At 71.7% G+C, this 57405-nt stretch carries 45 protein-coding genes (1 of these 45 only partly in view); 11 read left to right on the top strand and 34 right to left on the bottom strand.

Features of this window, described 5'->3' with window-relative positions; translation table 11 throughout:
* The 5 genes from ACGFYV_RS23200 to ACGFYV_RS23180 form a co-directional block, all read right to left on the bottom strand.
* Positions 1 to 1017 carry the 5' portion of a lysylphosphatidylglycerol synthase transmembrane domain-containing protein gene (locus ACGFYV_RS23200; protein ID WP_393880337.1) on the bottom strand. 333 nt of this gene lie to the left of the window's left edge, so 1017 of the gene's 1350 nt are visible here — the first part of the coding sequence; its start codon is at positions 1015 to 1017; its stop codon lies beyond the left edge, outside the window.
* Positions 1014 to 2099, bottom strand: a complete 1086-nt coding sequence (locus ACGFYV_RS23195; protein WP_393880336.1) for a methyltransferase domain-containing protein — start codon at positions 2097 to 2099, stop codon at positions 1014 to 1016. The genes ACGFYV_RS23200 and ACGFYV_RS23195 overlap by 4 nt, the downstream gene beginning before the upstream one ends.
* Before the next feature lie 5 nt (positions 2100 to 2104).
* Positions 2105 to 3271: a glycosyltransferase family 4 protein gene (locus ACGFYV_RS23190; protein ID WP_393880399.1), complete on the bottom strand. Its 1167-nt coding sequence runs from the start codon at positions 3269 to 3271 to the stop codon at positions 2105 to 2107.
* 23 nt (positions 3272 to 3294) lie between these two features.
* The gene (locus tag ACGFYV_RS23185) at positions 3295 to 3693 is read right to left on the bottom strand and encodes a 6-pyruvoyl tetrahydropterin synthase family protein (RefSeq protein WP_393880335.1); all 399 of its coding nucleotides are present in this window, start codon (positions 3691 to 3693) and stop codon (positions 3295 to 3297) included.
* Between the two features lie 161 nt (positions 3694 to 3854).
* The gene (locus ACGFYV_RS23180; RefSeq protein WP_393880334.1) at positions 3855 to 4838 is read right to left on the bottom strand and encodes a dehydrogenase; all 984 of its coding nucleotides are present in this window, start codon (positions 4836 to 4838) and stop codon (positions 3855 to 3857) included.
* Between the two features lie 107 nt (positions 4839 to 4945).
* Here ACGFYV_RS23180 and ACGFYV_RS23175 point away from each other — a divergent pair, with 107 nt between their 5' ends.
* Complete coding sequence (locus tag ACGFYV_RS23175) at positions 4946 to 5713, top strand: CDP-alcohol phosphatidyltransferase family protein (RefSeq protein WP_393880333.1); 768 nt, start codon at positions 4946 to 4948, stop codon at positions 5711 to 5713.
* Positions 5714 to 5926: 213 nt separating this feature from the next.
* Positions 5927 to 9250 (top strand): type ISP restriction/modification enzyme, encoded by a 3324-nt coding sequence (locus tag ACGFYV_RS23170; RefSeq protein ID WP_393880332.1) that lies wholly within the window; start codon positions 5927 to 5929, stop codon positions 9248 to 9250.
* A gap of 16 nt (positions 9251 to 9266) precedes the next feature.
* Here the strand turns inward: ACGFYV_RS23170 and ACGFYV_RS23165 are convergent, their stop codons facing one another.
* The 8 genes from ACGFYV_RS23165 to ACGFYV_RS23130 form a co-directional block, all read right to left on the bottom strand.
* Positions 9267 to 9662 carry a hypothetical protein gene (locus tag ACGFYV_RS23165; RefSeq protein ID WP_393880331.1) on the bottom strand — a complete coding sequence of 132 codons (396 nt, stop codon included), beginning with the start codon at positions 9660 to 9662 and terminating at the stop codon, positions 9267 to 9269.
* Positions 9663 to 9858: 196 nt separating this feature from the next.
* Entirely contained in the window at positions 9859 to 11259 is a 1401-nt protein-coding gene (locus ACGFYV_RS23160) for a GH1 family beta-glucosidase (protein WP_393880330.1), read from the bottom strand.
* Entirely contained in the window at positions 11256 to 12095 is an 840-nt protein-coding gene (locus ACGFYV_RS23155) for a carbohydrate ABC transporter permease (protein ID WP_393880398.1), read from the bottom strand. The genes ACGFYV_RS23160 and ACGFYV_RS23155 overlap by 4 nt, the downstream gene beginning before the upstream one ends.
* A 22-nt stretch (positions 12096 to 12117) precedes the next feature.
* Entirely contained in the window at positions 12118 to 13104 is a 987-nt protein-coding gene (locus tag ACGFYV_RS23150) for a carbohydrate ABC transporter permease (RefSeq protein WP_393880329.1), read from the bottom strand.
* 5 nt (positions 13105 to 13109) lie between these two features.
* Positions 13110 to 14426, bottom strand: coding sequence for an ABC transporter substrate-binding protein (locus tag ACGFYV_RS23145; RefSeq protein WP_393880328.1), 1317 nt, complete (start codon positions 14424 to 14426; stop codon positions 13110 to 13112).
* A 378-nt stretch (positions 14427 to 14804) separates the two neighbouring features.
* Positions 14805 to 16874, bottom strand: a complete 2070-nt coding sequence (fusA, locus tag ACGFYV_RS23140) for an elongation factor G (protein WP_393880327.1) — start codon at positions 16872 to 16874, stop codon at positions 14805 to 14807.
* Positions 16875 to 17389: 515 nt separating this feature from the next.
* Positions 17390 to 18079, bottom strand: coding sequence for a HutD family protein (locus tag ACGFYV_RS23135; protein WP_393880326.1), 690 nt, complete (start codon positions 18077 to 18079; stop codon positions 17390 to 17392).
* Between the two features lie 17 nt (positions 18080 to 18096).
* Positions 18097 to 20838: an aminotransferase class I/II-fold pyridoxal phosphate-dependent enzyme gene (locus tag ACGFYV_RS23130; RefSeq protein ID WP_393880325.1), complete on the bottom strand. Its 2742-nt coding sequence runs from the start codon at positions 20836 to 20838 to the stop codon at positions 18097 to 18099.
* A 343-nt stretch (positions 20839 to 21181) separates the two neighbouring features.
* Here ACGFYV_RS23130 and ACGFYV_RS23125 point away from each other — a divergent pair, with 343 nt between their 5' ends.
* A complete protein-coding gene (locus tag ACGFYV_RS23125) occupies positions 21182 to 21982 on the top strand; it encodes an IclR family transcriptional regulator (RefSeq protein WP_393880324.1) in 801 nt (266 codons plus the stop codon).
* A 403-nt stretch (positions 21983 to 22385) separates the two neighbouring features.
* Here ACGFYV_RS23125 and hutH read toward each other — a convergent pair whose 3' ends face one another.
* Positions 22386 to 23921, bottom strand: a complete 1536-nt coding sequence (gene hutH / locus ACGFYV_RS23120) for a histidine ammonia-lyase (protein ID WP_393880323.1) — start codon at positions 23919 to 23921, stop codon at positions 22386 to 22388.
* Positions 23922 to 24101: 180 nt separating this feature from the next.
* Positions 24102 to 25541 carry an amino acid permease gene (locus ACGFYV_RS23115; protein ID WP_393880322.1) on the bottom strand — a complete coding sequence of 480 codons (1440 nt, stop codon included), beginning with the start codon at positions 25539 to 25541 and terminating at the stop codon, positions 24102 to 24104.
* A gap of 149 nt (positions 25542 to 25690) precedes the next feature.
* Between ACGFYV_RS23115 and ACGFYV_RS23110 the strand changes: the two genes are divergently transcribed.
* Positions 25691 to 26566: an IclR family transcriptional regulator gene (locus ACGFYV_RS23110; protein WP_393880321.1), complete on the top strand. Its 876-nt coding sequence runs from the start codon at positions 25691 to 25693 to the stop codon at positions 26564 to 26566.
* Between the two features lie 68 nt (positions 26567 to 26634).
* Here ACGFYV_RS23110 and hutC read toward each other — a convergent pair whose 3' ends face one another.
* Positions 26635 to 27402 carry a histidine utilization repressor gene (gene hutC, locus ACGFYV_RS23105; RefSeq protein ID WP_393880397.1) on the bottom strand — a complete coding sequence of 256 codons (768 nt, stop codon included), beginning with the start codon at positions 27400 to 27402 and terminating at the stop codon, positions 26635 to 26637.
* A gap of 355 nt (positions 27403 to 27757) precedes the next feature.
* On the opposite strand from hutC, the gene hutU reads away from it, so the two are divergent.
* Both hutU and hutG read left to right on the top strand, forming a co-directional pair.
* Positions 27758 to 29434 (top strand): urocanate hydratase, encoded by a 1677-nt coding sequence (gene hutU / locus ACGFYV_RS23100; protein WP_393880320.1) that lies wholly within the window; start codon positions 27758 to 27760, stop codon positions 29432 to 29434.
* 5 nt (positions 29435 to 29439) lie between these two features.
* A complete protein-coding gene (gene hutG, locus ACGFYV_RS23095) occupies positions 29440 to 30426 on the top strand; it encodes a formimidoylglutamase (RefSeq protein ID WP_393880319.1) in 987 nt (328 codons plus the stop codon).
* A gap of 583 nt (positions 30427 to 31009) precedes the next feature.
* On the opposite strand, the gene ACGFYV_RS23090 is transcribed toward hutG, so the two are convergent.
* Entirely contained in the window at positions 31010 to 31777 is a 768-nt protein-coding gene (locus ACGFYV_RS23090; protein WP_393880318.1) for a glucose 1-dehydrogenase, read from the bottom strand.
* A gap of 213 nt (positions 31778 to 31990) precedes the next feature.
* Here ACGFYV_RS23090 and ACGFYV_RS23085 point away from each other — a divergent pair, with 213 nt between their 5' ends.
* The 3 genes from ACGFYV_RS23085 to ACGFYV_RS23075 are packed head-to-tail and all read left to right on the top strand — an operon-like array spanning position 31991 to position 34838.
* Positions 31991 to 33130, top strand: a complete 1140-nt coding sequence (locus ACGFYV_RS23085) for an LLM class flavin-dependent oxidoreductase (RefSeq protein WP_393880317.1) — start codon at positions 31991 to 31993, stop codon at positions 33128 to 33130.
* On the top strand, positions 33130 to 33876 hold the full coding sequence (locus ACGFYV_RS23080; protein WP_393880316.1) for a glucose 1-dehydrogenase: 747 nt from the start codon (positions 33130 to 33132) through the stop codon (positions 33874 to 33876). The genes ACGFYV_RS23085 and ACGFYV_RS23080 overlap by 1 nt, the downstream gene beginning before the upstream one ends.
* Complete coding sequence (locus ACGFYV_RS23075; RefSeq protein WP_393880315.1) at positions 33873 to 34838, top strand: alpha/beta hydrolase; 966 nt, start codon at positions 33873 to 33875, stop codon at positions 34836 to 34838. Before ACGFYV_RS23080 ends, ACGFYV_RS23075 begins: the two co-directional genes overlap by 4 nt.
* Before the next feature lie 45 nt (positions 34839 to 34883).
* On the opposite strand, the gene ACGFYV_RS23070 is transcribed toward ACGFYV_RS23075, so the two are convergent.
* The 6 genes from ACGFYV_RS23070 to hsaA (ACGFYV_RS23045) form a co-directional block, all read right to left on the bottom strand.
* Entirely contained in the window at positions 34884 to 36563 is a 1680-nt protein-coding gene (locus ACGFYV_RS23070; protein ID WP_393880314.1) for an FAD-dependent oxidoreductase, read from the bottom strand.
* A gap of 100 nt (positions 36564 to 36663) precedes the next feature.
* Positions 36664 to 37533, bottom strand: coding sequence for a MaoC/PaaZ C-terminal domain-containing protein (locus ACGFYV_RS23065; RefSeq protein ID WP_393880313.1), 870 nt, complete (start codon positions 37531 to 37533; stop codon positions 36664 to 36666).
* Positions 37533 to 38027, bottom strand: a complete 495-nt coding sequence (locus ACGFYV_RS23060; RefSeq protein WP_393880312.1) for a flavin reductase family protein — start codon at positions 38025 to 38027, stop codon at positions 37533 to 37535. The genes ACGFYV_RS23065 and ACGFYV_RS23060 overlap by 1 nt, the downstream gene beginning before the upstream one ends.
* Positions 38015 to 38908, bottom strand: coding sequence for a VOC family protein (locus ACGFYV_RS23055; protein WP_393880311.1), 894 nt, complete (start codon positions 38906 to 38908; stop codon positions 38015 to 38017). Before ACGFYV_RS23055 ends, ACGFYV_RS23060 begins: the two co-directional genes overlap by 13 nt.
* Positions 38909 to 39013: 105 nt before the next feature.
* Entirely contained in the window at positions 39014 to 39874 is an 861-nt protein-coding gene (gene hsaD, locus ACGFYV_RS23050) for a 4,5:9,10-diseco-3-hydroxy-5,9,17-trioxoandrosta-1(10),2-diene-4-oate hydrolase (RefSeq protein ID WP_393880310.1), read from the bottom strand.
* A 13-nt stretch (positions 39875 to 39887) separates the two neighbouring features.
* On the bottom strand, positions 39888 to 41054 hold the full coding sequence (hsaA, locus tag ACGFYV_RS23045; protein WP_393880309.1) for a 3-hydroxy-9,10-secoandrosta-1,3,5(10)-triene-9,17-dione monooxygenase oxygenase subunit: 1167 nt from the start codon (positions 41052 to 41054) through the stop codon (positions 39888 to 39890).
* A 268-nt stretch (positions 41055 to 41322) separates the two neighbouring features.
* On the opposite strand from hsaA (ACGFYV_RS23045), the gene ACGFYV_RS23040 reads away from it, so the two are divergent.
* Complete coding sequence (locus ACGFYV_RS23040; RefSeq protein ID WP_393880308.1) at positions 41323 to 42777, top strand: FAD-dependent oxidoreductase; 1455 nt, start codon at positions 41323 to 41325, stop codon at positions 42775 to 42777.
* Between the two features lie 102 nt (positions 42778 to 42879).
* Here ACGFYV_RS23040 and ACGFYV_RS23035 read toward each other — a convergent pair whose 3' ends face one another.
* The 3 genes from ACGFYV_RS23035 to hsaA (ACGFYV_RS23025) form a co-directional block, all read right to left on the bottom strand.
* Positions 42880 to 44436, bottom strand: coding sequence for an FAD-dependent oxidoreductase (locus ACGFYV_RS23035; protein ID WP_393880307.1), 1557 nt, complete (start codon positions 44434 to 44436; stop codon positions 42880 to 42882).
* Positions 44437 to 44658: 222 nt separating this feature from the next.
* Entirely contained in the window at positions 44659 to 46284 is a 1626-nt protein-coding gene (locus tag ACGFYV_RS23030) for a FadD3 family acyl-CoA ligase (protein WP_393880306.1), read from the bottom strand.
* 384 nt (positions 46285 to 46668) lie between these two features.
* Positions 46669 to 47841 carry a 3-hydroxy-9,10-secoandrosta-1,3,5(10)-triene-9,17-dione monooxygenase oxygenase subunit gene (gene hsaA / locus ACGFYV_RS23025; RefSeq protein WP_393880305.1) on the bottom strand — a complete coding sequence of 391 codons (1173 nt, stop codon included), beginning with the start codon at positions 47839 to 47841 and terminating at the stop codon, positions 46669 to 46671.
* 178 nt (positions 47842 to 48019) lie between these two features.
* Between hsaA (ACGFYV_RS23025) and ACGFYV_RS23020 the strand changes: the two genes are divergently transcribed.
* Entirely contained in the window at positions 48020 to 48901 is an 882-nt protein-coding gene (locus tag ACGFYV_RS23020) for an IclR family transcriptional regulator (protein ID WP_393880304.1), read from the top strand.
* 161 nt (positions 48902 to 49062) lie between these two features.
* Here ACGFYV_RS23020 and ACGFYV_RS23015 read toward each other — a convergent pair whose 3' ends face one another.
* The 8 genes from ACGFYV_RS23015 to ACGFYV_RS22980 form a co-directional block, all read right to left on the bottom strand.
* The gene (locus tag ACGFYV_RS23015) at positions 49063 to 49836 is read right to left on the bottom strand and encodes an SDR family oxidoreductase (RefSeq protein WP_393880303.1); all 774 of its coding nucleotides are present in this window, start codon (positions 49834 to 49836) and stop codon (positions 49063 to 49065) included.
* Between the two features lie 26 nt (positions 49837 to 49862).
* Positions 49863 to 50861, bottom strand: a complete 999-nt coding sequence (locus ACGFYV_RS23010; RefSeq protein WP_393880302.1) for a 2Fe-2S iron-sulfur cluster-binding protein — start codon at positions 50859 to 50861, stop codon at positions 49863 to 49865.
* 130 nt (positions 50862 to 50991) lie between these two features.
* Complete coding sequence (locus ACGFYV_RS23005) at positions 50992 to 51219, bottom strand: hypothetical protein (RefSeq protein ID WP_393880301.1); 228 nt, start codon at positions 51217 to 51219, stop codon at positions 50992 to 50994.
* A 1-nt stretch (position 51220) separates the two neighbouring features.
* Entirely contained in the window at positions 51221 to 52375 is a 1155-nt protein-coding gene (locus ACGFYV_RS23000; RefSeq protein WP_393880300.1) for a Rieske 2Fe-2S domain-containing protein, read from the bottom strand.
* A 110-nt stretch (positions 52376 to 52485) separates the two neighbouring features.
* Entirely contained in the window at positions 52486 to 53517 is a 1032-nt protein-coding gene (dmpG, locus tag ACGFYV_RS22995) for a 4-hydroxy-2-oxovalerate aldolase (RefSeq protein ID WP_393880299.1), read from the bottom strand.
* A 13-nt stretch (positions 53518 to 53530) separates the two neighbouring features.
* Positions 53531 to 54451, bottom strand: a complete 921-nt coding sequence (locus tag ACGFYV_RS22990) for an acetaldehyde dehydrogenase (acetylating) (protein WP_393880298.1) — start codon at positions 54449 to 54451, stop codon at positions 53531 to 53533.
* A gap of 14 nt (positions 54452 to 54465) precedes the next feature.
* Positions 54466 to 55248 (bottom strand): 2-keto-4-pentenoate hydratase, encoded by a 783-nt coding sequence (locus ACGFYV_RS22985; protein ID WP_393880297.1) that lies wholly within the window; start codon positions 55246 to 55248, stop codon positions 54466 to 54468.
* Positions 55249 to 56391: 1143 nt separating this feature from the next.
* Positions 56392 to 57303: an SDR family oxidoreductase gene (locus ACGFYV_RS22980; protein ID WP_393880296.1), complete on the bottom strand. Its 912-nt coding sequence runs from the start codon at positions 57301 to 57303 to the stop codon at positions 56392 to 56394.
* Positions 57304 to 57405: the final 102 nt, after the last annotated feature.

Genomic DNA, 57405 nt, shown 5'->3' with positions numbered 1-57405 from the left:
CGCGCCGAGCCCCGCCGCGCCGAACGCCCACGCGGTGACCCCCTCACGCGGGCCGAAACCGCCGACGTTCAGCGGCAGGCCCATGGCGACCAGGGCGAGCACCGCGAGCGGCAGCAGCACCGGTACGGAGGCCCCGGATCCGGCGACCCGGGCCGCGACGACGAACATCGCGAGGTGGCCGGCCAGCACGACCGCGGAGGACAGCGCGACACCCGGCCCGCTCTCCCGGGACAGCAGGCCCCGGCGCGCCTCGCCGAGCGCGGTCCGCAGGGCGCCGCCTCGCCGGGAGGGCGCCCGGTTCAGCCGGACGGCGAGGACGACGGCGAACACGCCCACCACGCCGAGGGCCACGAGCGGGGCGAAACCGCGGACGTCGTCCCGCACCGGGGACGGCAGCCACAGCAGCACCACCGCACCGAACACGGTCAGCGCCACCTGCCCGGCGACCCGCTCCAGCACGACCGCCTTCACACCCCGGCGCACGTCCCCGGCGCTCTGCCCGTGCCGCACCGCCCGGTGCACGTCCCCGAGCACCCCGCCGGGCAGCGCCGCGTTCAGGAACAGCGCCCGGTAGTAGTCGGCCACGGCCGCCCCGAACGGCAGCCGGATCCGCAGGCCCCGCGCCACCAACTGCCAGCGCCACGCGCTGAACACGGTGGTCACCACGCCGATGCCCAGCGCCGCCAGCACCGTTGCCGTATCGATCCTGCGGAGCCCGTCGAGCAGCGCACCGGTGCCGAGCCGCCAGAGGAGCAGGGCGAGGATGGCGGAGCCGGCGAGGGTGCCGAGGTGGGTGCGGAGCCCGTGACGGGGGCGGGAAGTGGCGGGAGGCTGGGGTGTGTTGGACCCGACGGTGCTTGCGGGGACCTGCTCGGCGCCCGTGCGCTCGGAGATCTGCTCGGAGATCTGTTCAGAGATCTGCCCGGCGCCCGTACGCTCGGGGGTCTGCTGCTGGGGGGTCTGCTGCTGGGGGGTCTGCCGCTCGGGGGCCGGCGCGACGGCCGTACGAAGGCTCATGACTCCGCCTCTCCCGTCGCCCCCGGCAGGGCGAGCAGATCGGTGTGGTGGACCACGACCCGCAGCTCACCGGCCTCGCGGGCGGCGAGGCGTTCACGCAGATAGCGCTCGGCGCGCTCGCGCAGCTCGGGCCGTTCTTCTACGGCCGCGCCGACCCAGCCCCGCAGCCACTGGGCGGTGAGCGCGGACTGCGCCGGGCCGAGCCGCCACGGGCTCGGGTGCGTTCGTACCGTCGCTCCGTGCGCCGAAAGCGCCTCGGCGGCCACGGTGACCGCGTCCGGGCCGAGCAGACCGCCGCGGCGCTGGTGGGCGTTGAACGCCTCGGTGATCTCGGCGTCCAGCGGGTCGGACGGGGTGAGTTCGACGCGTCCGGCGACGGACAGCGTGAACAGGACCGGGCAGCCGGCACCGGCGCACGCCGCGGCCAGGGCGTCGACCGCCTCACGGGTGAGGACGTCGAGCAGGGCCGACGCCGTCACCAGCGAGGCCCCGGTCAGGGCCTCCGGAGTGAGCCGGGCGAGGTCACCGCGCCGGGTCTCGACCGTGACCCGGCTGCCGTCGGCAGCGGTGCGCGGGGAGGCGGCGGCCGCGAAGTGCAGCAGGTACGGGTCCCGGTCGTGCAGCACCCAGTGCTGGGCGCCGTCCAGCCGGGGCGCGAGCCAGCGGCCCATCGAGCCGGTGCCGCAGCCCAGATCGTGGACGACCAGACCGCCGCCCTCCCGGCCCGGCTCACCAGCAAGCGCCGTGCGCAGCGGTTCCAGCAACTCCTCGGCGCGGGCCGCCGCGTCGGCGCCTTCGCGCAGCCGCAGCCACTCGGGCGCGTACCGCGCCGGTTCCTCCTCGTCCTCGCTGTCCCGCAGCCGCACGGTGGCCCGCTCACCGGGCCGGACGACGGGACCGGCACCGGCGACGACATGAGCGCCCACGGTGACGTCGGCGGCTATGGGGACGTCGGGGTCCACGATGACTTCGGGGTCCACGATGACTTCGGGGTCCACGGCGACCTCGGCGCCCAGGGTGACCTCGGCGTCCTTGATGACCTCGGCGTCCTTGACGGCGTGCCCGTCACTCGTACTCCTCATGCCCCTCACGCAACCCTCCTCGGTGTCCCGGCCAGGGCGCCGAGAACGGCGGCCAGGCTGCGGGCGGTGCTCGCCCAGCCGTCGAGGGCGGCGCGGCGAGCGCGCGCCGCGGCCTTCAGCCGGCGTCGTACGTCGGCCTCGCCGAACCAGCCGCGCAGTTCGGCGGCGAGCGCGGCGGGGTCCTCCGGTGGGACGAGAATGCCGGGCACTCCGGCGTCGGGGGCGCGGCCGACCGCCTCGGGCAGGCCGCCGACGTCGGTCGCGAGGACGGGGATGCCACGGGCGAGGGCCTCGGTGACCGCCATACCGTAGGTCTCCGCGTAGGAGGTGAGGACCATCAGGTCGGCGGCGGCGTAACGGGCGTCGAGGTCGGCGCCGGAACGCGGACCGGTCAGGCGCAGCCGGTCGGCGAGGCCGTACCGCTCGATCAGGGCGCGCAGATCGGCGACGTACCCGGGGTCGTGGCCGAGGCCGCCGACGAGCTCGCAGGTCCACGGCAGGTCCCGTACCGCCGCGAGGGCCTCGACCAGCCGGTGCTGGCCCTTGCGCGGGGTGACGGCGGCGACGCACAGCAGGTGGGAGACGCCGTCGGTGCCGGGGGCGAGCGGCTCGATGTCGGCGCCGGGGGCGGCGCGGTGGACCCGGTCGGGGGCGAGCCCGTGGTGGGAGACGAGGCGGCGGACCGCCCAGTCGCTGGTGGCGATCACCGCGGGCACGGCCCGCAGCACGGCCCGCTCACGCGCGTCGAGGTCGGCGGCCACGGCCGCGTCGAGGCCGGTCTCGTCGCCGAGCGGCAGGTGGACGAGGACCGCGAGCCGCAGCCGTTCGGCCTCGGGCACGACGATCTCGGGCACCCCGCAGGCGACCAGCCCGTCCAGCAGAACGGCGGTGCCGTCGGGCAACTCCCGCAGGATTCGCGCGAGTTCGTGGCGGGCGGCAGTGCCGGGGCGCGGCCAGTCGCCGGGCACGGGCTGCCGGACGGGCTGCCAGCCGAAGCCGGGCAGGTCCAGGCAGACCCTGCGGTCGTAGGCGTTGCCGCCGCTGGGCGCGGAAGGGTCGTCGACTCCGCCCGGCATGACGAAGTGCACGGTGCGCAGGGACATGGGGACGATCCCGCCGTTCTCGGGGGCGGTCAGATCGGTCAGGTCGGTCAGGTGGCTCAGGTCGCTCAGATGGCTCAGGTCGGCGAGGTCGGTCACAGGCCACGCTCGTAACTCGCCCAGGCGATATGGGACTCGTGCAGGGTCACCGAGATCCCGGCGATGCCCTTGGCCCCCTCGCCCAGCGCGCCCTTGTGGATGCGTTCGACGAGGCGGTCGGCGATGACCTTGGCCAGGAACTCGGTGGAGGTGTTGATCCCGGCGAGGTCGGGGTCGTCGTCGAGGTTGCGGTAGTTCAGCTCGGCGGTGACGGCGCCGAGTTCCTGCGTGGCCAGGCCGATGTCGACGACGATGTTGTCCTCGTCCAGCTGCTCGCGGCGGAACGTGGCGTCCACCAGGAAGGTGGCGCCGTGCAGGCGCTGGGCGGGCCCGAACACGTCGCCGCGGAAGCTGTGGGCGATCATGATGTGATCGCGGACGGTGATGCTGAACAACGGACGACCCTCCAGGTGCGGCGCCTTCGATGCCCCGCCTTTTCCTGACGGGTCTGACATCTAGTACGGCCCTTCGCTTCCCCGCGTTCACCCCCGTCCCACTCTTTTCTCAGGTCAGGGCGTGTGGCTTCTCTCAGGCCTGCCCGATTCCTTCTGTCGGGTCAGGGCGCATCGCCGTACCTGATGCGGTGGCAGAGGGCCGGGATCTCGCCGGCGGCGAGCCTCGGCATGACCTCGGGGAGTTCCTCGAAGGCGCTCTCCCCGGTGACGAGCGCGTCCAGCGCCGGGTCGGCGAGGAGGTCCAGCGCGAGGGCCATCCGCTCGGCGTAGCCGCGCCCCGGGCGGGCGGCCGGGGAGACGGTGCCGACCTGGCTGCTGCGTACGGTGAGCCGGCGCGAGTGGAAGGCCTCGCCGAGCGGCAGGGTGACGCGCCGGTCGCCGTACCAGCTCAGTTCGACGACCGTCCCCTCGGGCGCGAGGAGTTCCAGGGCGCGGGTGAGGCCCTGTTCGGTGGCGCTGGCGTGGACGACCAGGTCGCAGTCGCCGAGGGCGTCGCCGGGCAGGGCGAATTCGGCACCGAGTGCCTCGGCGGTCTTCGACCGGTCCGGGTCGGCGTCGACCAGTTGCAGCCGTACGCCGGGGAAGCGGGCGAGCAGCGCGGCCACCGAGCAGCCGACCATGCCGCCGCCGACCACGGCGATCCGGTCACCGAGGAGGGGGCGGGCGTCCCAGAGGGCGTTCACCGCGGTCTCGACCGTCCCCGCGAGCACGGCCCGTGCGGCGGGCACCCGCTCGGGCACGACGGTGACGGCGCTCACCGGAACGACATAACGGCTCTGATGGGGGTACAGACAAAACACCGCCCGCCCGACCAGCTCATCGGGCCCCTCCTCCACCACCCCGACGCTGAGATAGCCGTACTTCACCGGAGCGGGGAACTCGCCCTCCTGGAACGGCGCCCGCATCACACCGTGCTGACTCTCCGGGACGCCTCCGCGGAACACGAGGGTCTCCGTGCCGCGGCTGACCCCGGAGTACAGGGCGCGCACCAGCACCTCGCCCTCACGGGGCTCCGCAAGGGTGACGTCGCGCAGCTCACCGTGACCGGGAGAGCGGACCCAGAACGCGCGGGCCGACCGCTTCATCGGTTTCCTCCTGAACGATCGGAATGTTGTCCACGTACCCAGAAGTGCACAGGCCGCGCACAGTACGCGGCGTTGATCGACTCTGTCACTCGGCCGGAGGATGCACGGTGGCCCTGAACAACACGTACGACGCGAGGGTCCAGCAGGAGACCGCGGTGGGAGCGGGCGTACAGCTCCTGCTCCTGGTTCTGCTCGGCGCGGCCATCGGCCTGGGCCCGGCCGGCTGGCTCACCGGTCTCGCCTTCGCCTTCGCCACCTGGGCGGTCCTCTCGCGCGCCCTGCACCGCTCCTGCCTCCGCTCCTTCGGCCCCGCGAACCGCGTCACCCTCGGCCGGGCGACCCTGGTCGGCGGCGTGACGGCGCTGGTCGCGGACTCCTTCGAGAGCGCACCGCCGGTGACACTGCTGGTCGCGCTGACCGCCGTGGCCCTGTTGCTGGACGGTGTCGACGGCAAGGTGGCCCGCCGCACGGGGACCTCCTCCGCGCTGGGTGCCCGCTTCGACATGGAGGTCGACGCGTTCCTGATCCTGGTGCTCAGCGTGTACGTGTCCATGCAACTGGGCCCGTGGGTGCTCCTGATCGGCGGCATGCGCTACATGTTCATCGCCGCGGCCCGCCTCGCCCCCTGGCTGAACGCCCCCCTCCCCCCGTCCTTCGCCCGCAAGACGGTCGCCGCACTGCAGGGCATCTGCCTGCTCCTCGCCGGAGCCGAACTGCTGCCGCACGCCGCCAACCTGACCGTGGTCCTCGTCTCCCTCGGCTCACTGGTGTGGTCCTTCGGCCGGGATGTGGTGTGGCTGTGGCGGCAGTCCCGGAGGGAGACATCGGCTGAGGCGGTACCGGAGGCGAGGTTGCCGGAGCTGGTGGGACGTTGAGGACCTGACGGCAGGGGAAGGGCCCGGACCGACACCGGTCCGGGCCCTCCGCGTTCGTCCTTACGACCGCCCGGACCACCCCGCACGACAGGCGGGATGGACAGAGAGCGGTCATTCCGTCACGATCAGTCAAGCGCGCGCATGTGACATACCGACTTGCACATTGCATGCCCCGGTGTTGAACGGCTGGGGCACTTCTCAGTCAGGGGGACCATGCCTCAGGACGAGTACGGGTGGCTGCGCGACGCCGTGTCACAGTTCGGTCAGGAGTGCCGCCGCAAGCTGTCCGGCGGGGGTGGTCAGGAGTCGTCGATACGCGCTCCGCTGGAAGTTTTGCTCAAGACCGTCGGTGAGCACCACCAGTATCGCGAAGTGACCTGGCACGATGAATTCCGCATCCCGGATCTGGGCGTACGTCCCGACTATGCCGTGCGGGCGAACGGGGACATCTCCGGGTACATCGAATTGAAGAAGCCCGGCCTTTCGGTCGATCCAGAGACGTTCACCACGCACAACCGTGTGCAGTGGGAGAAGCTTCGGGACCTGCCCAACCTGCTCTACTCGAACGGCACCGAGTGGCGGCTGTTCCGCCACGGCGAACAGCTCGGGGAACCCGTCTTCTTCCAAGGAGCGCTCAAGACCGCCGGACAGAAGCTCTCCCTCGGTGAAGCGGCCGCGTTCGACGCCCTCCTGAAGCAGTTCCTGCGCTGGACCCCGCAGAGAATCACCCAGGTCTCCCGCCTCGTCCAGCACATCGCACCGCTGTGCCGACTGTTGCGCTCCACCGTCATGGAGCAACTCGCTTTCGAGGCAAGGTCGTCCGCGCCTGACGACGACAGGCGCGCCCGACCGTTCACCGGTCTGAGGAACGACTGGCGCCGATTACTCTTTCCGTCCGCCGACGACGCCAGGTTCGCCGACGGTTACGCACAGACCGTCACCTTCGCTCTTCTTCTCGCGCGTACCGAGGGCATCCCGCTTGAGCCGAACTCCTTTCACGAGACAGGCCGCATGCTCGACGCGGACCACGCCCTCATGGGCAAGGCGCTCCAGTTACTCACGGACAACGTCAGCGAACGCTTCACGGTCACACTCGACCTCCTGACCCGAACCATCGCCGAAGTGCGATGGGACGTCATCCGCGCAGGCAACAGGGATGCGTACCTCCACCTCTACGAGCACTTCCTCACGGTCTACGATCCGGCGCTTCGGCAGCAGAGCGGCTCGTACTACACGCCGCACGAGGTCGTGGCGGAGATGGTCCGTCTCACCGAGGACGTGATACGTACGCGGCTCGGCCAGGAGGAGGGCTTCGGTGCGGAGGAAGTGAAGATCATCGATCCCGCCATGGGGACCGGAACTTTCCTTCACACCATCATCGAACGAGTGGCCGAACAGGCTAAAGACCGACACGGCCCGGCCATGGCACGCGACGCGATCTCCCGGCTCGCGAACCGGCTCTTCGGCTTCGAACTCCAGATGGGACCCTTCGCCGTCGCCGAACTCCGCGCCTCCGACCTTCTCAAGCGATACGGCGCGCGATTCCCGCGAAACGGCTTGAGCTTCTTCGTCACGGACACCCTGGACAACCCCTTCGCGGAGGAGGAGTACCTCGCCTCCACCTACGGCGCTCTCTCGGACTCCCGCAGGCGCGCCAACCACATCAAGGCGCGCACGCCTGTCACCGCCGTCGTCACCAACCCGCCGTACGACGACAAGGCCGAGGGCCGTGGCGGCTGGGTGGAAAAGCGCCCCGCCAAGAACGAACCCTCGCTGCTGGACGACTTCCGCTATCCGGACAACGGCCGCTACGAGCACGTCCTCAAGAACATGTACGTGTACTTCTGGCGCTGGGCAACCTGGAAGGTCTTCGACGCCCATCCGGAAGACCGGCACGGAGTGGTGTGCCTCATCACTCCGTCGGGCTGGGCCACGGGGCCCGGCGGGCGCGGCATGCGGGACTACCTGCGTCGCACCTGCGACGAGGGATGGATCATCAACCTGTCACCCGAAGGACAGCGATCTCCGGTACCGAATCGCATCTTCCCGGGTGTCGCCCAGCCGCTGGCGATACACATCTTCATCCGTAGATCAGACGCGGTGCGCGGAGCGCGTCACCGGGCTCACGTCCACTACCGGGAGGTGACAGGCCGGCGGACGGACAAGTTCCGTCAGATCAAGGAAATCCTTCTCGATGACGACGGTTGGCGGGACGCACACGACGAAAGCCCCCTGCCGTTCACCCCATCCACTCATTCGGGCTGGGACGAGTTCCCGGAACTCACCGATCTCTTCCCCTGGGGCAGTCCTGGTGCGAAGGCGAACAGGTCGTGGGTCAGCGCCCCCTCCCCCGAGACCTTGCGGCGTCGATGGGCCAGGGTGATCCGGGAGGACGACCCTCGGGAGAAGGCCACATTGTTCAAGGAGACCCGGGACCGGACGCTGGCGGACAGGAGAAACCCTCTGCCGGGGCATACCCGCGCGCAGCGCCCCATCGGGCAGGAACATGTGACGACACCCGAAATCGAGCGCATCGCGTTGCGTAGTTTCGATCGCCAGTTCGTCATAGCCGACAACCGTGTACTCGACTACCCCCGGCCCGATCTGTGGGCCTCCCTCCAGCCCGGTCAGGTGTTCCTCAACCAGCAGTCCTCCCATGCCATCGACTCCGGCCCGGCAGTGGTCGCGACGCATCTGCTCCCTGACACCCACCACTTCAATGGCCGGGGCGGCCGGATCCACCCCCTTCTCCACCCTGACGGTTCAGGCAACACCCCTGCCGGACTCCTCCGGTATCTCGCCCGCATACTCGGTATCGAACGGGTCACCGTCATGGACCTCGCCGCCTACACCGTTGCTGTGGCGGGACACAAGGCCTACACCGAGCACTTCACCGAGGCACTGCTCACCCCTGGCGTACGTATACCTCTCACTCGGGACCCTGTTCTATGGGGGCAAGCCGTCATGCTGGGCCGCGAGGTGCTGTGGGCCTCCACGTATGGCGAGCGTTGCGCGGACCCGTCAGCCGGTCGCCCGGCGGGCGACGTCGAGTTCCCCCGTGACGACGAACGGCAGGTGAAGTACCTGCAGCACATCGGGAACGGCTTACCGGACCGCATCCGGTACGACGCCGCTTCCCGGACCCTCCACGTGGGCCAGGGCACATTCGCTCCGGTCCCCGAGCCGGTCTGGATGTACGACGTCGGCGGCATGGCTGTCCTCAACAAGTGGTTCGGGTACCGGAAAGCGTCCCCGACCAGCAAGAAGACCAGCCCTCTTGACGACATCCACGTCGAAAGCTGGCCTCACGAATGGACGAGCGAGTTGATCGCGCTGCTCTCCGTTCTCCGCCGCCTGGTCGATCTGTCCCCGGCCCAGAGCAGCCTGCTCACCGACATTCTCGGCTCGGAGGTCGTCACGGTCGCAGATCTCACAAAAGGTGGGGTATTCCCGGTCTCCCCAGGTGCACGCAAGGTTCGGCAGCGGGCGGACGACACCCTGTTCCCCGGCGGCACGAACCTGACGGACAAGGCCTGAGACGTGGCGGGTCCCTTCACATGGGCCGCTCAAGCCCAGCGAGCGCCTCGTCGAGCGACAGGCTCCCGTCTGCCAGTCTCCATACGGTGCCGGCCAGTCGGGGATGCGAATCCTCTGCTGCCTGAGCCAGCCGCACCACAGCCGACAGGCGCTCCTCCGCGGCCTCGTGAGCGGCCCGATAGTGCACCGCCGCTCCCAGCGCCGTCGTGGACAGAGAACCGCCCGCTCGGGCAACGAGTCCCAGGAAGACCAGTTCCGACACATCTGCCTCAGAGCTCTGTGGCTCCAGGTCCCTCGCGTGCCAGTCCTGTCGGGCGTCTTCCCCTGTTTCGGGATCCGGAAGGTCTCTGAGCAGTCCTTCGGCCAGGAGTCGGTACTGAGAACTGCTGAGCTCGAAATGCGGCAGCGGCATGGTGTCATGCCTAGCACACAGCCCCTCGGGCTCCTGTCGTAACTCGCGAGAACCTGTTCCACGAGCGGGCATCGAGCGAGGCCTGCGCCTCGGCCGGGTCGAAGTGCGGACTGCGAAAGCCGCTCCGCGAGGTGGACATCTCTCCCGGCGGGCACGGGCCCCCTCGCCCATGCCCGCCGGTCGTCCGGGCCCCGGCTCAGGCGGCCCGGCGTACCAGGCCGACGTGCCGGCGGATGATGTCCGCGTAGCGGTGGCCGGTGCCCTTGATGGTGCGGAGTTGGGTGGCGTAGTCGACGTGGACGAGGCCGAAGCGTTTGTCGTAGCCGTATGCCCACTCGAAGTTGTCCAGGAGGGACCAGGCGAAGTAGCCGGCCAGGGGGGCGCCCTTGCGGGCTGCCGAGGCTGCCGCGGCGAGGTGGGTGATCAGGTATTCCTGGCGCTCCGGGTCGTCGATCGTGCCGTCGGGGCGTACGACGTCCGGGTAGGCCGAGCCGTTCTCCGTGACGTAGATCTTGCGGGCGCCGTAGTCGTCCCTCAGGCGCAGGAGCAGGGTTTCCAGGCCGCTCGCGTCGATCTCCCAGTCCATGCCCGTGCGCGGGACGTCCGGGCGGCGGATCGAGCGGACGTAGGGGGCGGGGCCGTCGGGGGCCGCCTCCACGTACGCCGGGAAGTAGTAGTTGAGGCCCAGCCAGTCCAGGGGGGTGGCGATCGTCTCCAAGTCGCCCGGGTGTTCCGGGAGTTCGACGCCGTAGACCTCCCGCATGTCCGACGGGAAGCCCCGGCCGTGCACCGGGTCCAGCCACCAGCGGTTGACGTGGCCGTCGTGGCGTACGGCCGCGGCCTCGTCCTCCGGGCGGTCCGTGGCCGCGTACACCGTCGAGAGGTTGTTCACTATGCCGACGCGGGCGTCGGCGGATGCCGCCCGGATCGCCTGGACCGCCAGGCCGTGGCCCAGGAGCAGGTGGTACGAGGTGCGGACCGCCGCCGTCAGGTCCGTCCAGCCCGGGGCCATCTTGCCCTCCAGGTGGCCGATCCACGCCGAGCAGGACGGTTCGTTGAGCGTCGCCCAGTGTGTGACCCGGTCGCCGAGGCGTTCCGCCACCACCGACGCGTACGCGGCGAAGTGTTCGGCCGTTTCGCGTTCGGGCCAGCCGCCGCGGTCCTGGAGGGCCTGCGGGAGGTCCCAGTGGTAGAGGGTGACGGAGGGGGTGATGTCCGCTTCCAGGAGGGCGTCCACCAACTCGTCGTAGAAGGCCAGGCCCTTCGGGTTCACCGCGCCGTCGCCGGACGGCAGTACGCGGGGCCAGGCCACCGACAGGCGGTAGGCGTTCGTGCCGAGGCGGCGCATCAGGGCGATGTCCTCGCGCCAGCGGTGGTAGTGGTCGCATGCGACGTCGCCGTTGTCGTCGCCCGCGATCTTCCCGGGGGTGTGCGAGAAGGTGTCCCAGATCGACGGGGCGCGGCCGTCCTCGGCGGCGGCTCCCTCGATCTGGTAGGCCGCTGTGGCCGTGCCCCACAGGAAGTCGTGCGGGAGTGCGGCGAGGTCGATACGGTCGGGCGACACGGAAGTCCCTTCGGAATGCTGGGTTTTGGTCATTTGACGGCGCCTGCCGTCAGTCCGGCGACCAGGTAGCGCTGGAGGAGGAGGAAGCCCGCGACCACGGGCACGCTGACGACCAGCGAGGCGGCCATGATCTGGTTCCAGTAGACGTCGTTGAGGGTGGAGTAGCCCTGGAGGCCGACGGCGAGGGTGCGGGTGGTGTCGTTGGTCATGACGGAGGCGAAGAGGACTTCTCCCCAGGCGGTCATGAAGGCGTAGACGGCGACCGCGACGATGCCGGGGATCGCGGCCGGCACGACGATCCTGAACAGCGCGCCGAGCGGGCCGCAGCCGTCCACGAGTGCGGCCTCGTCCAGGTCGCGCGGCACCGAGTCGAAGTACCCGATCAGCATCCAGATGGAGAACGGCAGGGAGAAGGTCAGGTAGGTGAGGATCAGGCCGCCGCGGGAGCCGAACAGGGCGATGCCGGTGGCGTTGCCGATGTTGACGTAGAGGAGGAAGAGGGGCAGGAGGAAGAGGATGCCCGGGAACATCTGCGTCGACAGGACCGTGACCGTGAAGACGCGCTTGCCCCGGAAGCTGTAGCGGCTCACGGCGTACGCGGCGAAGACCGCGATCACCACCGAGCAGACCGTCGCCGCGCCCGCCACGATCAGCGAGTTCATGAAGTACCGCGCCAGCGGGACGGTCGACCAGATGTCGATGTACGGGCGGATCGTCAGGCCGCTGGGCAGCCAGCGGAACTGTCCCGTCACGTCGGCCAGCGGCTTCAGCGAGCTGGAGATCATGACGTACACCGGGGTGAGGACGAAGCCGGTGAGCAGGGTGAGGAAGATCCGCCGGGACCACAGGAAGGAGCGCGGCGGGGCCATCGGGGAGGCCGGGGCGTGGGTCCTAGACATCGGCGGACCTCCGTCCGCGTGAGGTGAGCAGCAGGTACACGCCGGTCACGACCAGCAGGAAGAGCAGGAGAAGGACGGACATCGCGGAGCCCGTGCCGAAGTTCCAGGTGACGAAGGACGCCTGGTAGATGTGGACGGAGATGAGGTCGGCGGCCTCGGGTGCGGCCTTGCCGAACAGGACGTAGGGGGTGTTGAAGTCGTTGAACGTCCACAGGAAGAGGACGAGGATCAGCACCTGGTTGACGGGGCGCAGGGAGGGCAGGGTGATCCGGCGGATCTGCTGCCACATGCCGGCGCCGTCCAGCGCTGCCGCCTCGTACAGCTCCTTCGGGATGTTCTGCAGGCCGGCCATCACGATGAGGAAGGCGAACGGCCAGCCCTTCCACACGTGCACGATCAGCAGCGCGTAGAAGCTGTTGTCGCCGATCAGCCAGAAGGCGGGCTTGCCGGTGAGGTGCAACTGGTCGTGCAGGACGTGGTTCACCAGGCCGTTGTCGTGCTGGAACATGAACACCCAGGTGATGACGGCCGCGTAGACGGGCAGCGCGTACGGCACCAGGAACAGGGCGCGCAGCAGGCCGCGACCGCGGAAGGCGTCCTGCATGTAGATGGCGGCGGCGGTGCCGATCAGCCAGCACAGGCCGACCGACAGCAGGGTGAAGCCGACGGTGACGAAGAAGGAGTGGAGCAGGGCCTGGCCCACGGGGGCGTCGAAGTCCACCGACACCTTGTAGTTGCCGAGGCCGGACCAGGGGGCTGTGCTCCAGTCGCGGATGTAGAACTGGGTGAGTTCCTTGAAGCTCATCACGATGCCGATGACCATCGGCACCAGGTGGACGAGGAGTTCGAGGAGCAGGGCGGGCAGGAGCAGCAGGTACGGCAGCGCGACGCGGCGCACGCGCCCGGTGCGGCGGCGGGGTTCGCGCGCCGCCGCACCGTCGGACGTGTCCCGCACCTGCCCGGTGAGGGTGGTCGTCATCGCGCTCAGGCCGCCGGCATCTGCTGCTGGGCCTTCTCCAGCTTGGCCTTGACCGAGTCGGTGGTCACGGCGCGTCCGGCGGCGGCGTCGGCGAACAGGTCCTTGACGGCCGTGCCGACCGCCGTCTCGAACTGCGACTCGGCGGGCACCTGCGGAAGGGCCGCGGCGCTGGTGGCGAGGGTGCTCTTCAGGACGGCGTTGGAGGGGGTGTTGAACGCGGCGTCCTCCTGCGCGGCCTTCACCGGCGGGATGGAGGTGTAGGCCGAGTTGAGGATCTTCTGCTCGCCGTCGCTGGTCATGAACTTCACGAACTTCGTGGCGCCGTCGAGGTTGTGGCTGTTCTTGAAGACGGCGATGTTGATGCCGGCGACCATCGAGTTGACCTGGGCGCCGGTGCCGGGGGTGCCGGACTGCACGGGCACGGGGGCGATGCCGAACGCGTCGTCGGCCATGCCCTGCGACTTCAGGTTGGCGGCGGCGGACTGCCACAGCAGGATGGCCTGCTTGCCCTTGGCGAAGTCGCTGACGGACTGGTTCTGCGCGTACTCGGCGTCGCCGGTCGGGATGACCTTGTCCTTGGCCATCAGGTCGACGTACTGCTTGACGGCGTCGACGACCTTGGGGTTGGTGAAGTCGGGCTTGCCGTCGGCGGTGAAGAAGTCGGCGCCGTGCTGCTTGGCGAAGACGAAGACGTGGTGGATGTTCTCGGAGAGGTTGGAGCCCTCGGCGCCGAGGACGGTCTTGCCCTTGGCCTGGATCCTCTTGCCGTCGGCGATCAACTCGTCCCAGGTGGCCGGGGGCTTGCTGATGCCGGCGTCGGCGAAGATCTGCTTGTTGTAGTAGAGGGCGTACGCCATCGAGTACAGGGGGACCGCGGCCGGGTCCTTGCCCTCGGCGCCGGTGGAGCCGAGCGCGGAGTCGACGAAGCGGTCCTTGCCGCCGATCTTCTCGAAGTTCTTCGCGTCCCACGGCACCAGCGCGCCGGTCGCCTGCAGGGAGGCGCTCCAGGTGTTGCCGATGTTCAGCACGTCGGGGCCCTGCCCGGACGTGGTCGCGGTGAGGATCCGGTTGAGCAGGTCGGACCAGGGCACGACCTCCAGCTTCACCTTGATGCCCGTCTGCTTCTCGAACTTGTCCAGTTCGGGCTGCAGGACCTTCTTGTCGACGGCGATGCTGGCGCCCTGGTTGGAGGCCCAGTAGGTGAGCGTCTTCGGCGAGGCGTCGGAGCCGCCACCGCTGGACGAACCTCCCCCGCAGGCCGTGGCCGCGAGGGCGAGAGACAAGGTGACGGCGCCGACGGCCGCGGCTCTGATGCTGCGCATGGCTCCTGGTGTCCCTTTCCGGGAGTCGAGAACCTTCGGGGCCGCTCATGGACGCCGACTCCGCGTTCGACTCCCGAAAGCCCCTCATGGCTTAATTTACGACGTGAGTTAAACCTTCGGCGATTCGCTCGTCAAGGGAAAGCGCAGGGATGTCCAAGAACCGCGCCCAGTCCGTGACTTGAGTGCGGTCCGGCGGGTGGCGCGGGGGTACGACGCCGGGGAGGGGGCTCCCCCAGTCGTCGCACCCCCGGTCGTCGCACCCCCAGTCGTCGCACCCCCAGTCGTCGTACCCCCGCTCAGCCTGCCGCGGTCAGCCGACCCGCGCCGTCAGCCGACCCGCGCCGTCAGCGGGCCTGCTCCGTCAGCGGGCCCGCTCCGTCACCGTGCCTGCGCGTAGCCCGCGGGACGGGTGGTGAAGGTGCCCCGCCCCTGGGTGCGGCTGCGCAGCCGGGTCGCGTAGCCGAAGAGTTCGGCCAGCGGCACCGTGGCGGTCAGGACCGCCGAACCGCCCCGGCTCTCGGAGCCGCCCACCCGGCCGCGCCGGGCCGCCAGGTCACCGAGCACCCCGCCGACCGCCTCCTCGGGCACGGTGACCGTGACCTCGGCGACCGGTTCCAGCAGGGCCGGCTCCGAGGCGCGCAGGGCCTCGCGGAGCCCGAGCCGCCCGGCGGTGCGGAACGCCGTGTCCGACGAGTCCTTCACATGGGTGGAGCCGTCGGTCAGCGTGACCCGCAGCCCGGTCACCGGATGCCCGCCGAGCGGTCCCTCGGCCAGGGCGTCCCGGCAGCCGGCCTCCACCGCACGCACGTACTCCTGCGGCACCCGCCCGCCGACGACGGCCGACCGGAACTCGAAGCCGGTGGCGCCGACTTCGTCGCCGAGCGGTTCGACGTCCAGCACGACATGGGCGAACTGGCCCGCCCCGCCGTCCTGTTTGACGTGCCGGTACGTCAGCCCGCTCACGCCGCGCAGCACGGTCTCCCGGTACGCGACCCGCGGCCGGCCCACCGTGACCTCCGGGCCCCCGTCGCCGCGGATCTTCTCCACCGCGACCTCCAGGTGCAGTTCACCCATCCCGGACAGCACGATCTGCCCGGTCTCGGTGTCGGTGCGCACCACGAGCGAGGGGTCCTCCTCCGCGAGTCGGGCCAGTGCGGTGGCCAGTCGGCCGGTGTCGGTGGACCGCCGCGCCTCGACGGCCACGGACACCACCGGATCGGCGGTCACGGGCGGTTCGAGGAGCAGCGGGGCGCCCGGGTCGCACAGGGTCGATCCGGCGCGCGCCGACTTCAGCCCCACGAGCGCGACGATGTCACCGGCGACCGCCCGGTCCAGCTGGGCGTGCCGGTCCGCCATGACCCGCAGGATCCGCGCGACGCGCTCGGTGCGGCCCGTGCCCGTCTCCCGCACGGTGTCTCCTTTCTCGATCGTGCCCGAGTAGACGCGCACATAGGTCAGGCGTCCGTTGCCGCCCGCGTTCACCTTGAACGCGAGTGCGGCGAACGGCACTTCGGGTTCGGCGGCGCGCCGCTGCTCGGCGCCCTCGTGGACACCGCGCACGGCGGGCACGTCCAGCGGCGACGGCAGGTAGGCCACGACCGCGTCCAGCAGCGGCTCGACACCGCGGTTGCGGTAGGCGGAGCCGCACAGGACGACGACACCGCTGCCGCTGCGGGTGAGGTCGCGCAGTGCGCCGGCCAGGGTGGCCGGGGAGAGCGTCTCCCGCTCGCAGAACTCCTCCAGCGCGGCCGGATGGAGTTCGGCAACGGCCTCTTCGAGGATCCGCCGTCGGCGCAGCGCCTCCTCGCGCAGCGCGTCAGGGACCGCGCCCTCCACGACTTCACCCGCCTCGGATTCACCAGCCCCGGGTGCGTCCGCCCCGTCGCGCCACACGAGTGCCCGCATGCGTACGAGGTCCACGACACCGGTGAAGCGTTCCTCGGCGCCGATCGGCAACTGGGCGACGAGGGGCGCCGGATGCAGCCGTTCCCGGATGGACGCGACCGCGGCGTCGAGGTCGGCACCGGCCCGGTCCATCTTGTTGACGAACGCGATCCGCGGCACCCCGTGCCGGTCCGCCTGCCGCCACACCGACTCGCTCTGCGGCTCGACGCCCGCGACCGCGTCGAACACGGCGACCGCGCCGTCGAGCACGCGCAGCGAACGCTCCACCTCGTCGGCGAAGTCGACGTGCCCCGGTGTGTCGATCAGGTTGATCCGGTGGCCGTCCCAAGCACAACTGACGGCCGCCGCGAAGATGGTGATGCCCCGGTCCCGTTCCTGCGGGTCGAAGTCGGTGACGGTGGTGCCGTCGTGCACCTCGCCGCGCTTGTGGGTGGTGCCGGTGGCGTACAGGATCCGCTCGGTGACGGTGGTCTTGCCCGCATCGACGTGGGCGAGGATGCCGAGGTTGCGGATGACGGCGAGGGGGTTGGTGTTCGTGCGCACGGCCCGTGGCCTTTCTGCGTGATCGAGAGATCAGAAAAGGGCGGCGCGATGTCCCGGACGAGGGCGGACTGAGCGGTGACCCACCCGTCGCGCCGAACCTGCCTTCGGGCAGGGCGAGTCGGCGAAGAGGGGTCAGACCCGCGTCGCGGGCATCCGGTACCGGCCGCGCAGCGGGCACCGGACGGACGAGGACACCAGGATCACCTCGGACCGCGCAGGGGGGACGACGACGGCGTTGCGGTCACGCACGGCCGGGCTCCCCTCGGTGGTCGACGATCGGTGGTCGACGATCGGTGGTCGACGATCGGTGGTCGACGATCGGTAGTTGACGATCGGTGCCGGTTGAGCACGCGACGCGCCGCCGAGGTCTGGCCTCGGCGGCGCGGACGCATGGTGAGTGTAGGAGGCGAACAGCGGAGGCGCGTAACGGTTTTCCGGTTTCCCGAGCGCTGCCCGGTCCCCGTCCGCCGCCCCGGTCCCCCCTCCACTGCCCGGCCGCCGTCGGCCGCTCGCGTTCAGGCCGACGGGTCGCAGTCGGTCGTGAGGACGGTGACGATCGCCGTCACCCCGTCGACGCGGAGCGTGCCCGCGTCGTCGCCCGAGAACTGAACGGCGTCGAACCGGCCGAGGGTGACGCCGGACTCCGCGACGGTCGCAGTGCCCTGCAGCACGACCGCGAGGACCACGACCCCGGACCGCGGCTCGACCGCGAAGTCCTCGCGCTCCATGCGGACATGGGCCCACGCTCGGCTGCGCCGGGTCATCACGTTGAAGTCGACGATGGGGCCGTCGAGCAGCCGGCAGCCGGTGGCCGCGTCACCCGGGAAGGGGAAGGGCTCGTACGGCGCGGCGACGGTGTGCACGGCGCCGTCCACGGTCAGCTCCATGCCCGCGCCGTCGACGACGGTGATGATCCGGTCCACGCCCGCGAAGGCGGAGAACGGGCCGCTCCCGGCGACGTCGGCGAGGCTCACCCGCCAGACGAAGTCGTCCAGGCCCGCCGTGCTGTCGTCGGCGGCGACCTCCCGGGTCAGACCGCCGCCGTTCTTCCAGGGCGTCGCCGGCCGGTCCTGCGCCCGGAGCACACGTCCGCCCGTCACACCGCCCGCGCCCGCCGCACCATCCGTACCGCCCGCGCCCACGGGACCGCCCACACTGCCCGCGCCGTCCGCGCCTTCCGTCACGGCGTCCGCTCCTGTCGTCATGCCGTCCGCTCCTCGCCTCATGCCGTCCGCTCCTTGAGCGCGGCCTCGGTGAACACCCGGTACCCCGTGTCGGGCCGGTATCCATGGATCTCGCGCGTGTCGAGGGCCCCCATGTACCGCAGCACCGCCTCGTTGAAGACCTGGCCCGGCACGAGTACGGGGAACCCCGGAGGGTACGGCGTGACGAAGGTGGCCGAGACGACCTCCCGTCCGCTCTCCATGGCCATGGCGACCTCGTCGGCCGTCAGGTACTCGACCTTGCTGTCGTCGTACGCCAGGAAGAACGCCTCGCGAAGGTCGCCCTCCGGGGTGTCGGCGCCGGGCCGGAACGCGGTGTGGAACGCGCTGAAGTCCGGCAGCGTGGCGGACCCGGCCTGGAGGGCGGCGCGCCTGCGCTGGTGCAGGGCGCGCTCACGGGGGCTCATCTCCTCGATGCTCTCCTCGAGTTCCTCGACGATCTTGACGAGGACCTCGATGAGGTAGGCGACGGCGCTGCGCGTGGTGCCGATGGTGGTCATGAACAGCAGCGTGTTGAGCGTGGTCTTGTTGACCTGGACGCCGTAACGGTCCATGAGCTGTTCGTGCTTGAAGGTGTCGCCGTCGATGCCCGTACGGCCGATGTGCAGGGTGGCCCGGGTCGGGTCGAGGACGAACTCGTCGTCCTGCCAGGCCGCCGCCATCTTCGCGAGCCCGGCGGGCAGCGGCTGTTCGGTGCCGGAGGAGCGGAACCGCGCCGGGATGAGCTCGGGGGTGGTGAGGAAGTGCAGGTAGCGGCTGAGCACCGGGTGCTGGTCGATCGCGTCCCGCAGGACGCCCGCCTGCTCCAGCTGCTTCTGCACCAGTTCGAAGCCCTCCAGCTCGGCCTGTCTGCGGCCGAGGTCGAGGGAGGCGAGGATCTGGTAGTTCGGCGACGTCGAGGTGTGCGTCATGTACGCCTCGTGGAACGTCTCGGCCGCCTTGTGCCGGAAGTCCTGGTCGAAGATGTGGATCATCGAGCCCTGGCGCAGGGAGGTCAGGGTCTTGTGCGTCGACTGGGTGGCGTACACCCGGACGCGGACGGCGTCCGGGTCCGGCATCAGACGGGTGCCGAGCAGCGTCTCGTCGTCCGGGTCCTCGCCGAGGCTCTCCCGGTGCTCCGCGTACCGCTCGGCGTAGTGCGCGCCGCGGTAGCGGTCGGTCAGCTCGCGGGCCGCGGCCATGGCGGTGCGGCGGCGGTAGACGGGGTGGAAGCGGGCGAACGCGAACCACGCCTCGTCCCAGAGGAAGGCGAGGTCCGGCTTGAGCGCCAGGCACTCCTCCATCACGCGGGAGGGATTGTAGACGATGCCGTCGAAGGTGCAGTTGGTGAGCAGGAGGAGCTTGACGCGGTCCAGCAGGCCCGCGCGCCGCAGCATCAGCAGCTTCCGCTTGATCTCCTCCAGGGGCACGGCGCCGTACATGCCGTACTGGTCCATGGGATAGGCGTCGAGGTAGACGACGTGGGCGCCGGCGAGCATCAGCCCGTAGTGGTGGGACTTGTGGCAGTTGCGGTCCACCAGCACGATGTCGCCCGGCTTGACCAGGGCCTGGACGACGACTTTGTTGGCGGTGGACGTGCCGTTGGTGACGAAGTACGTCTGGCGGGCGCCGAACGCGCGGGCCGCGAGGTCCTGGGCCTCGCGCAGCGGTCCCGTGGGCTCCAGCAGCGAGTCCAGGCCGCCGGAGGTGGCGGAGGTCTCGGCGAGGAAGATGTTCAGGCCGTAGAAGCGGGCCATCTCCGGGATCCAGTGGGAGGAGACCACCGAGGTGCCGCGGGAGATGGGCAGGGCGTGGAAGACGCCGGTCGGGCGCCGGCTGTGCGCCCGGATGGCGCTGAAGAAGGGGGCGGTGTAGCGCTCGCCGATGCCGTGCAGGATCGACAGGTGCAGCTCCAGGAGACCTTCCCGGGCGTGGAAGACCCGCGCGAAGCCCCGGCCGAGCGTGCCGGCGGTCCGCTCGACGGCGCCTTCGGCCATCAGGTAGAGGTCCAGCTCCGGGCGCAGTTCCAGCAGCCGGGCGCCGAGGGCCTGGGCCCGGTGCTCGAAGCGGTCCTCCTCCGGGACGGCCTCGGCGGCGGTTCCCTCGAAGAACCGCCGCACCACGTGCAGGTCGTGCCGGGACCGGTTGGCGAACCGGCTGCGGATGACGACGGCCTGCAGACTGGAGTTCACCAGCGACGCGATCACCGCGTCCTCGAAGCTGGGGGCGACGACGAGATCGTAGACGAACTCGTCCTCGTCGCGGCGCAGGTGGCGCAGTTCGTCGCGCAGCGCCTGCTCCTGGGCCACGTCGAGGTCCGCGACGACGAGCACCTCGAAGTACGGCTTGGCCGCAGGGTCGTGCACGGTGGGCAGTTCCTCGGCGGCCGGGTCCTCCGGGTGCGCCGGCGCCTGCGCGGCGTCCCGGTAGGTGTCCGTGCCGAGGGCCTGGTTCAGGTCGTCCGTGCGCTCCGCCAGCCGGTGCCGGTCTCCGGCCTCGTGGAGCCGGCGCAGCTCGTCGAGGCCCGCCCGGCCCGGAAAGGCCCAGCAGTTCTCGATCGGCGCCAGCAGCCGGAACATGTCCTCCAGCTGCTCGGTCAGCTCCTTCGCACAGGTGCCGGCGCTCGGGTCGAGGCTCAGTCGACGCGTGAGTTCCGCCAGCGCGCTCCAGGCGTCGGCGCGCAGCTGCCGGACGCTGTTGTACACACCTGCGGTCAGCAAATCGGTGGACCGGGTTGCCGCCTCGGTGGCGGAGTCACCCATCTGTGTTCCCTTCATAGGGGGTTGGCCATACGGGGTTGGCGCGGACGGTTCGGACGGACGGTGAGGGGCGCCGCACGGATCGCCGCGTCTCCTTCGGAGCCCTGCCGGACCGCTGCCGGGGCCCTGCGACCGCTGCCGGACCGCTGCCGGGCCCGGCCGGAGCCCTGCTCGGGCAGGTCCGGGAGGGCGGACGCCTGCCCCGTCGACGGCGACGAGGCCATGGGTCCATGAAGCACCAGGTCAAGGCGCTGGTGCTACGCCTATGGGGCGCAATTCGTCTCGTATCCCAGACGCCCTGCGGCGGGGCGGGACCATGGTTTCGGGACGGACGTACGCTCGCGATATGTCCATGGTCCCCGCCGCCGCACAAGTGCTCGCCGTCCTGCGCTACCTCGCCGCCCAGGCCGGCCCGGTGCCGGCCGCGGCGATCAGCCGCGACGTGGGGCTGCCCCGCTCGACGACCTACCACCTGCTGGACACCCTGGCCCGCGACGGCTTCGTGGTGCACCTGCCCGAGGAACGGCGGTACGGCCTCGGCGTCAGCGCCTTCGAGCTCGGCTCCGGGTACAGCCGCCAGGCGCCGTTCCAGCGGCTGGCGCGGGTCCCGCTGGCGCAGCTCGTGGACCGCACCGGGTACAACGCGCACCTGGCCGTGCTGCACGGCCGTGAGGTGATCTACGTGATCGAGGAGCGGCCGTCGGGACGCGCGCCGCTGGTCACCGAGGTCGGCGTGCGGCTGCCGGCGCACCTCACCGCCAGCGGCCGGGCCGTACTGGCGCGTCTCGCGCAGGCGCAGGTGCGCGCCCTGTTCCCGGACCCCTCGGCGTTCGTCCTGCGCCACGGGCTCGGGCCCACCTCGCTGTCCGCGCTCCGCAACCTCCTCGTGGAGGTACGGCGGCGCGGGTACGCGACGGAGGAGGGCGAGGTGACGCCGGGCTTCTCTTCCGTGGCCGCACCCGTTCTCGACCACAGCGCCCACCCGATCGCGGGTGTGGCGGTCACCTTCCCGGCCGAGGAGGTGGATCCGGAGCGGCAGCAGCGGATCGCCGCGGAAGTGGCCCGTACGGCACGGGAGTTGAGCCGCCGTATCGGAGGCGTCGCCGACGCGCCGCGACGCCCGGGGGACCAGGCTCCGTCGGCGTGAGGCCAGGCCGCAAAGGCTCATAGGCCGGGCCGCGGAGGCCCATCGCGGGCCGCGGAGGCCCGTCTTGCGGAACGCGGAAGCTCATCGCGGGACGCGGAGGCCCACCGCGGGACGCGGAAGCTCATCGCGGGACGCGGAGGCCCACCGCGGGACGCGGAAGCTCATCGCGGGACGCGGAGGCCCGTCTTGCGGAACGCGGAAGCTCATCGCGGGACGCGGAGGCCCGTCTTGCGGAACGCGGAAGCTCATCGTGGGACGCGGAGGCCCACCGCGGGACGCGAAAGCTCATCGGTGGCCGCAGAGGCTCATCGGCGGAGAACGGCCGCGGCCCCGGCGCACCGTGAGCGGTGTGCCGGGGCCGTCGCCGGTTCCCCCGTTCGGGCGGCCTCGAAGAGGCCGGCCCTTACTGCAGCGGGCCGGCCTTGGACTCGGCGGCGGCCAGGGCGCGGCCGGAGGCCACGTACTGGACGGCCTCCTCGATCTCCGGGGCGAGCCAGCGGTCCGTGCCGGGGCCCTCGACGACCTCGCGCAGACCGTCGCGCACCGCGGCGGTGGCCGGGGCCGGCGTCAGCGGGGCGCGCATGTCCAGGGCGCGGGCGGCGGTGTACAGCTCCACGGCGATGACGCGGGTGAGCCCGTCGAGGGCGCGGCGCAGCTTGCGGGCGGCGGACCAGCCCATCGACACGTGGTCCTCCTGCATGGCGCTGGAGGGGATCGAGTCGACGGAGGCCGGGGCGGCAAGGCGCTTGAGCTCCGAGACGATCGCGGCCTGGGTGTACTGGGCGATCATGTGGCCGGAGTCGACGCCCGGGTCGTCGGCGAGGAACGCGTTCAGGCCGTGGTTGCGGGCCACGTCCAGGAAGCGGTCCGTGCGGCGCTCGGCGACGGAGGCGATGTCGGCGACCGAGATGGCCAGGAAGTCCAGGACGCAGGCCACGGGCGCGCCGTGGAAGTTGCCGTTGGACTCCACGCGGCCGTCGAGCGTGACGACCGGGTTGTCGACCGCGCTGGCCAGCTCGCGGGAGGCGACCAGCTCGGCGTGGGCGAGGGTGTCACGGGCGGCGCCGTGGACCTGCGGGGAGCAGCGCAGCGAGTACGCGTCCTGGACGCGGGTGCACTCGGGGCCGCGGTGGCTGGCGACGATGCCCGAACCGGCGAGCAGCGCGGTCAGGTTGGCGGCGCTGCTGGCCTGGCCCGGGTGCGGGCGCAGGGCCTGGAGGTCGGCGGCGAAGACGGCGTCGGTGCCGAGCTGGCCCTCGACGCTCATGGCCGCGGAGATGTCGGCGGTGCGCAGCAGCTGACGCAGGTCGTGGCAGGCGAGGACGAGCATGCCGAGCATGCCGTCGGTGCCGTTGATGAGGGCCAGGCCCTCCTTCTCGTGCAGGACGACCGGGGTGATGCCGGCGGCGGCGAGCGCCTCGGCGGCCGGCTTGAGCTCGCCCTGGGCGTCGCGGACCCGGCCCTCGCCCATGATCGCGAGCGCGCAGTGCGCGAGGGGGGCCAGGTCGCCGGAGCAGCCGAGGGAGCCGTACTCGTGCACGACCGGGGTGATCCCGGCGTTGAGGAGGTCGGCGTAGGCCTGGGCGGTCTCGACGCGGACGCCGGTGCGGCCGGTGGCGAGGGTGGACAGGCGCAACAGCATCAGCGCGCGGATGACCTCGCGCTCGACCTCGGGGCCGGAACCGGCGGCGTGCGAACGCACCAGGCTGCGCTGGAGCTGGGCGCGCAGTTCGGTGGGGATGTGGCGCGTGGCCAGGGCACCGAAGCCGGTGGAGACACCGTAGTGCGGCACCACGTCGTCGGCCAGACCCTCGATCACCTCGCGGCTGCGAGCGATCTCCTTGAGGGCCTCCTCCGCGAGGACCACGGGCGCGCCGTGACGGGCGACGGAAACAACGTCGTCGGCGGAAAGGGGGCCGACATTCACAACAACAGTCATAAGACGATGAAGCCCCATGTCAGACCAGGTACGCGAGATGCTGGCGGCACTCCTTGTCTGGGATCCCAGACATTCGGCTCCGGGCCGTACGAGGACGCCGTACGGGAACGCCGATGGGGTCCGTCCGGCCGGACGGACCCCATCGGCGTTCCCGGGTGGTGCGCACTCGCCCCTGTGCGACTACCCCTGAGCTGCGGGTACGGGCTTCTCGGCGGCCTGCTCGGAGGCCTTCTGGGAGGCCTCGGCGAGGCCGGCGCGGGCGCCGCGCGGGCGGGCCCACAGGACGTACACGCCCGACAGGAGGGCCAGCCAGACGGCGCCGACGATCAGCGCGACACGGGTGCTGTCGGAGAAGGCGAGCAGCACCAGCACGCCGACCATGAAGGCGATGGCGACGATCTGGCCGTAGGGCCAGAACGGGGCGGGGTACTTGAGTGCGGCCTGCTCCTCGGGGGACATCTTGCGGCGGGCGGCGACCTGCGCCAGCAGGATCATCATCCAGACCCAGACCGTGGCGAACGTCGCGATCGAGGCGATGATGACGAAGACGTTCTCGGGCATCAGGTAGTTCAGCAGGACGCCGAGCAGCAGCGCGCCCATCATGATCACCACGGGCGGCCACGGCGCACCGTTGCGGGAGACCCGGCGCAGGGCGGCGGGAGCCTGGCCGCGCTCGGCCATGCCGTACATGATGCGTCCGGCGGCGAAGATGTCGCTGTTGATCGCGGACAGGGCCGCGGTGATGACGACCAGGTTCAGCACGGTCGCGGCGGACTTGATGCCGAGGCCGACGAAGATCTGGACGAACGGGCTGCCCGCGGAGTCGACGTTCTGCCAGGGGTTGAGCGACATGATCACCGCGATGGTCAGCACGTAGAACAGCACGATGCGCAGGGGGATCGTGTTGACCGCGCTCGGGATCGTCTTCTCGGGGTCCTGGGCCTCTCCGGCGGTGACGCCGATGATCTCGGTGCCGCCGAAGGCGAACATCACGACGGCGAGGGACATGATCACGCCGTGGGCTCCGTGCGGGAAGAACCCGCCGTTGCTCCAGAGGTTCGACACCCCGACGTGGGCGCCGCCGGTCTGGATGCCGAGGACGAGGATCGCCACACCGGCGATGATCATCGCGATGATGGCGACGACCTTCACGAGGGAGAGCCAGAACTCCAGCTCACCGAAGACCTTGACGCTGAACAGGTTCATCACGCCGACGACGCAGACGACCGCCAGCACCCAGATCCAGCGCGGTACGCCGGGGAACCAGAAGCCCATGTACACACCGAAGGCGGTGACGTCGGCGAGACAGACGATGACCAGCTCGAAGGCGTACGTCCATCCGGTCGCGAACCCGGCCAGCCGACCGAGATACTTGGTGGCGTACTCGCCGAACGATCCCGCGCACGGATCGCTCACGGCCATCTCACCCAGGGACCGCAGCACCAGGAAGACGGCCGCTCCGCCGACCAGATAGGCCAGGAGGACCGCGGGACCGGCAGCCTTGATGGATTCGGAGGATCCGTAGAAGAGCCCCGTCCCGATCGCTGAGCCCAGCGCCAGGAAGCGGATGTGCCGGGACTTGAGTCCCCTGGTCAAGGTCGTCGCCGTGTCCTTGGTCAACGTAGTGCCCTCCTTGGGGCCGGGGAGGTCCCGGACGGGTGGGAAGTGGGTAGGGGCGCCCCCCGGCGGCGACGGCCGTCGCCGCGCCCACAGTACGAACGAAGGCCTTGTATATTCCTGTATATACAGGCCCGTCAATAGGTGGACCAATGAACGAACACGAGACGACATCGAGCAGCACGTCTCCCGCGGTCGGGCGCGCGCTGGACATCCTGCTGCACCTCGCGACCCGTTCGGGCCCCGTACAGGCGGGCGCGCTGGCCCGGGACCTCGGCATCCCGCGATCGTCCGTGTACCACATCCTCTCGGTGCTGGTCGACCGGGGATTTGTCACCTACGTCCCGAAGGAACAGGCGTACGGACTCGGTGTCTCCTCCTTCGAGATCGGCTCCGCCTACCTGCGGCACGAACCGCTGGAGCGGCTCGCGCGCCCGATCCTGCGCAGCGTGGCCGGCCGGCTCGGCCAGACGGTCCACCTGGGCATCCTGTACGGCGCGGAGACGGTCTACCTCCTCAAGGAGCGTCCGCCCACGGGGCAGGGGGCCGACGTCGACGTCGCCCTCGTCACCGACATCGGCGTCCGGCTGCCGGCGCACCTGACGGCCAGCGGCCGTTCGATCCTCGCCCATTCCGGCGAGGCGCAACTGCGGGCCCTCTTCCCGCGGCCAGGCTCCCTCGTCACCCGCACCGGCAAGGGTCCGCGCTCCCTGTCCGAACTGCGCACCCTGCTGGAACGGGACCGGGAGCGGGGCTGGTCGGAGGAGATCGAGCTGGTCTCCGAGGGGCTGCGCTCGATCGGCGTGGCCGCCTTCGACCACAACGAGCGTCCCGTGGCCGCGCTCAGCAGCACATGGAGCCGGCACTACAGCCGCCACGACGCGGACCATGTGCGGGAGGTCCTGCAGCAGGGGGCGGCCCGGCTGACCACCGCCGTCTCCGGCCGCGCCCCGTCGAGCCCGGCGGGCAGCCGGGCCGCCAAGAACCCGGCGCCCGGAGACGGCGGAACGTCCACACCCGTGACATGACACTCGCGCCGCTGCCGCAGGGCTCTTCGTGGGGCGTGGGGCGTGGGGCTCGCGGGTCGCGGTCGCGGTCAGTGGGTGTCGAAGGTGCCTTCGAGGCGGTAGCGGGAGCCGGGGTGCAGCAGGCGCGCGATGCTCACGAGCGCGCTCTGCGACCAGGTGCGGCGCTGGATGAGCAGGCACGGCTCCGACGCCTCGATGCCGAGGACCGCGCACTCCTCCACCGACGGAAGCACCGCCTCCACGATGTGCTCCCCCTTGCCCAGCGGGGCGACCTCGGACAGGAACGTGAACGGCGTGCGCAGGGTGAAGTCCTGCTCCAGGTAGCCGGGGGCGAAGTCCGGGTTGACGTACCGGTCCTCCAGCTGGATCGCCACGTCGTCCTCGTAGTGCACCACCCGGGACCGGAAGACGGTCTGCCGCTCGCCGAGGCCGAGCTGCCCGCGCACCTTCGGCTCCGCCTCCTCCTCGCACAGCGCGAGCACCCTGGCGTGATAGCGGTGCCCGCGGTGGCGGACCTCGTCGGCGATGTTGTGCACCTCGACCAGGCCGGAACTGCCCTTGTTCAGGGCCACGAACGTACCCACGCCCATGACGCGCCGCAGCAGGCCCTGCGCGGTCAGCTCACGCAGCGCACGGTTGATCGTCATGCGGGACAGGCCGAGCGACTCGACGAACTGGCTCTCCGACGGCAGGGCGTCGCCCTGGCGCCAGCGACCGCTGGTGATCTGCTCGGTCACGAGGTCCTTCACCCGCTGGTACGCGGGAGCGGACACCGCGGTCCGCTCCTCGTACAGCCGGGTGAGGTCCGCACCCCTCACGACCACGCCGTTCACCATCCTCGCCACCCTCGCTCCCCCCCGCCCGCCGAACGGGCTCTCGTCGGAAAAATTCTAAGGGAGACGCCTTCCGCGGGATCTGCCCAGCCGGATCCGAACCATGTCCCGGGGCCCCCGCAGCCGGACCGGAGCCCATGTCCCGGGGTCCGCGCACCCGGATCCGAGCCCACGTCCCGGGGTCCCCGCACCCCATGTCCCGGGGCCCGCGCAGCCCGTTTCGCCGATCCGGTTTCTCGGATCCGAGAAATCCGGGCGAACCTGCTCGCCCCTCTTGCGCCCGTCGCGTGTCATGGGTGCACGGAACAAGGTTCGACACCCCCATTCGGTTCGACATCCCCCTCCAGGAGGCATCAGCATGGCCGGCGTTTCCCCTGAGCCCCGCAGCATCCGCGCCCCCCGCGGCACCGACCTGAACTGCCTCGGCTGGCAGCAGGAGGGCGCCCTGCGCATGCTCATGAACAACCTCGACGCCGAGGTCGCCGAGCACCCGGAGGAGCTGGTCGTCTACGGCGGCACCGGCAAGGCCGCCCGTAACTGGGCCTCCTACGACGCCATCGTGCGCACCCTGAAGACGCTGAAGAACGACGAGACCCTCCTCGTCCAGTCCGGCAAGCCGGTCGGCGTCATGCGCACCCACGAGTGGGCGCCGCGTGTCCTCCTCGCCAACTCCAACCTGGTCGGCGACTGGGCGAACTGGGAGGAGTTCCGGTCCCTGGAGGCTCAGGGCCTGACCATGTACGGCCAGATGACCGCCGGTTCCTGGATCTACATCGGCAGCCAGGGCATCCTGCAGGGCACGTACGAGACCTTCGGCGCCGTCGCCCGCAAGAAGTTCAACGGCACGCTCGCCGGCACCATCACCCTCACCGCCGGTGTCGGCGGCATGGGTGGCGCCCAGCCGCTCGCCGTGACGATGAACGACGGTGTCGCCATCTGTGTCGACGTCGACCGCACCCGCATCGAGCGCCGCATCGCCCACCGCTACCTCGACGTCGCGGCGGACAACCTGGAGCACGCGCTCCAGCTCGCCGTCGAGGCCCGGGACGCCCGCAAGCCGCTGTCCATCGGCCTGGAGGGCAACGCCGCGGAGATCTTCCCGCAGCTGCTGGAGATGGACGCGCCCATCGACATCGTGACCGACCAGACCTCGGCGCACGACCCGCTGTCCTACCTCCCCGTCGGCGTGAGCATGGAGGAGTGGCACGAGCAGGCCCGCAAGGATCCGGCCGACTTCACCGAGCGCTCCCGCAAGTCCATGGCCAAGCACGTCGAGGCCATGGTCGGCTTCCTCGACAAGGGCGCCGAGGTCTTCGACTACGGCAACTCGATCCGCGACGAGGCCCGCAAGGCCGGCTACCAGCGCGCGTTCGACTTCCCCGGCTTCGTCCCGGCGCACATCCGCCCGCTGTTCGAGGAGGGCCTCGGCCCGTTCCGCTGGGCCGCCCTGTCCGGCGACCCCAAGGACATCGAGGCCACGGACAAGGCCATCATGGAGCTGTTCCCGGAGAACGAGCACCTGCACCGCTGGATCAAGATGGCCGGCGAGCGCGTGGCCTTCGAGGGCCTGCCCGCCCGCATCTGCTGGCTCGGCTACGGCGAGCGTCACCTCGCCGGCCTGAAGTTCAACGAGATGGTCGCCTCCGGCGAGCTGTCCGCCCCGATCGCCATCGGCCGTGACCACCTGGACTCCGGCTCTGTCGCCTCGCCGTACCGCGAGACCGAGTCGATGCTCGACGGTTCGGACGCCATCGCCGACTGGCCGCTGCTCAACGCCCTGGTGAACACCTCCTCCGGCGCGTCCTGGGTCTCCATCCACCACGGTGGCGGCGTCGGCATGGGCCGCTCGATCCACGCCGGCCAGGTCTGCATCGCCGACGGCACCGAGCTGGCCGCCGAGAAGCTCTCCCGCGTGCTGACCAACGACCCCGGCATGGGTGTCATCCGTCACGTGGACGCCGGGTACGAGTACGCGACCTCCGTGGCCGAGCAGCGCGGCGTGCGTGTCCCGATGGCGGAGAACGCCGCGGAATGAGCGCGATGAGCACGGACGACACCGTCACGAAGGCGGCGGACGTGGCGCCCGAGCCCTGGACGGGCCGGGACGACGGTCCCGGCGCCGACAACCTGCGCTGGCACCACGTCGTCGGTCTCGACCCCGAGGACGCCGAGCCGGGGGACGTCGCGTTCGTCGGCTTCCGCAGTGACGAGGGAGTCCGGCGCAACAAGGGCCGTCAGGGGGCGGCGGGCGGCCCACGCGCACTGCGCGGCGCCCTCGCCTCGATGGCCCTGCCGACGCCGGTGCACGCGCTGGACATCGGTGACGTCGAGGTGGCGGACGGCGAACTGGAGCTGGGGCAGCACCGCCTGGGCCAGGTCCTCGCCCCGCTCGTCGACCGGGGCCACCGTGTGGTGGTCCTGGGCGGCGGCCACGAGGTGGCCTACGGCAGCTACCTGGGCCTGGCCGGCACCCGCGCGCTGCGCGACGGCGCACGTCTCGGGGTGCTGAACCTCGACGCGCACTTCGATCTGCGCGACGACGTCCGGCCCAGCTCCGGTACGCCGTTCCTGCAGATGGCGCAGGGCGAGGAGCAGCGCGGGCAGGAGCTGAACTACTGGGTGCTCGGGGTGAGTCAGCCGAGCAACACCACCCGGCTGTTCCACACCGCGGACAAGCTCGGGGTGCGCTACCTGCTGGACACCGAGTGCGGTCTGCTGGACCTGCCGCGCGTGGACGCGTTCCTCGACGAGTTCCTCGCGAGCTGCGACATCGTGCACCTCAGCATCGACCTGGACCTGCTCCCGGCCGCCGTGGCGCCCGGTGTCAGCGCGCCGGCCGCCTACGGGGTGCCGATGGAGGTGGTCGAGCACGTCTGCGCCACGGTCGCGGCGAGCGGGAAGCTCGCCGTGGTCGATGTCGCCGAACTCAACCCGGACCTCGACATCGACAACCGCACGGCGCGCGCAGGCGCCCGGCTGATCCACCGCATCCTGACCTCCAGGACGGCACCGCTCAGCCAGGGCTGACCCACGACGGGACGCCCTCCCGTCCCCACCGAGCCGGTCGCCAGGCTGTGTGAGCAAGGACAGCCGCAGCCTGGCGACCTCGAACCAGGGCAACACAAGGGGCGGCACGGACCACAACTCCGTACCGCCCCTTCGACGCGCGCCGGTTACGGGGGGGCGCTGTCCAGGTGCCGGTGCGGGACGCCACGTGCCGGTCCGGGGAGGCCAAGTGCCGGTGCGCGGGGGAGCCAGGTGCCGGTGCAGGGAGGCCAAGTGCCCGTACTGGGAGGCCAAGTGCCCGTACTGGGAGGCCAAGTGCCCGTGCCAGCAGACCTCGTGCCGGTACCGGGAGACCATGCGCCCCTGCTGGGACGGCAGGTTCCGGTGCAGGGACGCCAAGTACCGTTGCCGGGGCGCCATATGCCGGTGCGGGAAGACCATGCGCCCGTGCCGGAGGCCAAGTGCCGGTGCCGGGAAACCATATGCCGGTGCGGGGAGACCATGCGCTCGTGCCGGGAGGCCATGTGCCGGTGTCGGACACCATGTTCCAGCGCCGGAAAGACCATGCGCCCCTGCCGGGAGGCCAAGTACCGGTGCGCGAACTTCAGTTGCCGTCAGGTCGCGGCAGTGTCGGTCCCACGGTCCATCCTCCGTCGACGGCCAGTTCCGCGCCGGTGACGTAGGAGGCGGCGTCGGAGAGCAGGAAGGCGACGGCTTCCGCGATCTCGGGAGGTTCGCCGACCCGGCCCATGGGGGTGTTCGGGTACTTGCCCTCGCCCTGTTCGATGCCGACGTGGGCGGTCATCGGGGTGTAGATCATGCCGGGGTGCACGGAGTTGACGCGGATCCGTGCGGCGCCCAGCTCCACGGCGCCGAGCTTGGTGAGCCCGCGCACGCCCCACTTGGCGGCGCCGTAGCCGGCGGTCTTCGCGAGGCCCATCAGTCCGGCCGCCGAGGAGATGTTGACGATCGAGCCGCCACCGCGTTCCCTCATCAGCGGGATCACCGTGCGCATGCCGAGGAAGACGCTGGTGAGGTCGATGTCGATCACGCGCCGGAAGTCGTCGGCCGTCTGCTCTTCGAGCAGGTGTGAACCGCCGGAGATTCCCGCGTTGTTGACGAGGCCGTCGACGCCGCCGAACTCGGCGACCGCGTAGGCGGCCACGCGCCGCCAGTCCTCCTCGGAGGTGACGTCGTGCCGGACGAACCGGGCGGCGTCCCCGAGCTTCCCGGCACTGGCGCGGCCCTCGTCCTCCAGCAGATCGGTGAGCACCACGCGGGCGCCGGCCTCGACGGCCCGCCGGGCGGCCTCCGCGCCGAGCCCACGCGCTCCCCCGGTGACGAGCACCGTCTTGCCCGAAAGATCCGTCATCGAAGGTCCTCTCCTCGCGGTGCCGCGTGCGGCGTGCGGCGTGCGGCGGCGGAGTGAGGACCGTACGTCCCCCGGGCCCGGTCGCCGAACCGCGTTCTCCCGCTGAGCGGGAGCGGCATCGTCCGCCCGCTCGCGCGCCCTCGGCGTGTCCTTCCCTCTCCCAGGTATTCCTGCTAGAAGTATTTCGATCCGAAATACCAGAGGAGTCCCGCCGTGAAGTTTTCGATGATCTTCGAGGCGCAGATCGCCGACCCCACTCCCGAGCGAGAGCGCCGGCTCTTCCATGACTGCGTCGAACAGGCCGTCCTCGCCGAGCAGATGGGCTTCGACCGGGTCTGGGCGGTCGAGCACCACGCGCTGACGCAGTACGCACACATGAGCGCGTCCGAGATCTTCCTGACCTGGGTGGCGGCGCGCACGGAGCGCATCCGCATCGGCCACGGCGTGGTCACCATGCCGTTCGGCTACCAGCACCCGGTGCGGGTGGCCGAGCGCGCCGCCATGCTCGACGTCCTCTCCGGCGGCCGGGTCGACATCGGCGCCGGCCGGGGCGCGACCAGGCAGGAGATGTCCATGTACGGGGTGAACCCCGAGGACACCTACCCGCAGATGGAGGAGGCGCTGCGGATCTTCAGCAACGCCTGGCGCGAGGAGCGGTTCGAGTGGCACGGGTCGATCGACATCGGCCCCGGCGCCATCCTGCCCCGTCCCGTCCAGGACCCGCACCCGCCGCTGTTCATGGCGTGCAGCAAGCACGACACCCTCAAGCTCGCCGCCGAACTGGGCATCGGCGCCCTGGTGCTGGGCTTCGCCGGCGCCGACGACGTGCGCGAGATGCGCAAGATCTACGACGAGGCCATCGCCACCCGCACCGGCGACCGCCTCGTCTCCACCGAGGTCAACGACCATTTCTCCGCGCTGTGTCCGACGATCGTGCTGGACGACGCCGACGCGGCGTACCGGATCGGCACGCGCGGCCAGCGGTTCTTCGCCGAGTCCATCGCGCACTGGTACGGCAACGGCCCGGCGCCGACCGGTTACAGCGAGGACATCGAGGCGGCGGACCACGTCGCCGCCATGGAGCAGGACCGCGACGCCCTGGTCGCCAAGCTGCACGAGGCGAAGGTCCCCGTCCGGCCCGCCGACACCGGCCAGTTCAACGCCAAGCACGCCTACGGCTCGGCCGAGACCGCCATCGCCTACGTCGAGCAGCTGCGTGAGATAGGCGTCGACGAGGTCATGTGCCTGATCCAGATGGGCACCGTGCCGCAGGAGGCGTGCCTGGAGACCATCCGCCAGTGGGGCGAGACGGTCATCCCGCACTTCCGCGCGCTCGAAGGCGAGGCCGTGTGATGAGCGGGCGGCTCGACGGCAGGACCGTCGTCGTCACGGGTGCGGGACGCGGCCAAGGCGCCGCCGAGGCACGGCTGTTCGCGGAGCACGGCGCCCGCGTGGTGCTCACGGACGTACGGGAGGAGGAGGGCCGCGCGGTCGCCGGGGAACTGGGCGACCAGGGCTTGTTCGTCACCCACGACGTGACGGACGCGGCGGGCTGGCAGCAGGTGGTCCGGGCGGGGCTCGACGCGTTCGGCCGGATCGACGCGCTGGTCAACAACGCGGCGCTGTGGCGCACCGCCCCCATCGAGGAGGAGACCGAGGACAACTTGCAGCGGCTGCTGCGGGTGAACCTGGTCGGCCCGTTCCTCGGCATCCAGGCCGTCGTCCCGGCCATGCGCGCAGGCGGCGACGGCGGGTCGATCGTCAACATCTCCTCCACCGCCGGTCTGGTCGGCATCGTCGGCCACGCCTCCTACGGCGCGACGAAGTTCGGTCTGCGCGGACTCACCAAGTCCGCGGCCCTGGACCTGGCCCGGCACCGCATCCGGGTCAACTCCGTGCACCCGGGCATGGTCGACACCCCGATGATCGCGGGCGCGCTCGGCGGGGACGTCGGGGAACGCGAGTGGCCGAACGTGCCGCTGCACCGGGCGGGCCGCCCGGAGGAGGTCGCCGAGCTGGTGCTGTATCTGGTGTCGGACGCGTCGTCGTACGTCACCGGCGCCGAGTTCGCCATCGACGGCGGGCTGACCGCGCAGTGAACGACCCCCTCACCTCACATGCCCGAAAGCTCGCCGACGCCATGTCGGCGGGCTTCCCCGATCCCGCCCTCGGCCCGATCGAGCCGGCCGTGATCCGCGAGGCCGCCGCGGCCGGTGCGCAGGCACGGCCGCGGCGTGAACTGCCCCGCGTGCACGACCGGTCCGTACCCGGCCCGTCGGGCGCGCCCGACGTTCCCGTGCGGATCTACGAACCGGTGGCGGATCCGGGGGCGCCGCCGCCCGTGGTGGTCTTCTTCCACGGCGGCGGCTGGGTCCTGTGCGGTCTCGACACCCATGACGGCCTCTGCCGCGAACTGGCCTTCCTCACGGGCGCGGTGGTGGTCTCGGTGGACTACCGCCTCGCTCCCGAGCACCGCTTCCCGTCGGCCGCCGAGGACGCGTACGCGGTCCTCTCCTGGGTGTCCGCGCACGCGCCCCGGCTGGGCTGGGACCCCGGCCGCCTCGCCGTCGCGGGCGACAGCAGCGGGGGCAACCTCGCGGCGGCCGTGACCCTGATGGCACGCGACCGCGGCGGACCGGGCATCGCGGCGCAGTTGCTGGCGTACCCGGTCCTGGACCACCGCATGGAGACCGGCTCGTACACGACGTACGCGCGGGGCTTCTTCCATACGACGGCCCACATGCGCTGGTACTGGGAGCAGTACCTGGGCGCGGCGGGGGACGGCGCGCATCCGTACGCCTCCCCCGGCCTCGCCCCCGATCTGGCCGGTCTGCCGCCGGCGGTCGTCCTGCTGCCCGAATGCGATCCGCTGCGCGACGACGCGCTGGCCTACGCCCAGCGCCTGGAGGCGGCCGGCGCCGCGCCCCGCGTGCGCGTGTGGCCCGGCATGTTCCACGGCTTCCTGGGTCTGTGCGGAGTGCTGCCGGAGGCCGGAGAGGCGCTCACCGACGCGGCCCACGCGCTGCGCGACGTCCTCGCGGCGGGCGCCGGACGGTCGTGAACGCGAAGCGCCCGCCGCGCGGCGGGCGCTTCGCACGACGGGGTCTCACGCGCGTGCGCTGTTCACGCCCTCCGCGATGTGGTTGACGGCGAGCCAGCTGAAGGTCATGGCGGGGCCGATGGTCGCGCCGGGTCCCGGGTAGGTCTCGCCCATCACCGCGGCGGAGACGTTGCCGGAGGCGTACAGGCCCTCGATCACCGTGCCGTCCTCCCGCAGCACCCGCGCGGTGTCGTCGGTGACCAGGCCGCCCTTGGTGCCGATGTCGCCGGGGTGGACCGGGACGGCGTAGAACGGGGCCTTGTCGAGCGGCGCCAGGTTGGGATTGGGCAGCGTCGGGTCGCCGTAGTAGCGGTCGTAGACGCTCTCGCCGCGCCGGAAGTCCTCGTCGTGGCCGACGCGGGCGAAGCCGTTGAAGCGGTCGAGGGTGGCGCGCAGTCCTGTCGCGGGCATACCGGTCTGCCGGGCGAGGTCCTCGAAGGTGGCGGCCTTCTTGACGAAGCCGCTCTCCAGCCACGCCTTGGGGAACGGCTGCCCCGGGAACAGGCCGAGGAACAGGTAGCGCGCCTTGGAGGTGGCGTCGAGGATCAGCCAGGACGGCACCGCGGACGCGTCGGGCCGGTCGGCCGCGTACATCGCGTCGACGAACTCGTGGTACGGCGCGGCCTCGTTGCCGTAGCGCTCGCCCGCCTGGTTGACGATCACCATGCCGGGGATGCCGCGGTCGGCGACGAGGAAGAACGGCCTGCCGTCGGGCGCGATCACCGATGGCGCGCCCCACACCCGGTCCATCAGGTCGAGGCCGGCGCCGAGCTCGATGGCGGGTTCCAGGGCGTCGCCGGTCTGGCCCTCGGGGGTGTTGGTCCACTCCGTGGAGGTCGGCGACGGCAGGTACTTCTCCCGCAGTTCCTGGTTGCGTGAGAAACCTCCGGAGGCGATGACCACGCCGCCGGTCGCGCGGACGGCGAGGTCCCGGCCGTCCTTGGTGATCCGGATCCCGGCGACCCGTCCGTCCTCCTCGACCAGGCCCGTCAGCGGGGCGGACAGCCACAGTTCGCCGCCGAGCCGGTCCAGCGACTGCCGCATCCGGGCGATCAGCGCCTCGCCGAGGGAGAGGAGCTTGCGCCGCGTGAGCAGGGCGCCCACCGCGCGGGCGCCGACCCTCATCGAGGTCTTCTTGCCGCCCCAGGTGCGTCCGACCATGTTGAGCTGGCGGAAGTCCTTGGAGGTGATGGTGAGCCCGAAGGTGGGCAGCCCGGCCCGGCGCATGGCCGCCCGCTGCTCGGGCGGGAGCTGGTTGAAGTCGAAGATCTGCGGTTCGACGGACCGGCCCTGCGGGTAGCCGCCGAGCCGCTCCGGGTAGTAGTCGGAGTAGCCGGGGGTGTAGACGAACGTCACGGACGTGTGGTCGTGGAACTCCCGTACCATCCGCGGCCCGTGTGTGACGTAGGCGTCCTTGCGGGCGGCGGGGACCCGGTCGCCGACGGTGGCGTCGAGGTAGGCGCGGGCCTTCTCGGGGGTGTCGCCGAGGCCGGCGTCGTCCAGGTGGAAGTTGTTCGGCACCCAGATCGCGCCGCCGGACAGTGCGGTCGCGCCGCCGAAGCGGTCGGTCTTCTCCACCACGAGGGCGGTCAGTCCGCGCAGCCGGGCGGTGATGGCCGCGGCCATCCCGGCGGCGCCGGAACCGACCACCACCACGTCGTACGTGTGGTCCCAGTCGGTGCTCATGCGGTTGTACGGTCCTCTCCTGTAGAGGGGTGGGGCAGCGGGGCTCGCGGGGGGCGAGCCGGGTTCGGGGAGCGGGCGGGGCTCGGGGAGCGGGCGGGGCTCAGGAGGCGGTGACGCGGACGTCGGTGAGGACCGGCGCGTCGTCGCGGTCCGCGGACGTCGCCGTCAGCTGATGGCCGTCGCCGGTGTCCCAGATGCGCAGCCGCAGGGTCTCGCCGGGGAAGAACACCCCCGAGAAACGGGTGCGCAGGTGTGTGACGCGGGTGGCGTCCCCGCCGAGCAGGTGGTCGGTGACGGCCTTGACCGCGATGCCGAAGGTGCACAGTCCGTGCAGGATCGGGCGGTCGTAGCCGGCCGCGCGGGCGGTGCCGGGGTCGGCGTGCAGCGGGTTGAAGTCCCCGGTGAGCCGGTAGAGCAGGGCCTGCTGACGGAGCGTGGGAATCTCCAGCAGCAGGTCGGGCTCCCGGTCCGGGGCGGGGAGGCGGTCGGAGGGACCGCGGTCGCCGCCGAAGCCGCCCTCGCCGCGGACGAAGATGTGGTTGCGCTGGGTGATGAGCGGCTCGCCGTCCTCGCCGAGGAGGGTGGACTCCTGGACGATGACGGCGGCCTTGCCCTTGTCGTACACGGCCGGGACCCGGGTGAGCGTCGTCCCCCGGGCGGCGGCCGGCAGCGGGCGGTGCACGGTGATCTCCTGGCCTCCGTGCAGCACGGAGGCCAGGTCGATGTCCACGCCTGGCTGGTCGAAGACCTGGAAGCCCACTCCCCCGGTGCCGCCGGCGACCACACCGAAGGTGGGCAGCACCCGCAGCCCCTGCGCGTGGCGCTCGTACACGTACCGCAGTTCGGCCGGGTCGGTCTCCCGGGCGCCCGCGCCGAGCGCCAGGTGGTACAGGCGCACGTCGCGGTCGTCCCAGGAGGCGTCGGCGCGGACGGGCGGCGCGGACGTCGCCTTGTCGACGTCGATCGGCATCAGAAGGCTCCCGCGGCGTAGGTGCTGCGGAAGTACAGCAGCGGGCGGCCGTCCTCGCGGGCGTCGAGTCCGACCACCCGGCCGGTGACGATGTAGTGGTCACCGGCCTCGTGCACGGCGTGCAGGTCGCACTCCACGACGGCCAGGGCGCCGTCGATGCGGACCGTGCCGTGCTCGCCGATGCTCCAGGGCACTCCCGTGAACTTCTCCGGGCCGCTGCGTCCCAGGGCCGCGCAGATCTCCCGCTGGTCCTCGGCGAGGATGGTGACGGAGAAGCGGCCGGCCCGCTCGATCCGCGGCCAGCTCGTCGACGACCTGCCGACGGCGAGCATGACCAGCGGCGGGTCGAGCGAGAGCGAGGCGAAGGACTGGCAGGCGAACCCGACCGGTTCGCCCCCGTCGAGAGCGGCGACCACCGTGATGCCGCTGGCGAAGCGGCCGAGGACGTCCCGGAAGTCGGCCGCTTCGATACGGGGGCCGGTCAGCCGTTCCACTGGTGGCCCCAGAAGCTGTCGGCGGTGATCTCCTTGGCCACCCACTTCGCCGGGTCGACGACCAGACCGTCCCAGCCGTACTCGACCTGGAAGCCTCCCGGGGCCTGGGCGTAGAACGAGACCATGTGGTCGTTGGTGTGCCGGCCGAGGCTGGAGGCGATCGGGATGCCGGCGGCGTTCATGCGGTCCAGGCCCCGGCCGACGTCGTCAAGGGTCTCCAGCTCCACCATGAAGTGCACGATGCCGGGGGGCAGCGCGCCGGGGTACAGGCCCAGGCTGTGGTGGCGGGCGTTGGGGCTCAGGAAGTGCATCCAGTGGAAGTCCCGCTGCTCGGTGGCGGTCGGGACGGCCTGCGGGGGCAGCTTCATCGAGTCGCGCAGCTGGAAGCCGAGCAGGTTCTCGTAGAAGTCGAGCGCGGCCTCGATGTCCGGCACCGGCAGCACGACGTGGCCGAGGCCGAGGTCGCCGGTGACGAACCGGTTGCCGTACGGCGTGCCGAGCGGGGCGTGGTCCATCGCCTGGCCCCAGTAGATCTCCAGCGGGTTGCCCGCCGGGTCGCTGACGTGGATCAGGCCCTGCACCCGGCGCTCGGCGAGTTCGGTGGCGTCGGCCGGCTTGACGGCGACACCGGCCGCCTCCAGCTCCTCGGTGGCCCGCGCCAGCGCGGCGGCGTTCGCCACCTCCCAGCCGGCCGCCAGCAGCCGGTCCGAGGAGCCCGCCTGGACGACGATGCGGTACGCGCGGTCGTCGATGCGCAGGCAGAGGGTGTCCTCGGTGGTGCCGGAGGCCTCCACCATGCCGAGGACGTCGAGCGTGTAGGTACGCCACTCGGCGAGCTTGGTGGTCTCCAGGCGCAGATAACCGAGAGCACGGATGTCCATGGCGGAACACCTCTTTCGTCAGGGGGTGGTGGCCGTCCGACGGGGTCGGGCCGGCCGGGGTGCCCGGTGGGAGAACCGGGTTGCTCGGCGGGAGAGCCGGGGTGGTCAGTGGGAGAAGAAGTCCAGGGCGAGGCGGTTGAACTCGTCCGCCTGCTCGGTCTGGGCCCAGTGGCCGCAGTGCGGGAAGACGTGCAGACGCGCGTCCGGGATGGTCTTGAGGGCGACCAGCGCGCCGTCGAGCGGGTTGACGCGGTCCTCGCGGCCCCAGGTGAGCAGCACGGGCTGGGTGATCCGGTGCGCCTCGCGCCAGAGCATCGTGTCCGCGGCCCAGGCGGGGTTGGCGAAGGAGGCCCCCATACGGGCGCTGCCCAGGCGGTTGTCGGGGTCGGTGGCCGACGCCCAGCGGTCCTCGACGAGTTCGTCGGTGACGATGGACTGGTCGTACGCCATCACACCGAGGAAGGCGCGCAGTTGCTCCTTCGTCGGCTCGGGCGCGGAGTTGAACTCGAAGAGCCGCTTGATGCCCTCGGTCGGGTCCGGCGCGAACAGGTTGACGGAGACCCCGCCGGGGCCCATCAGCAGCAGCTTGGCGGCCTTGTCCGGGTGGTTCAGGGCCAGGCGGACGGCGGTGCCGCCGCCGAGCGAGTTGCCGAGCAAGTGGGCCCGCTCGATGCCGAGTTCGTCCATCAGGGCGGCGACGGCGTTCGCGCTGTAGGTGAAGTAGTCCCTGTCGAGCTCCGGCTTGTCCGAGTGGCCGAAGCAGGGCTGGTCCACCAGCAGGGTGCGGAAGTGCTCCGCGAACACGGGCAGGTTGCGGCCGAAGTTGGACCAGGCGGAGGCGCCGGGGCCGCCGCCGTGCAGCATGATCACGACCGGGGCGTCCGCGGGGCCCGCCTCGTGGTAGTGCAGGGTGAGCCCCGCCGCCTTCGCGGTGCGGGAGGTCGATGCGTGGGTGAGCTGTGTCATCTGGCGCCGCCTCTCAGGCCATGGAGTCTTGGATGTCCATACCGAGCACGCACTGCCCGAACATCACCAGCGCCCGCTCCGGGTCGTTGGCGGCGTGGCCGCGGCCCGTGTGGACGTCGCGCCAGGCGCGCTGGACGGGGTTCGGGCCGGTGCGCATGGCGTTGCCGCCCGCGTTCTCCATCAGCAGATCGAGCGCGCCGACCGCGCGTTCGGTGGCGAGGACCTGGTCCCGGCGGGTGCGGGTGCGCAGGGCCATCGGCAACTCCTCGCCCCGCTCGGCGAGTTCGTACATCGCGCCGATGTTGCGGGTCAGCTGGAGCCAGCTCGCGTCGATGTCGCTGGCGGCGCGGGCGATGCGGACCTGGGCGAAGGGGTCCTCGACGACCTTCTGCCCGTAGGAGACGCGGAACCGCTGCCGGATCGTCTCGATGGAGGACTCCAGAGCGCCCTCGGCGATGCCGACGATCGGGCTGGAGATGGTGGTGGTGAACACGCCGGCGTACGGCAGCCGGTACAGCGGCTCGGGGTTGAGCTGGTGTCCGGGCACGTCGAGGGCGGTGACGGGACCGAAGCTCAGGGCACGGTGGTCGGGGACGAAGACGTCCTCGACGACGATGTCGTTGCTGCCGGTGCCGCGCAGGCCGACGGTGTCCCACACTTCGTCGATGCGGTACTCGGAGCGCGGGATCAAGAACGTCCGCATGTCCACCGGGCGGCCCTCGTCGTCGGTGACGAGCGCGCCGAGCAGGACCCAACCGGCGTGGTCGCAGCCGGAGGAGAAGTGCCAGCGGCCGGAGATCGTGAAGCCGCCGTCGACGGCGGTGACCTTGCCGGTCGGGGCGTAGGAGGAGGCGATGCGGGTCTTGGGGTCCTCGCCCCACACCTCCTGCTGGGCCCGCGGGTCGAACAGGGCGACGTGCCACGGGTGGACGCCGACCACGGAGGCGACCCAGCCGGTGGAACCGCACGCCTTGGCGATCTCCTTGACGGCGGTGTAGAAGACCAGCGGATCGGCCGCCCGGCCGCCGAAGGCCTTGGGCTGGAGAAGTTGGAAGAAGCCGGTGTCCTCCAGTTCCTTGACGGAGGTCTCGGGCACACGGCGCAGGGTCTCGGCCTCGGCCGCGCGCTCGCGCAGGGCTGGAACGAGGTCACGGACCGCTGCCAGCACGTCTTCGGCCATGAACATCCCCTTTCGGGTGGTCGTGGTGGCGGAAGTGGCAGGACCGTACGCCGCGGTGTTCCGGAACGACATAGGTGGCTCCCACTGAGCGGGAAGCGACGGCGGCACGCCGCTTTCCCGGTCACCGGGAGCCATGGCGTGTGGCCCGCGCCGCGGCGGTCCTACGCTCCTGCCGGCATTCCCGCGGCAAGACGCGCGAAGGCGCGAGACGACGCAAGAGACGCGCGAGAGACGCGGGAGAGACGGCGCGAGGAGAGGGGACGACGCAGTGAGACCGTACGCAGCGGCGGACATCGGCACCTGGGACCTCACCGCGGACGTGGTGATCGCCGGATACGGGGTGGCCGGAGCCGCGGCAGCCGTGGAGGCGGCGCGGGCCGGGGCCGAGGTACTCGTACTGGAGCGGGCCGGCGGCTGGGGCGGCGCGGCGGCCCTGGCCGGCGGCTTCGTGTACCTGGGCGGCGGCACCGCCCTGCAACGCGCCTGCGGGTTCGAGGACTCGCCGGAGGCGATGGCCGCGTTCCTGATGGCGGCGATGGGGCCGGGAGCCGACGCGGCCAAGGTCACCGACTACTGCGAGGGCAGCGTCGCGCACTTCGACTGGCTGGTCGGGTGCGGCGTGCCGTTCAACCCGGTCTTCTACGGCGATCCCGCGTGGGAACCCGCAGGTGACGAGGGCCTGATGTACTCGGGCGGGGAGAACGCGGCCCCGTTCGACGAGATCGCCGCGCCCGCGCCCCGCGGGCATCTGCCGCGGATGGAGAACAAGCGCACCGGTGAGCGCGGCGGCGGATACATGCTCATGAAGCCCTTGGTGGACACCGCCGAACGGCTCGGTGTCAAGGCCCACTACGGGATGCGGATCGAGCGGCTGGTCGTCGAACGGGACGGCACGGTCCGCGGGGTCGTCGCCCGCAGCTACGGGGAGCGGGTCACCGTGCGGGCCCGGCGCGGCGTGGTGCTCGCCACCGGCAGCTTCACCTACAACGACGAGATGCTGGCGGCCCACGCCCCGCTGCTGTCGGGCCGGCCGGGCGCGGCCGTCGAGGAGCACGACGGCATCGCGGTCAAGCTGGCGCAGGCGCTCGGCGCGGGCGTCGCGCACATGGACGCCTGCGAGGTGGCCCTGCCCATGGACCCGCAGTACTCGATCCGCGGCATCCTGGTCAACGGCCGCGGCCAGCGCTTCGTCAACGAGGACACCTACCCCGGCCGGCTCGGTCACGCCGCCCTCTTCCAGCAGGACAACCAGGCGTTCCTCGTCCTCGACGAGGAGGGGTTCGAGGAGGCCGGACGGGTCTCCGCCGCACCCGAGTTCATGCGGATGCGCCCGGCCTGGGTGTGCGAGACGGCGGCCGAGCTGGGGGCGGCGATGGGGCTGCCGCCCGGTGCCCTGGAGTCGACGCTCGACGTCTACAACCGGCACGCCGAGGACGGCCGGGACCCGCTGCTGCGCAAGGCCGCCCGCTGGGTGCGCCCGCTGCGCGGCCCGCTGGGCGCGGTGGACCTGCGCGGCATGACCTCGGGCTTCGCCCTCGGCGGCCTCACCACCAGTGCGGACGCCGAGGTGCTGCACGTCGACGGCGCCCCGGTCCCCGGCCTCTACGCGGCCGGCCGGGCCACCGCGGGCATCGCCGCCTGGGGCTACGCGAGCGGCATCTCCCTGGGCGACGGCAGCTTCTACGGCCGCAGAGCGGGCGGCGCGGCGGCACGGAACCGCTGAGTGCGCGTCCGAAAGGCCCGGACCACCCCGAACCGCTGAGCGCGGGAGGGGGCGGTCCGGGCCTTCGGTGTTCGGTGTTCGGTGTTCGGTGTTCGGTGTTCGTCAGTCCTGGCCGACGAGGTCGGTGGCGGCGAGGTGGCCGAAGACCATGGCGGAGCCGATCGGTGCGCCGGGGCCCGGGTAGGTGGGGCCGGAGGACGAGGCGCTGGTGTTGCCCGCCGCGTAGAGGCCGGGGATCGGTGTGCCGTCCTCGCGCAGCACCCGGGCCCTGGTGTCGATCCGTACGCCGCCCTTGGTGCCCAGGTCCCCGAGGACGATCCGCACGGCGTGGTACGGGCCCTGCTCGATCGGCACCAGGCAGGGGTTGGGGCCCTCGGACTGGGCGAAGAAGAGGTCGTACGGGTCCTCGCCGCGGTGGAAGTCGGCGTCCGTGCCCTCGGCCGCGTAGCCGTTGAACGTCCGCACGGTCTCGCCCAGCGCCGTGGCGTCGACGCCGATGCGTTCGGCGAGGCCGCCGAGGGAGTCCGCGGTGTGCCAGGCGCCCGCCTCGGTGAAGGTCTCGCGGTCGGCGGGGACGACGGTGATGCCCGGGAGTTCGTCGCCGAAACGGCCGTCGAAGATCCACCAGACCGGCGAGTCGGGGGTGGTGCCCGCCTTCGCGGCGAGCATCTGGCGGCCCATCTGGTCGTACGGCAGCGACTCGTTGGCGAACCGGCGGCCGGTGCCGTCGACGAAGATGCCGCCGTGCAGGCCGAGCGTGAAGGCGGCCGAGCCGTCCGGGAAGCGCAGCGAAGGGCACCACCAGGCCTGGTCGAGCAGCGCGGTGGCCGCTCCTGCCTCGACGGCGGCGAGCAGCGCCTGACCGGTGTTGCCGCCGGGCGCGCCCATCGTCCAGTCGGCGCCGTCGAGGCCCTGCCACTCGCGGCGCAGCTCGGCGTTGGCCTCGAAGCCGCCGGCCGCGAGCAGGACGCCACGGCGGGCGCGGATCCGCAGGACGCGGCCCTCGTGCTCGGCCTCGGCGCCGACCACCCGGCCGTCCTCGGTGATCAGCCGGGTCAGCGCGGTGTCGCGCTGGGTGCGGGCGTTCCCGGTGGACTCCAGGGCGAGGAGCAATCGGCCGATGAGCGCACGGCCGTCGGTCAACGGCCCTTCGGGCACCGGCAGTTGGAGTCGCTCGGCCCAGGCCGGGGGACGGACCGCGTCCAGCAGCGGGTGCGCCTCGTCGGGGGCGGGCAGGTCCACCGGGAAGACGGCGCGACCGGCGTCGAACCGGCCGGGCGCCGCGTAGTAGTCGGGGAACGGCCGGTACTCGAAGCGCAGATGCGGGCTCTCTTCGAGGTACGCGACGGTCTCCCCCGCGTTGTCGATGTAGGCGTCCTGCAGTTCGTGCGGGGTGGTGTCGCCGACCACCGCGCGGAAGTAGGCCCGGCCGAGGTCGGCGGAGTCCGTGAGCCCGCCACGTTCCTGGGCGGGGTTGCCGGGCAGCCACAGGGCGGCGCCGGCGTAGGCGGTGGTACCGCCGAAGTACCGGGTCTTCTCGATGACCAGGGTGTCCAGGCCGCGGGCCGCCGCGCCGTACGCGCCGGTGAGTGCGCCGCCGCCCGAGCCCACGACCAGCACGTCGCACGTCTGGTCCCAGCTGTCTCGCGTGTTCGCCATCTCAACCTCGGATGTGGTGGAGTGCGGATGGGTCATGCACCGTCAGGAGCGCTGGAAGTATTCGCGCGGCGGGGGGACGGCGGCCATCGCCGCCTCCCGATGAGTGGGAATCCCCCGCCGCGGTCACGGATCTCGACGGAGATCTACGGATCTCAACGGATCTCTAGGGTTCTCCACCGTGCTCTGCCGCGCTCTGCCGCGCTCTGCCGCCGGCCGGGATCGTCAGGGGGTTCGCCCGTCCCTGGCGGCGCGCCGCAGCTCTCCCTTGAGGATCTTTCCGCCGGCGTTGCGCGGCAGCGCCGGTACGGCGTGGAAGCGGCGCGGGACCTTGAAGTTGGCCAGGCGTTCGCGGGCCCAGGAGGTCAGCTCCGCCGGGTCGGGGTCCGTTCCCGGCGCGGGGGTGTAGAAGGCGACGCCGACCTCGCCGAGGCGGTCGTCGGGGGCGCCGACGACCGCGACGTCGGCGATCTGCTCGTGGCCGCGCAGGACGTGCTCCACCTCCGCCGGATAGGCGTTGAAGCCGCCGACGATGTACATGTCCTTGAGCCGGTCGGTGATGGACAGGTAGCCGCGCTCGTCGAGCACGCCGATGTCCCCGGTGTGCAGCCAGCCGTCCGCGTCGATCGTCCGCCCGGTCGCCTCCGGATCGTCGAGGTAGCCGCGCATCACGTTGTAGCCGCGCACGAGCACCTCGCCCCGTTCGCCGGGCGGCAGCGGTACGCCGTCGGGTCCCGCGACCCGGATCTCGGTGCCGGGCAGCGCCGGACCGGCGGTGGTCGCCACCGACTCGGCGTCCGCGTCGGGCGGGCAGATGGAGGCCACGCCGGTCGACTCGGTGAGGCCGTAGGCGTTGAACACGTCGGCTATGCCCATCTCCTCGCGGAGCCGTTCGATCATCCTCGTGTCGACACCGCTGCCGCCCGCGCCGGCGAGGCGCAGCCCCGAGAGGTCGTACTCGCCGCGCCGCGGGTGGTCCAGCAGGCTGTGGAAGACGGTGGGCGTGGCCATCAGCACGCTCACCCGTTCCTTCGCCAGCAGGGGCAGGATCCGCTCCAGGTCGAAGACCTGCTCGGGGATCATCGTGACGCCCCGCAGCAGGCAGGCGACGACGCCGGCCTTGTAGCCGAAGACGTGGAAGAACGGGTTGACCAGCAGATAGCGGTCCCCGGAGCGCAGGGTGACCACGCGGGACCACTCCCGAAAGACGCGCAGGGTCTGGTCGTGTGTGGTCATCACGCCCTTGGAGCGCCCGGTGGTGCCGGAGGTGAAGAGGATGTCGGCGAGGTCGCCGGGGCGGACGGCGGCGGCACGGGCGGCCCGTTCGGAATCCGGCACACCCTCGCCGGCCTCCAGGTAGTCCGCCCAGCTCAGCGTCCCCTCCGCGGCCTCGCCGCGCAGCACCACGGTGCCGGTCAGCTTGCCGAGGTCCTCGCCCGAGTCGCGGAGCATCTCCACGTAGTCGATGCCGAGGAAGCCGCGCTCGGTGAACAGCAGCCGGGCGCCGCTGCGCCGGATGAGGTCGGCTGCCTCGGCCGCCTTGTACCGGGTGTTGAGCGGCACGAGGACGGCTCCGACGGACACCGCGCCGAGCACGGCGGCGATCCAGTACCGGGTGTTGGGCGCCCATACGGCCACCCGGTCGCCGGGGCCCACACCCTGCGCGAGGGCGGCGCGCGCGGCAGCGTGGACCTCGTCGCGCAGCCGGGAGAAGGTCCAGCGGACCTCACCGTCGACGAGCGCCTCCTGCGGGCCGTACGCCTGCGCGGCGAAGTCGGCGAGTTGCGCGAGGCTGGCGGGGGCGGGGGCCTGGGCCTGCGCACCCGCCTGGCCGTTGAACACGGTGGTCATGGGTCTGTCCGCTCCTAGGTCGGAGGTGGCTGATCGAGCAGGGGTGGCTGATTGAGCAGAGGTGAGTGCGGGATCCGGGGGCTGTGCGATCGAGGGTGGCTGGGTGGGCGGCGCCGGGTGTGGGGCGCGGAGCGGGCGGCGCCAGGTGTGGGGCGCGGAGTGGGCGGCGCCGGGTGTGGAGCGCGGAGTGGGCGGCGCCGGGTGGGCGGCGCGCTGTGCCCGGGACGGGACGGCGGGAGGGATGCGCGGGCGCCGCAGGTCCCTCACCCGCAGCCCCACCCGTCACCTGCCACCTGCCACCCACCACCCACCACCCGGTCCATTCGCCCACCCGGTCCATTCGCCCACCGCGCGGAGCGAGGTCTCACCGTCGTCGGCGAGCGGTCACAGCATGGGGTCCTGGATGTCGATGCCGAGCGCGTCCTTGCCGAAGAGGACCAGGGCTCGTTCCACGTCGTTGGCGGCCTGACCGCGGCCGGCGTGCACGTCCCGCCAGGCGCGCTGCAGGACGCTGCTGCCGTCCCTGCGCATCGGGCTGCCGCCGGCGTTCTCCATCAGCAGGTCCACGGCGTTGATCGCGCGCTCGGTGGCGAGCACCTGGTCCCGGCGCGTCCGTGCCCGCAGGGACATGGGGATCTCCCCGCCCCGCCGGGCCACGGCGAACAGGTCCTCGATGTTGCGCGCCAGCTGGAGCCGGCCGGCGTCGATGTCACTGGCGGCGCGGGCGATGCGCACCTGGGCGAAGGGGTCCTCGGCGGCCTTCTGCCCGTAGGAGACGCGGAACCGCTCGCGGGTGGTCCCGACGTACGACGCGTAGCCGCCCTCGGCGACGGCGACGACGGCGGTCGAGATGGCGGTGGTGAACACCGCGGCGTACGGCATCCGGTAGAGCGGCTCGGTGTTGGCCGCGTGGCCGGGACACTCCAGCGCGGCCATGGGGCCGTAGCCGAGGGTGCGGTACCCGGGGACGAAGGCGTCGTCGACGACGATGTCGTTGCTGCCGGTGCCGCGCAGGCCGACGGTGTCCCACACGTCGTCGACGCGGTAGTCGCGGCGGGGCACGAGGAAGGTCACCATGTCCACGGGCCGGCCCTCGCCGTCCGTGACGAGGCCGCCGAGCAGGGCCCACCCGGCGTGGTCGCAGCCGGCGGAGAAACGCCAGCGGCCGGAGAGCCGGAAGCCGCCGGCCACGGAGGTGACCTGTCCGGTCGGCGCGTAGGAGGAGGCGATACGGGCACCGGGATGCTCGCCCCACACCTCCTGCTGCGCGCGCGGGTCGAACAGCGCCACGTGCCAGGGGTGGACGCCCATCACCGAGGCGACCCAGCCGGTGGAGCCGCAGGCCGTGGCAATCTCCGTGAGGGCCGTGTAGAAGACGGCCGGATCGGCGGCGAGGCCGCCGAACGCCCGGGGCTGCAGCAGCCGGAAGAAGCCGCTCTCGGCGAGTTCCTTCACCGTGCCGTCGGGCAGGCGGCGCAGCTCCTCGGTCTCGGCCGCACGCTCGCGCAGGGCGGGTGCGAGGTCGCGGACCGCCGCGAGCACGTCGTCGTCACGCATGCGCATCCCTCTCAGGTGCTGGGGTCGTCGTGGGTGACGCATCGGAACCTACGCGTTACTGTTTCGAAAAGGAATACCTCTTCCCAGCAGACGGGATCCGCTGGCAACCTCCCGGCAACACCGGATGTACGGCCGCGGCCCGGGGTTCGTCGGCTGTCCGAGTAGGAGGTGAGGCGCCGTGACGACGCAGACTGTCGAGGCCGGGTACCCGCCGCTGTCCCTTCTGGAGAAGGCGGCGAAGGTGCTGGTCGCGTTCCAGAGCGCCCAGCCCCGGCTCACCCTGACCGAGGTCGTGGAGCGCTCGGGGCTCGCCCGTTCCTCAGCGCATCGCATCCTGGACCAGCTGGTGCAGCTGCGCTGGCTGGAGCGCGAGGGCCGCGACTACCGGCTGGGCATGGGCATGCTGGAGCTGGGGGCGCTGGCCGCGCACCACAACCGGCTGCGGCGGGCTGCGCTGCCCCATCTGTACGCGCTGCACGAGTCCACCGGTCACCTGGTGCACCTCACGGTGCTCGACGGCGCCGAGGTGGTCTACCTGGAGCGGATCGGCGGGGCGGACGACTCCGGGGTGCCGTCCCGGGTGGGCGGGCGGCAGCCGGCGCACTGCACGGCGGCGGGCAAGGCGATCCTGGCGTTCAGCGACACCTCGGTGGTGGAGCAGGTGATCCGGCACGGGCTGCGCCCGCGTACGCCGCGCACCATCACGCATCCCGAGTCGCTCCGTGGTGAGCTGGCGATGGTGCGGGAGCGCGGAGTCGCCTTCGACCGCGAGGAGGTGTACCGGGGGGTGTCCTGTGTGGCCGCCCCGCTGCGCGGCGCGGGCCGGGCCGTCGCCTCGATCTCGGTGTGCGGCAACGGCACCCACCGGGAGCTGGAGCGGATCGCGCCCGCCGTGCTCGCCTGTACGCGGTCGGTGTGGCAGTCGATGTTCGGCCCCGGACGGCACACGAAGGCGCCCGCCACCAGGACGCAGACGGCCCCGGCGGTGCCCGCGCCCGGAGTGCCGCAGCCGGTGATGGACAACATGGTGTCCTGGCTGCGCTTCAGCCAGTGGATGTGAAGCGGTAGCTGTGAACCAGTAGATGTGAGGAGCCCCGGGGAACGCGGTAGCGGCGTGCGAGCGCGCCCCGGGAGGGGACGCGCTCACACGCCGGTGCAGGTGTGCTGGGGTGGTCAGATGCGGTTGTGCCGGGGTGGTCAGATACGGTTATGCCGGAGTCGTCAGATGCGGTCGCCGCGCAGGACGGCGTCCGCGCCGCCGTCGGCGAAGACGACCTGGCCGGTGACATGGGTGTTCTCGGGCGAGGTCAGCCACGCGACCAGCGGGGCGAGCTGCTCGGGGCGGGCGTGCCCGTGCAGCGGCATCGGCACGGCCTGTTCGACGAGCGCGCGCATCTCGGGGTCGTCGAGCAGGGGCAGGGTCATGGGCGTCAGGATGACGCCGGGGCCCACGGCGTTGAGCGGGATGCCGGCCCCGGCCCAGGCGTCGGTGATCGCCGCGCGGCGGACCCAGCGGGAGACCGCCGCCTTGGAGGACGAGTAGACGAGGTGCCCCTCGCCCCGCTCGACGACGACCCGGGAGGCGGCCACCGCCGCCTCCTCGTCGCCCGCGAGCGCGGCGGCCACGATCGCGGGGTCGGTCGGGTGCACGGCGTCGATCGAGCCGATGACCAGGGCGCGCGGGTCGGTTCCGGCGGCCAGCAGCGGGCGCAGGCCCTCCAGCGTGGCGACGGCGCCGAAGTAGTTGACCCTGACGGTCAGGGGGTCGGGGTGGGCGATGCCCGCGCAGGCGACGACGGCGTCGAGGCGGCCGCCGGTGATCTCACGGGCGCGTGTGGCGAGTTCGGCCCGGCCTTCGGCGGTGGCCAGGTCGGCGCAGATGTCGCTGTCCTTGAGGTCGGCCCCGATGACGGTGTGTCCCCGCGCGCGCAGGGAGTCGGCGGTGGCCTTTCCGATGCCGGAGGCCGCTCCGGTGATCAGGTACGTACGGGACATGGTCGGGTCCTTCGGTGACGGGGTGGTCAGGAGTAGGTGATCTCGACCTGGTCCGTGAGGGGCACGGACTGGCAGGCCAGGACGTAGCCCTCGGCGACGTCCTGTTCGTCCAGGACGTCGTTGCGGAGCATCTTCACCTCGCCGGTCACGACCCGGCAGGTGCAGGCGCTGCAGGCGCCCTCCCGGCAGGAGTACGGGGCGTCCACGCCCGCGGCCAGGAGGACGTCGAGCAGGGGTGTCCGCGACGGCCAGCGGACCGTGTGGGTCTCGCCGTCGAGTTCCACCCGGGCCGTGCTGCCGTCCTCCCCGTCCGCCGTCTCCACGGCGGGCGGTGCGTCGAAGACGTCCGCGCCGAGGGAGAAGAACCGCTCGCGGTGGATCCGGTCGCCCGGTGCGCCGAGCGCGCGCAGCGCCTGCTCGGCCGCGTCCATCATCGGCTGCGGGCCGCAGAGGAAGGCCTCCCGGCCGGCGGCGTACGGCGCGAACGCGGCGGTCAGCCGGTCCGCGAGGGGCAGGCCCTGGAGCGACTCCAGCCAGTGGATCACCACCAGCCGGTCCGGGAAGTCCTGGGCCAGCGCCCGCAGTTCGTCACGGAAGATGACCGAGGCCTCGTCGCGGTTGGCGTAGAGGAGTACGAGCCGGCCCTGCCCCGTCACCAGGGCCGACTTCGCGATCGACAGCACGGGGGTGATGCCGCTGCCGCCCGCGACGAGCAGCAGGTCGCGGTCGAGGGACTGCGGGGTGAAGGTGCCCGCCGGGGGCAGCACCTCCACCTCGTCCCCGGCCGCGAGGTGGTCGCACACCCAGTTGGAGCCGTATCCGCCGGCCACCCGCTTGACGGTGACCTTCATCGGCTCGCCGGTGTGCGGTGAGCTGGCCAGCGAGTAGCAGCGGGCGACCGCGCTCCCGTCCGTCCCGGGCAGTTTCAGGGTGAGGAACTGCCCGGGGCGGTAGTCGAAACGGTCCGTGCTCCCCTCCGGTGCCTGGAGCACCAGGGAGTGCGCGTCGGCCGTCTCCGCGATCACCTCGGTGACGCGCAGCCGGCGAGTACGCGACGACCCTGGCGTCGGCCCGGACGTCGACCCGGACGTGGACCCTGACGCCGGCCCGGACCTCGGCCCTGACGTGGCCCCTGGCGTCGGCCCGGACGTCGGCTCAGGCATCGGAGACCTCCAGCCTGCCCTCCTCGACCGCGAGGTCGATGCTGTCGCGGAGCCCCTGGCAGGTCCGGATGCGGGCGGTGTTGCCGCCCTGGGGCACCCGGTCGCGGAACTCCGCGCAGACGACGACCGCTTCCGCGGTCCACTGCACGGACGTGTGGGCCATGCTGAACTTCTCGCACAGGACCTGGTTGCCGCAGGTCGCGCACTCCACCGGCTGCATGTCAGGCTCCGGTCTCCGTCGCCGCCGACCGCTCGGCCTTCAGGCGTTCGAGGTTCTGCGCGACCTCGGCCTTCCAGGACTCGTTGGCCCGGCTGGTGTCGAGCTCGAACTCGAACCGGCGTGTCATCTCGTCCTTGACGTCCTCGGCGTCCACGTAGAACTGCTCGTACCAGCGCCGCAGTTGGTAGACCGGACCGTCCTCCTCGGTCAGCAGGGGGTTGTCGATCCGGGTCTTGTTCTTCCAGATCTCCACGTCCTGCTCGAAGCCGGTCTCCAGGCCCTCGGCGGTGAGGCGGGCGGCCTCCGCCGCCGCCTCGTCCGACATGCCGGGCAGCTTCTTGACGATCGCCCCGTACTGGAGCACGAAGCTGTTCTCGTCGATCGGGTAATGGCAGTTGATCAGCACCATCTCCATCTCGACGCCCTCGGCGACCGGCGAGTAGAGGTAGTCGATCATGTACGAGGGGCCGTAGTACGAGGCGTCGGAGCGCAGCGGGCTGCTGAGGGTGCCCAGGTTCATGTCCGGACGCGGGTCGCTGTGCATGTACTGGGTGGCGACGTGTCCCTCGAAGACGTTCTTGAAGTACGTCGGGAAGGAGTAGTGGACGTAGTAGAAGTGCGCCATGTCCACGACGTTGTCGACGATCTCGCGGCAGTTGGAGCCCTCGACGCGCAGGGTCTTCCAGGTCCAGTCGCTCCACTCGTCGCTGTGGGCGCCCTCGATCCGCGGGATGGTGACGTCCGCCGGCGGGGGGTTGCCCTGCGGGTCGTGCCAGACGAACAGCTGCCCGTTCTCCTCCAGGGTGGTCCAGGCACGGGTGCGGGCCCGCGGGGGGACGCGGCGCGCGTAGGGGATGCCGGAGCAGCGGCCGTTGCCGGCCCAGCGCCAGTCGTGGAACGGGCAGGCGACGCTGTCGCCCTTGACGCTGCCGTGGGCGAGGTTGCCGCCCATGTGCGGGCAGTAGGCGTTCAGGACGTGCAACTGCCCGTCGTCCTCGCCCTGGAAGACCACCAGCTTGGTGCCGAAGGCCTCGATCTCGTGCGGCTGTCCGTCCTTGAAGGTGTCGGCCAGCCCCAGGCAGTGCCAGCCCCGGGCGAAGCGCGCCGGCGGCTTGCCCGCCTCGATGACCCGGACCTCTTCATTGAGTGCGGTCATCTGTTCCTCCTGTGCAGTGCGGCTCTGTGAGGGATACGACGTGAGGGATACGACGTGGGAGATACGGCGTGGGGGATACGGCGTGGGGGATACGGCGTGGGGGATACGGCTCACCGCTGGGCGGCGAGTTCCACGGCGATGTCGATGAGTTGGTCCTCCTGACCGCCGACCAGGCGGCGTTCGCCCGCGCGCAGCAGGATCTCGGCGCCGGAGACGCCGTAGCGCTCGGCCTGCCGGTAGGCGTGCTTCAGGAAGCTGGAGTAGACGCCGGCATGCCCCATGAGCAGGGCGAGCCGGTCGAGTCGGCACTCGTCCTCCATCACCGGGCGGACCACGTCCTCCGCCGCGTCGATGATCTTCAGGACGTCGATGCCGGTGCGGATGCCCATCTTGGCGCAGACGGCGACCAGCGCCTCGACGGCGGTGTTGCCGGCGCCCGCGCCGAGGCGGCGGGTGGAGCCGTCGATCTGCAGGGCGCCCGCCTTGATGGCGGCGATGGAGTTCCCTGTCCCGAGGGCGAGGTTCTCGTGCCCGTGGAAGCCGACCTGGGCGTCGCCGCCGAGTTCGGCGACCAGGGCCTGGACGCGGTCGGTGACGTCGTCCATGACCATGGCGCCTGCCGAGTCGACGACGTACACGCACTGGCAGCCCGCGTCGGCCATGACGCGGCCCTGCGCGGCGAGCTTCTCGGGGGTCGTCGAGTGGGCCATCATCAGGAAGCCCACGGTCTCCAGGCCCATCTCGCGGGCGAGTCCGAAGTGCTGGACGGCGATGTCGGCCTCGGTGCAGTGCGTGGCGATGCGGCACACGCTCGCGCCGTTGTCCCGCGCCTGCCGGATGTCGTCCTTCACACCCAGGCCGGGCAGCATCAGGAACGCGATCTTCGCCTGGCGCGCGGTCTCCACCGCGATCGTGATCAGGTCCTGCTCGGGGGTCTTCGAGAAGCCGTAGTTGAACGACGAGCCGCCGAGGCCGTCGCCGTGCGTCACCTCGATCACCGGCACGCCGGCGTCGTCCAGGGCCGCGACGACGGAGCGTACGTCCTCGGCCGTGAACTGGTGCCGGGTGGCGTGCGAGCCGTCGCGCAGCGAGGAGTCGGTGATGCGGATGTCGAGAGTTTCCGAGTACGCGGTGTTGGGCATGGCAAGCGGCTCCTTACGCGCCCGGGGCGAGGAGCGCCTTGGCGAACTCCTCACCGACCTTGGTGGCGGCGGCGGTCATGATGTCGAGGTTTCCGGCGTACGGCGGCAGGTAGTCGCCCGCGCCCTCGACCTCCAGGAAGATCGCGACGCGTGCCATGCCGCCGTTCTCGGGGCGCGGTTCGTCGTACTGCGGCTCGCTGCGCAGCCGGTAGCCGGGCACGTACGTGGCGACCTGCTCGGCGACCTCCTTGACGGACTGGGTGATCGCGGCGCGGTCGGCGTCCTCGGGGATGGCGCAGAAGACGGTGTCGCGCATGATGACGGGCGGGTCGGCGGGGTTGAGGATGATGATCGCCTTGCCGCGTGCGGCGCCGCCGATGGTCTCGATGCCGCGGGAGGTGGTGCGGGTGAACTCGTCGATGTTCGCGCGGGTTCCGGGTCCCGCGGAGACGGAGGCCACCGAGGCGACGATCTCCGCGTAGGCCACCGGGACGACGCGGGAGACGGCGTACACCATGGGGATGGTGGCCTGCCCGCCGCAGGTGATCATGTTGACGTTGGGCTTGTCGAGGTGCTCGCGCAGGTTGGCGGGCGGCACGACGGCGGGGCCGACGGCGGCCGGGGTCAAGTCCACTGCCTTGATGCCGAGTTCCGCGTAGCGCGGGGCGTTGGCCCGGTGGACGTAGGCGGAGGTGGCCTCGAAGACGATGTCGGGGAGTTCGTCCTGGCCGAGCAGCCACTCGACACCCTCGTGGCTCGCCTCCAGACCGGCCGCGCGGGCACGGGCGAGGCCCTCGCTGTCGGGGTCGACGCCGATCATCCAGCGTGGTTCCACGAGTTCGGAGCGCCGCAGCTTGTACAGCAGGTCGGTGCCTATGTTGCCGGATCCGACGATCGCGGCGCTCGCCTTGGTCTTGGTCTTGGTGGGCGTCATTTCCTTGAATCACCTCAGCTGAACGAGAGGGAGACCGAGCCCAGCCCGGTGAACTCCGCGGTGAAGGTGGCTCCCGCCGCCACGTCGACGGCCCGGGTGCAGGAGCCGGGCAGCACCACGTGCCCCTTCTTCAGGGGCACGCCGAAGCGGGCCACGGTCCGGGCGAGCCAGGCGACGGAGACGGCCGGGTCGCCGAGCACGGCGTCGCTGCGGCCCTCGGCCAGCAGTTCGCCGCCGCTGGTCAGCCGCGCGTCGATCGCCTTCAGGTCCAGCCCGCGCACGTCCCGGCCCTCGCCGATGACGTATCCGGCGGAGGACGCGTTGTCCGCGATGGTGTCGGCGATCGAGATCCGCCAGTCGCGGATCCTGCTGTCGATCAACTCCAGTGCGGGGACGACGCGTTCGGTGGCGGCGAGGACGTCCGCCGGCGTGCAGCCCGCACCCGGCAGGTCGTCGCCGAGGACGAAGCCGACCTCGACCTCGATGCGCGGGTAGCAGTAGCGGGCGGCGGGCACCGGGCGGTCGGCGCTCAGTTCCATGTCGTCGAGCAGGTGGCCGTAGTCCGGCTCGTCCACGCCCATCATCTGCTGCATGACCGGGGAGGACAGACCGACCTTGTGGCCGCGCACCTCGGCCCCGGCGTCGGTCCGCTGCCGGATGTTGAGCAGCTGGATCTCGTACGCGTCCTCGGTGCCGATCGCCGGGAAGGTCTCGGTCAGCGGGACGACCGGGGTACGGCCGAGCTCGGCGCGGCGCAGGATCTGAGCCGCCTGGTGCCTCTGGAAGTCCGTGAGCATGGGGGTCCTCTGCGGGGCGTTGGGCTGTTCCGGGAGGCTAAGCAGGAGGGGCCGGGGGCGGGGAGCGCGATTTCCCGCTGACCGGGAAAGCCACGGGGGCGCTCCGCTGTCCGAGCAGGTCCACCTCCGATCGCGCGCAGTGCTCGGCCTTTGGGGAGCCTGCCGAGAAATCCGCGAATCGGCTGGTCAGGCCACGAGTACGAGGCCTTCACGGCGCTCGCGGCACGGGAAGGCCGGGCCTGTGCCTGGGGGCTCGGGGGCCCGGAGGCTCGGGGACCCGGAGGCCCCGGAGGACCAGAGGACCCGGAGGACCAGAGGACCCGGAGCCCCGGGGGCCCGGAGGACCAGAGGACCGGAGGACCAGAGGACCCGGAGGACCAGAGGACCCGGAGCCCCGGGGGCTCGGGGGGCCGGGGGGCCGGAGACCCGGGGGCCCGGAGACCCCGGAGACCCGGGGGCCCGGAGACCCGGGGGGCCGGGGGGCCGGAGACCCGGGGGGCCAGAGACCCGGGGGGCCGGGGGGCCGGAGGCCCGGGAGCCCGGGGGGCCGGGGGGCCGGAGGCCCGGGAGCCCGGGGGGCCGGGGGGCCGGAGGCCCGGGAGCCCGGGGGGCCGGGGGGCCGGGGGCCCGGGGGGCCGGGGGCCCGGGGGGTGGCTCGGCGCACCGTGCCTGCGGTGGGCAGGGACGGCGGCGGCAGGCGCCGCGGCATGGAACTCGCCTCCAGTGAACGGCAGTTGAGGCAGCGCGGTAAGCCGCACGTCAGCTTTCGGAGCCGCTCGCGCACCTTGGGCGAGCATGCCGGCGTACAGGCTCGCCCGGTACGGCGGCACCGGGGGCGCACACGGCTCCGGCCCCAGGACCTCCCTGCACTGCTCGGCATGCAACTTCACCACGCCGGGCAGCCGGGAGGGCACGTCACCGCGCCCCGTAAACCGGCTGACGCGGCAGCCGCACGTCAGCTTCCGGGGCCGCCGGCGCGGGTTGGGCGACCGTGCCGGGGTCGGCGGTCACCGGCAGGAGGACGGTCCCGATGCCGACGTGCGAGCCTGCCCGGTACGGCGGCACCGTGCGCAGGGTTCCGGACCCAGTACCTCCCCGCGCTGGGCACGCGGTTTCACCGCGCCGGGCGGCCGGGAGAGCGCTTCACCGCGCCCCGTACACCGGCTGCGGGGTCTCCGACTCGGCGAGCAGTTTCAGTGTCATCTCGCCCGCCTCCGCGGGTGTCCAGCGGGCACCCCTGTCGGCGGTCGGGCCGGGCCGCCAGCCCTCCATGACGGTGATCCGGCCGGCCTCGGCCTCGAAGACCCGCCCGGTGACCCCGGCGCTCGCGGCGGACCCCAGCCAGACGACGAGCGGGGAGACGTTCTCCGGGGCCATGGCGTCGAAGGCGCCGTCCTCGGGGGCGGCCATGGTGTCGGCGAAGGTCTGCTCGGTCATCCGGGTGCGGGCTGCCGGGGCGATGGCGTTGACCTGGACGCCGTAGCGGGCGGCCTCGGCGGCGGCCACGAGGGTCAGGCCGACGATGCCGGCCTTGGCGGCGGAGTAGTTGCCCTGGCCGACGCTGCCCAGCAGCCCCGCCCCGGAACTGGTGTTGATCACGCGGGCCTCGGGCGTGCGCCCGGCCTTCGCCTCGGCGCGCCAGTGCGCGCAGGCATGCTTGAGCGGCAGGAAGTGGCCCTTCAGGTGGACGCGCATGACGGCGTCCCAGTCGTCCTCGTCGAGGTTGACGAGCATGCGGTCGCGCAGGAACCCGGCGTTGTTGACGAGGGTGTCGAGGCGGCCGAAGGCGTCCAGGGCGGTGGCGACGAGCGAGGCGGCGCCCTCGGAGGTGGCGATGTCGCCGCCGTGGGCCACCGCCTCGCCGCCGAGCGCGCGGATCTCGTCGACGACCTGCTGGGCCGGTCCCACCGCCGCGCCCGTGCCGTCGAGGCCGACGCCGAGGTCGTTGACGACGACGCTGGCCCCCTCGGCGGCGAAGGCGAGGGCGTGGGCGCGGCCGAGTCCGCGGCCCGCGCCGGTGACGACGGCGACGCGTCCGGTGCACAGTCCGGTCATGGGTGGTGTCCCTAAGAATGTGAGGCGGTCCGGGAGGACCGGGTGTGGCTGATGGGTGGTTGCCCTAGATGGCTCGGAAGGAATGGCCGCCCGGTCCTCCGG

Origin of the sequence: Streptomyces sp. NPDC048297 (genome assembly GCF_043201585.1) — a bacterium.
Lineage (GTDB): Bacteria > Actinomycetota > Actinomycetes > Streptomycetales > Streptomycetaceae > Streptomyces.
This window is presented reverse-complemented; position numbering and strand designations above follow the sequence as displayed.

Excerpts from the sequence above, each read along its gene's own strand:
- ACGFYV_RS22980 (WP_393880296.1), bottom strand. The coding sequence starts at position 57,303 with ATGACCGGACTGTGCACCGGACGCGTCGCCGTCGTCACCGGCGCGGGC.
- ACGFYV_RS23065 (WP_393880313.1), bottom strand. The coding sequence starts at position 37,533 with ATGCCGATCGACGTCGACAAGGCGACGTCCGCGCCGCCCGTCCGCGCC.
- ACGFYV_RS23180 (WP_393880334.1), bottom strand. The coding sequence starts at position 4,838 with ATGAAGCGGTCGGCCCGCGCGTTCTGGGTCCGCTCTCCCGGTCACGGT.
- ACGFYV_RS23090 (WP_393880318.1), bottom strand. The coding sequence starts at position 31,777 with ATGACGGATCTTTCGGGCAAGACGGTGCTCGTCACCGGGGGAGCGCGT.
- hsaD (WP_393880310.1), bottom strand. The coding sequence starts at position 39,874 with ATGACACAGCTCACCCACGCATCGACCTCCCGCACCGCGAAGGCGGCG.
- ACGFYV_RS23080 (WP_393880316.1), top strand. The coding sequence starts at position 33,130 with ATGAGCGGGCGGCTCGACGGCAGGACCGTCGTCGTCACGGGTGCGGGA.
- ACGFYV_RS23145 (WP_393880328.1), bottom strand. The coding sequence starts at position 14,426 with ATGCGCAGCATCAGAGCCGCGGCCGTCGGCGCCGTCACCTTGTCTCTC.
- ACGFYV_RS23170 (WP_393880332.1), top strand. The coding sequence starts at position 5,927 with ATGCCTCAGGACGAGTACGGGTGGCTGCGCGACGCCGTGTCACAGTTC.
- ACGFYV_RS23165 (WP_393880331.1), bottom strand. The coding sequence starts at position 9,662 with ATGCCGCTGCCGCATTTCGAGCTCAGCAGTTCTCAGTACCGACTCCTG.
- ACGFYV_RS22990 (WP_393880298.1), bottom strand. The coding sequence starts at position 54,451 with ATGACGCCCACCAAGACCAAGACCAAGGCGAGCGCCGCGATCGTCGGA.
- ACGFYV_RS23125 (WP_393880324.1), top strand. The coding sequence starts at position 21,182 with ATGTCCATGGTCCCCGCCGCCGCACAAGTGCTCGCCGTCCTGCGCTAC.
- hsaA (WP_393880309.1), bottom strand. The coding sequence starts at position 41,054 with ATGGCCGAAGACGTGCTGGCAGCGGTCCGTGACCTCGTTCCAGCCCTG.
- ACGFYV_RS23135 (WP_393880326.1), bottom strand. The coding sequence starts at position 18,079 with ATGACGACAGGAGCGGACGCCGTGACGGAAGGCGCGGACGGCGCGGGC.
- hutU (WP_393880320.1), top strand. The coding sequence starts at position 27,758 with ATGGCCGGCGTTTCCCCTGAGCCCCGCAGCATCCGCGCCCCCCGCGGC.
- ACGFYV_RS23030 (WP_393880306.1), bottom strand. The coding sequence starts at position 46,284 with ATGACCACCGTGTTCAACGGCCAGGCGGGTGCGCAGGCCCAGGCCCCC.
- ACGFYV_RS22985 (WP_393880297.1), bottom strand. The coding sequence starts at position 55,248 with ATGCTCACGGACTTCCAGAGGCACCAGGCGGCTCAGATCCTGCGCCGC.
- ACGFYV_RS23055 (WP_393880311.1), bottom strand. The coding sequence starts at position 38,908 with ATGGACATCCGTGCTCTCGGTTATCTGCGCCTGGAGACCACCAAGCTC.
- hutC (WP_393880397.1), bottom strand. The coding sequence starts at position 27,402 with ATGGTGAACGGCGTGGTCGTGAGGGGTGCGGACCTCACCCGGCTGTAC.
- ACGFYV_RS23005 (WP_393880301.1), bottom strand. The coding sequence starts at position 51,219 with ATGCAGCCGGTGGAGTGCGCGACCTGCGGCAACCAGGTCCTGTGCGAG.
- ACGFYV_RS23155 (WP_393880398.1), bottom strand. The coding sequence starts at position 12,095 with ATGGCCCCGCCGCGCTCCTTCCTGTGGTCCCGGCGGATCTTCCTCACC.
- ACGFYV_RS23015 (WP_393880303.1), bottom strand. The coding sequence starts at position 49,836 with ATGTCCCGTACGTACCTGATCACCGGAGCGGCCTCCGGCATCGGAAAG.
- ACGFYV_RS23070 (WP_393880314.1), bottom strand. The coding sequence starts at position 36,563 with ATGAGCACCGACTGGGACCACACGTACGACGTGGTGGTGGTCGGTTCC.
- ACGFYV_RS23000 (WP_393880300.1), bottom strand. The coding sequence starts at position 52,375 with ATGACCGCACTCAATGAAGAGGTCCGGGTCATCGAGGCGGGCAAGCCG.
- ACGFYV_RS23195 (WP_393880336.1), bottom strand. The coding sequence starts at position 2,099 with ATGAGGAGTACGAGTGACGGGCACGCCGTCAAGGACGCCGAGGTCATC.
- ACGFYV_RS23150 (WP_393880329.1), bottom strand. The coding sequence starts at position 13,104 with ATGACGACCACCCTCACCGGGCAGGTGCGGGACACGTCCGACGGTGCG.
- ACGFYV_RS23035 (WP_393880307.1), bottom strand. The coding sequence starts at position 44,436 with ATGGCGAACACGCGAGACAGCTGGGACCAGACGTGCGACGTGCTGGTC.
- ACGFYV_RS23160 (WP_393880330.1), bottom strand. The coding sequence starts at position 11,259 with ATGACCAAAACCCAGCATTCCGAAGGGACTTCCGTGTCGCCCGACCGT.
- hutG (WP_393880319.1), top strand. The coding sequence starts at position 29,440 with ATGAGCACGGACGACACCGTCACGAAGGCGGCGGACGTGGCGCCCGAG.
- hsaA (WP_393880305.1), bottom strand. The coding sequence starts at position 47,841 with ATGCGTGACGACGACGTGCTCGCGGCGGTCCGCGACCTCGCACCCGCC.
- ACGFYV_RS23110 (WP_393880321.1), top strand. The coding sequence starts at position 25,691 with ATGAACGAACACGAGACGACATCGAGCAGCACGTCTCCCGCGGTCGGG.
- ACGFYV_RS23130 (WP_393880325.1), bottom strand. The coding sequence starts at position 20,838 with ATGGGTGACTCCGCCACCGAGGCGGCAACCCGGTCCACCGATTTGCTG.
- hutH (WP_393880323.1), bottom strand. The coding sequence starts at position 23,921 with ATGACTGTTGTTGTGAATGTCGGCCCCCTTTCCGCCGACGACGTTGTT.
- dmpG (WP_393880299.1), bottom strand. The coding sequence starts at position 53,517 with ATGCCCAACACCGCGTACTCGGAAACTCTCGACATCCGCATCACCGAC.